We start from the raw sequence: 55,345 nt of genomic DNA on the forward strand, positions 1-55,345 counted from the left end.
TGCCCACGTGTTACTCACCCGTTCGCCACTAATCCACCCCGAAGGGCTTCATCGTTCGACTTGCATGTGTTAAGCACGCCGCCAGCGTTCGTCCTGAGCCAGGATCAAACTCTCCGTGAATGCTTCCGGGCTATCCCGGCAACACCACGAGAGCGGCACAACCCGGAGGAATAATCCGGATCGTGCACAGCGTCCTCGCTGTGTGTTTCAAAGGAACCTCATCCACCGGGCTTGACCGGCGGACGGGGTATCAACATATCTGGCGTTGACTTTTGGCACGCTGTTGAGTTCTCAAGGAACGGAAGCTTCCTTCGAGACCGTTTCACCGGCCCCTCCGGGCTTTCCCTTCGGTTTCTCCAGCTTATCAGATCTTTTCCGACCCGATTCCCGCTGGCGGGATTACCTTCTGGCTTTCGCTTTCCGGTGTTTCCAACCCTACCAGATTCGATTTCCGTTTCCGGTCTTCGTTTCCGGCCTTGTTGGCGGCCACTACTTTACCGCAATTCTCGACAGGGGAATTACACCCTGTTCGGGGTCGCGATGAGTCGGTAGTGGTTGGCTGCCTTCTCAAGGTGCCCCGGCGGCCTGTGTGACCACGCCGTACGGCTCTCCTTATCCAGCGGCTCGGGCTACGTTAGGCGTTGGGCGGGCCGGAGTCAAGTCTCCGGCCCGCCCAACATCCGTCGCCCTGCCGTCAGCCCTCGCTGACCTGGATCGCAGCCAGATTCTTCTTACCGCGGCGCAGCACAAGCCACCGTCCGTGCAGCAGATCGGTCGCGGACGGAACCGCGTCCTCCGCCTCAACCTTCACGTTGTTCACGTACGCACCGCCCTCCTTGATGGTGCGTCGGGCGGCTGACTTGCTGGCGACCAGTCCCACCTCCGCGAAGAGGTCGACGACGGGTGCGAGCGCGGGCACCTTCGCGTAGGGCAGCTCCGACAGGGCGGCGGCCAGCGTCGGCTCGTCGAGATCGACCAGCTCGCCCTGGCCGAAAAGCGCCCTCGACGCCGCGATCACCGCGGCCGTCTGGCCGGCACCGTGGACGAGGGTGGTCAGTTCCTCGGCGAGTGCCCGCTGAGCGGTGCGCGCCTGGGGGCGTTCCAGCGTGAGCCGCTCGAGTTCCTCGATCTCCTCGTGCGACTTGAAGCTGAAGATCCGAAGGAACTGCGGGATGTCCCGGTCGTCGGCGTTGAGCCAGAACTGGTAGAAGGCGTACGGCGTGGTCATCTCGGGGTCGAGCCAGACCGTGCCGCTTTCCGTCTTGCCGAACTTGGTGCCGTCCGCCTTGGTGATCAGCGGGGTGGCGATGGCATGCACGTTGGCGCCCTCGACCCGGTGGATCAGGTCGATACCAGAGGTGAGGTTGCCCCACTGGTCGCTGCCGCCGGTCTGCACGGTGCAGCCGTACCGTCGGTACAGCTCCAGGAAGTCCATGCCCTGCAGGATCTGGTAGCTGAACTCGGTGTAGCTGATGCCCGCGTCGGAGTTCAGGCGGCGGGCGACGGCTTCCTTGGACATCATCTTGTTGACGCGGAAGTGCTTGCCCACGTCGCGCAGGAATTCGATGGCCGACATACCGGACGTCCAGTCCAGGTTGTTCACCATGATCGCGGCGTTGGGCCCGTCAAAGGAGAGGAACGGCTCGATCTGGGCGCGCAACCGCTGCACCCAGCCCGCGACGATCTCCGGATCGTTGAGCGTGCGCTCGGCCGTCGGCTTGGGGTCGCCGATCAGACCGGTCGCCCCACCGACCAGGCCCAGCGGGCGGTGGCCCGCCTGCTGAAGGCGGCGGATGGTGAGAATCTGCACCAGGTTGCCCAGGTGCAGGCTGGGAGCCGTCGGGTCGAAGCCGCAATAGACCGTGACCGGGCCGTCCGCGAACGCCTTGCGCAGTGCGTCCTCGTCAGTGGAAACGGCGATCAGCCCTCGCCACCGCAGCTCGTCGACGATGTCCGTCACGGTCCCGTGTCTCCTTCAGTCGTATCGGTCGATGCCGCTCCCGCAGCGTGAACGAGCCTACGCGGTTCCGGCGAACGCTTATGAACGGCGTTTCCGGGGAGCGTGCGGCCGGTACGGGCTGACGGTGGGGTCCGCGGTGATCCAGAAGCGCCAGGGGTGGGCAGCGCCCTCGCCGCCGACGCCGGTGCGCGGGCCGTTGCGGACGGTGTGCAGGGCTGGCGGAGCGCCGGTCAGGATCTGGAAGGGCGAACTGTCCGGATCGGAGGGGCACACATCGCTGCCGTCGAGTGCGCGGTCCACGTCGAGCGCGGTGGCCAGTCGGGCCGGGCCCTGGGCGAGGTCGGTGTCACGGCGTGACGTCTGGCGGCGCTTGCGGGCGAGGTCGGCGCCCGCGGTGATCTCCCCCGCGCGCAGCAGCACCGCGCTGGCGGTGCCCTCCGGGCCGCAGACCAGGTTCATGCAGTGCCACATGCCGTACGTGAAGTAGACGTACACATGGCCGGGTGGACCGAACATGACCGCGTTGCGGTCGGTGCGGCCGCGGTACGCGTGCGAGCCGGGGTCGACAGGGCCCGCGTAGGCCTCGACCTCGGTCAGGCGCAGTTCGATCGGGCCGTGTGCCGTCTTCCTGACCAGGACGCGGCCTAGGAGGTCCGGCGCGACGTCGAGGACCGGCCGGTCGAAGAAGGCGCGGTCCAGGGGGGTCCGGTCGGGGGCGGCGATCATGTCGTACGAGCCTAGCGGTAGGCGAGCCAGTCACGGGCGGCGGCGGCCAAGCCCTAGGGTGACCGACGAAGGATCAGGCGCGATCAGGAGGTAGCCAGGTGACCGAGCAGAAGAGGCGGCCGCTCCCCCATGACTTCCACCCACAGGTGCCGTCGTTCACGGTGGTGAGCGATGACGTGCGGCCGGGCGGGAAGCTCGGCGACGCGCAGGTCTACGCCAAGGGCAACACCTCGCCGCATCTGCGGTGGGAGGGCTTCCCGCCGGAGACCAAGAGCTTCGCCGTGAGCTGCTACGACCCGGACGCGCCGACCGGCAGTGGCTTCTGGCACTGGACGGTGTTCGACATTCCGGCGACGCTGACGGAGCTGCCCGCCGGTGCCGGGTCGGGGAAGTTCGAGGGGCTGCCCGACGGCGCGGTCCAGGTGCGGAACGACTACGGGACGCGCGACTTCGGGGGCGCCGCGCCGCCGCCCGGTGATGAGCCGCACCGGTATGTCTTCACGGTGTACGCGGTCGACACCGGGAAGCTCGGGCCGGATGCCGATGCCACCCCCGCGGTGGTCGGTTTCAACCTGCGCTTCCACACCATCGCCCGCGCGCAGCTGATCGGCGAGTACGGGGAGCCCGCGGCGGGTTGACCCGAAAATAATTCCGTTGCGCCCCGCCGCCGCGCACCGCACAGTGGTGTGTACCAGGTGATCTGGCCAAGGTCACCGGGCAGTCGGTACCGCAGTGGCGGGGGCGGCGGCGTTTCTTCCGTCGTCTGCCGGAACCGGGTCCGTGGGGCGCGCTCTGGTGTCCGCGGATGTGGTGTCCGCGCCGGCTGCCGTGTGCTCCGGGCGCCCTTGTTTCCACGGGGGTGGGCGTCCGGAGCCTTTTACTTTCCGCCAGCCCAATTCATTGTGACTCAGCGTCAAATAAGCTGTGAATTACGGAAATTGCGTTGTTCACCGGGCGTGATCCGGCCACAGTGGTGCCACCTCGCCGTGGGGGCGGGGAGGGACTCGGGAGGTGGGCGGGATGCGCGAGACGCTGGTACTGAACGCAAGCTTCGAACCGCTGTCGACGGTGTCGCTGCGGCGTGCTGTGGTGCTGGTGATGCAGGGCAAGGCCGTGGTCGAGCAGGCGCATCCCGGGTTGCGGATCCGCGCGGCGGCCGTTGATGTTCCGGTGCCGCGGGTGATCAGGCTCTGCCGCTACGTACGGGTGCCGTTCCGACAACGGGCGCCGTGGTCACGGCGGGGGGTTCTGGTGCGGGACCGGCACCGGTGCGCGTACTGCGGCCGCCGCGCGACCACGGTGGACCATGTCGTACCGCGCTCGCACGGCGGGCGGGACACCTGGCTCAACACGGTCGCGGCATGCGCGGCGGACAATCACCGCAAGGCGGACCGTACGCCGGAGCAGGCCGGAATGCGGCTGCTGGCCAGACCGTTCGAGCCGACCCCGGCGGACGCACTGCTGCTTGCGCTCGGGCTGCGGGACGGCATGGACCTGCCGGAGTGGCTGGCGCTTCCGGCCTGACGGCGTTCCCGGGCTGCCGCTGTCAGCCGTGCGGTGTCGCCCCGGCCGAGACGGCAGGCCCGCGTCTTCGGCTGGGGCCCGGGTCAGCGTGCGGAAGTGCGAGTCACTCCTTGTCGAGGCGGGGGCTCTCGCGGCGGGGGCTTTGGCCCGACCCGTTGTTGCCGCCGCCGGTGGGCGGAGCGAAGTTGCCGATGGCACCGCCGAGGCCCTTGAGCGCGTCGCCGAGCTCGCTGGGCACGATCCAGAGCTTGTTGGCGTCGCCCTCGGCGATCTTCGGCAGCATCTGCAGGTACTGGTAGGCGAGCAGCTTCTGGTCGGGGTCGCCCGCGTGGATGGACTCGAAGACGGTACGGATCGCCTGGGCCTCACCTTCGGCGCGCAGGGCGGCGGCCCGGGCGTCACCTTCGGCGCGCAGCACCGCGGAGGCCTTCTCACCTTCCGCGGTGAGGATTTGGGACTGCCGGATGCCCTCGGCGGTGAGGATCGCTGCGCGCTTGTCACGGTCGGCGCGCATCTGCTTCTCCATCGAGTCCTGGATGGAGGTCGGGGGCTCGATCGCCTTGAGCTCAACGCGGTTGACGCGGATGCCCCACTTGCCGGTCGCCTCGTCCAGGACGCCGCGCAGTGCCGCGTTGATCTCCTCGCGGGAGGTCAGGGTCCGTTCCAGATCCATGCCACCGATGATGTTGCGGAGAGTGGTGACGGTGAGCTGCTCGATCGCCTGGATGTAGCTGGCGACCTCGTAGGTGGCCGCCCGCGCGTCGGTGACCTGGTAGTAGATGACGGTGTCGATGTTGACCACCAGGTTGTCCTGGGTGATCACCGGCTGCGGCGGGAACGGCACAACCTGCTCGCGTAGGTCGATACGGTTGCGGATCGTGTCGATGAATGGCACCACGATGTTCAGGCCGGCGCTGAGGGTGCGGGTGTACCGGCCGAAGCGTTCGACGATGGCGGCGCTCGCCTGCGGGATGACCTGGACCGTCTTGATGAGTGCGATGAAGACGAGCACCACCAGGATGACCAGGACGATGATGATGGGGGTCACGACCACTCTCCGTACCACGCGCCGCTGTCTGATGGTTTGGTGATCAAGTCTGTCAGACCTCCGCCGCGGACGCTGCGGGACCGGCGAATTCCCGTCGCTCCGCGGGCCGGTCTGCTGGGCGGGCCAGTCTCCTGGGCGGGCCAGTCTGCTGGGCGGCCAGTCTCCTGGCAACCGGGCCTGTCACATGACGACCGCGGTTGCTCCCTCGATTTCGATGACGTCGACTTTCTGTCCGGCTTCGAAGACCTGGTCGGCGTCGAATGACCGCGCCGACCAGATTTCGCCACCGAGCTTGATCCGGCCGTTGTGGCCGTCAACTCTCTCCAGGACCACGGCTTCGCGGCCCTTCAGTGCGTCAACGCCGGTGCGCAGCACGGGATGTGTGGTGCGGTGTCGGTTGGCGATGGGGCGCACCACCGAGACGAGCGCGACGGAGACGACGGCGAAGACCACGACCTGGAGCGTGAGATCGCCACCGAGGGCAGCGGTGATCGCCGCCGCGACGGCACCGGCCGCGATCATGCCGAACTCCGGCAGCGCGGTGATCACCAGCGGGATACCCAGACCAGCCGCGGCGACCAGCCACCACACCCATGTGTCCACACGGTCATGGTAGGCCGTCGCGGTCGCCGCCGAACAGGGAGTCGCCCGCGGCGCCCGGCGTCGGGGACGTCAGGTCAGCGGCAGGCCGTGCGCGGTCCAGCGGTCGGCACGGCGCTCCACGACGAGCGGCAGGCCGAAGCAGTGCGAGAGGTTGCGGGAGTTCAGCTCCAGCTCGATGGGTCCGGCGGCGACCACCTTGCCCTGACGGATCATCAGGACGTGGGTGAAGCCCGGGGCGATCTCCTCCACATGGTGGGTGACCATGATCATCGAGGGGGCGATGGGGTCGCGGGCCAAGCGCCCCAGGCGCCGCACCAGATCTTCCCGGCCGCCGAGGTCGAGACCGGCGGCGGGCTCGTCGAGGAGGAGCATTTCGGGGTCGATCATGATCGCGCGGGCGATCAGGGTGCGCTTGCGCTCGCCTTCGGACAGGGTGCCGAACTTGCGGTCGGCGTACTCGGCCATGCCGAGCCGGTCGAGGATCAGTCGGGCGCGGTCCTCGTCGGACTTGTCGTAGCTCTCCCGCCAGTGGGCGGTCATGCCGTACGCGGCGGTGAGCACGGTTTCCAGGACGGTCTGGCGGCGCGGCATCTTGTCGGCCATGGCGACGCCCGCGATGCCGATCCGCGGGCGCAGGTCGAACACGTCGACGCTGCCGAGCTTCTCGCCGAGGATCACGGCTTCACCGGTGGTGGGGAACAGGTAACTGGAGGCGATGTTGAGCAGGGTGGTCTTGCCCGCGCCGTTGGGGCCGAGGATCACCCAGCGCTCCCCTTCGGCGACCGACCAGGAGATCTTGTCCACCAGAGCCCGTCCGTCGCGGACCACGGATACGTCCACCAGCTCCAGTACATCGCTCATGAGCGCGTTGTCTCCCCTATTGCCTGTTGCGATCTCGGTCGTCGAGGGTGCAGTCCCGAAGGAAAACCTACGCCACGCGTCCAGCGCTCCTGTCCATAGGCTGGGTGGATGCTTCAGGAACCTCGCTCAGGACGTATGACGGCATGGGGAAATGCCCTACTTGGTGGTTTTGTCGCCCCGGATGACGCGGCGGAGGAGATCGTCGGCGGTGATTCCGTTCACCGAATCGTCGATTTGCCGGGTGAGGAGGGCCCGGTGGGGCTGACCCTCGGGCTCGGCCGGTTGCGCGCGCTGGGAGTGTCGGGCTTCCGGCTCGCGCTGCCCGTTCCGGGGCATCCGCTGGGGTTGAGCGGCCCGCCGGAGTTCAACACGCGGGCGCTCGCGGCGGGCGAAGCCGTGATCGGGGCCGGAGCGGCGGCGCTCGGCCTGGTCCCCGAAGTCACCGAGGCGGGGCCGCGCGACGACCGGCATGTGGAGGTGCTCTGGCGTTGCCTGGAGGTATGGGACGCGCCGCCCGCCGACGTGCCCTCGCTCGGCGAGGCGGAACGGGAGCTGGCCGAGGCCCTGCGGGACGCGACGGCGGCGCTGTCCCGACTGGACGTGGCGGGCGCGGGCCCGGCCGCGCAAGCGGCCCTCGACGCCTATCGAGCCCGCGTGGAACGCGGCCGGGAGGTACTGGCCCCCGGCTATCCACCACGCGCCGCGCGCGTCCTGGAACTGGCCCAGCGGGTGGGCGCGTTGACCTCCATCGCCCAGAGCATCCAGGCCGGACCCGAACACGGCACGGCCGTGAGCGCCTCCCAGATCGCGGCCCGCGCCGAACTGCTGCGCCCGGTGGAGCGCACCGCCCGCCGCGCCCAGGTGGCCGCGTACAACGCCTACGTGGAGGAAGCGCAACGCCGCAAGGGGGAGTGACCCCGCGGCGCTCGGTGAGTACGCGACCGGCCCCGCGGAACACGTTCGCGGGGCCGTTGGCGAGAGGGGCTGGTTGGGGCTCAGCGGCAGATGGCGCCGGTGTTGCCGAAGGCCGGGTTGAGGATCCCGGGGGCGTTCACCGTGTTGCCGACCACGTTGACCGGGACGTCCACCGGGACCTGGATCACGTTCCCCGAGATCACGCCCGGTGACAGGGCCGTCTTGGCCACCGCGGCGCTGCCGCAGAACTCCTTCTCGTTCTTCTCGTGCGCTGACGCGGACGTCGCGGTCGCACCGGCGGCGACACCGGCTGCTGCGAGGACGAGGGCGGCTTTCTTGGCAGTGTGCATGGAAAATGCTCCTCTTGTCGTTCCGTGGCCGCTGCTGCGGAGCCACACCGGGCCAAACGCGTCGACCGGCCCCGATGACACGCGTTCGACCGCCGATACCTCCATACGGCGCAAAGCAGCGACGCGGCCCCGGAGGAGGCTTCCTCCGGGGCCGGTGACCAGGAAACGGACTCGCGGACGCGGTCAGTCGTTCCGTTCGGTGGTTACTCGTTCACCGAGTGGTTGCCGAAAGCCGAGTTGCCGATGCCGACCACGTTGACGCTGTTGCCCGTGACGTTCACCGGGACGTCCACCGGCACCTGGACCACGTTGCCCGAGAGCACACCCGGCGAGTTCACGGCCTTGCCCTCGGCCTGGGGGCAGCAGGCAGAGGCAGCGCCGGCACCGGCGAGGGCGAGACCGCCGGCGAGGGCGGTGACAGCCGCGGCCTTCTTCAGGTTCATCACTTCTACGTTCCTCCTAGCGTGGTGCGCCCGAGCAGGTCGCTGCGGACACGCCATGGAGAACGGCCGACGGCACCATCGGTTGCGCCATCCGGGCGACATACACCCGACGGTATGAATCTAAGCCCGGTTCGCCCGGGAGCACGTCAGGTGCCTATCCCGTGCCGTACCGCCCACAGCGCGGCCTGGGTGCGGTCGGCGAGGTCGAGCTTCATCAGGATGTTCGACACGTGGGTTTTGACGGTCTTCTCGGAGAGCACCAGCGCCCGGGCGATCTCTCGATTGGACCGGCCGTCCGCGATCAGGCCGAGTACCTCGCGTTCGCGGTCGGTGAGTGAACCCCCGCGCCCCTGCCCGCCGTTGGCCTCCTCCCGGGACAGCAGCGCATCGGCCACCTCGGGCTGGAGCAGCACATGCCCGGCGTGCACCGAGCGGATCGCGTCGGCCAGCGCGTCGGGGGCTACGTCCTTGTACACGTACCCGGCGGCACCGGCTCGCAGTGCGGGCACCACCGTGCGCTGCTCGGTGAAGCTGGTCACCACCAACACCCTTGCGGGGTTGTCCAGTTCACGGAGCTTGCGCAGCGCCGCGATGCCGTCGGTGCCGGGCATCCTGACATCCATCAGGATCACGTGGGGCCGCAACTCCTCGGCGCGGCAAACCCCTTCGTCGCCGTCGGCCGCCTCGCCGACCACCTCGATGTCGTCCTGGACCTCCAGGAAGGTCCGCAGGCCACGGCGCACCACCTGGTGGTCGTCGACCAGCAGCACCCTGATGACAGCGGCGCCGCTGCCCGCACCGCCGGTCCGGGGCTCGCTCGGTTCAGCCACCGGGCACCTCCATTTCGATGACGGTTCCCTTGCCGGGAGCCGAGTCCACGGTCAGCCTGCCTCCCGCGCCCGCGGCGCGGTCACGCATCGAGACAAGTCCGAGATGGCGGCCCGCCCTGCGCACCGCGGTCGGTTCGAAGCCGCGTCCGTCGTCGTGGATCCGCAGCACCGCGCCTCTGCCGCGGCCTTCGAGCAGCACCTCGACGGTGTCGGCGTCCGCGTGCCGCAGGGCGTTGTGCAGTGCCTCCTGGGCGACCCGTAGCAGCGCCTCCTCCTGGGCGGAGGGCAGGGCGCGGATGCAACGGGCGGTGAAGAGGACACGGGCGGTGTGCGCCCGGTTGAGCAGCTGGACCTGGGTGCGCAGGGTGGCCACCAGGCCGTCCTCGTCGAGCGCCGCAGGGCGCAACTCGACGACGACGGCCCGCAGTTCGTCGGCGGCGTCGGCGGCGAGCCGGGCGACTTCCTTCAACTCGCCCTTGGCACGCTCCGGATCACGGTCCACCAAGGTAGCGGCGGCCTGGGCGGTCAGCCGCAGCGAGAACAGCTTCTGGGAGACGGCGTCGTGCAGCTCATGGGCTATCCGGGCCCGCTCCCCCGCGATGTTCAGCTCCCGGCCGCGCTCGTGCAGCCGGGCGTTGGTGAGCGCGATGGCGGCGTGGGCGGCGAGGGTGCGCAGCAGCGCCTCGTCGTCGTCGGTGAAGGAGCAGCCGGTGCGCGGCCCCGCGCACTCCTCGTTGGCCAGGAACAGGGCGCCCAGCACCTCGTCCCCGTCGACGATCGGTACGCCGAGGAAGTCGGACATCTCGGGGTGCGCGCTGGGCCAGCCGCCGAAGCGCGGGTCCTTGCGGACGTCCGCAAGGCGCTGCGGGGCGGCTTCCTGGACCATGGCCGCGAGGATGCCGTGCTGGCGGGGCAGCGGGCCGATGCTCTTCCACTGCTCGTCGCCGACGCCGTCCACCACGAACTGGGCGAAGCCGCCGTGGTCGTCGGGCACACCCAGCGCCGCGTACTTGGCACCGAGCAGCTCGCGCGCGGACGTGACGATGGTCTGCAGCACGTCACGCACCTCGCGGTGCCGGCTGATCGCCAGCACCGCGGCGCTCACCGCGTCGATCTCGCTCCGCGCGGACCCGTTGGACATGTGTTCACCGTACCGGCGGGCACTGACAGCGGCATCGGACCGGCGGACGGGGCGGGCCGGGCCCGCGGGCGTAGGCCGAAGTGCCCTGGTGGGGTGCGGCGTACGGCCGAGGCGACCGCGTCGTACACGTTCCTACCGTGGGGGCGTCGCCGGGCACCGGGCCCGGCGCTGGGCGTAGGGGAGCCGGACGTGCCTGTCGCGATCATCACCGGTGCTTCGAAGGGGCTCGGGAGGGCGCTGGCGGCGGCGTTGGCCGGACGGGGCTGGGATCTGGTCCTGGACGCGCGGTCGGCCGCCACGTTGCGGGCGGCGGCCGGAGAGTCGCGGGGACCGGGGCGGGTGGTGGCGCTGCCCTGGGACGTGACCGACCCGGGCCACCGTACGGAGCTGGTCGCGCCGGCCGCGGAGTCGGGTGGCCTCGATCCGTTGGTGAACAACGCCAGCGCGTTGGGTGCGGAGCCGCCGGCGCGGCTGGACGCCCTGTCGACGGAGGGGCTGCGCGGCGCACTGGAGACGAACGTCGTGGCACCGCTGGCCCTGACCCGGGCGGTGCTGCCGCTGCTGCGCGCTTCTGGGGGCGCGGTGCTCAACGTGAGCTCGGACGCCGCGGTGGAGGCGTATCCGGCGTGGGGCGGCTACGGGGCGAGCAAGGCCGCGCTGGAGCAGCTCTCGGCGGTGCTCGCGGTCGAGGAGCCGCGGGTACGGGTGTGGTGGGTGGATCCGGGCGACATGCGCACCGACCTGTATGCGGCGGCGGTCCCGGAGGATCCTTGTGCGGCGGACCGCCCCGCGCCGGAATCGGTGGTCCCGGCGCTGCTGCGGCAGCTGGATGAGTGCGCGGACAGCGGCCGATACACGGCCGCGGCGCTGCTTGCGGTACGGCGGTGAGGAGCGTGCGGGCGGTACGGGTGCCACCGGAGCTGTCGGCCCGTGTGCCGCCGCGGTGCCGGGACGGGGTCCGGATGATCGTGGGCCGCAGGACGTCCGGGGCAGTGGAGCACTCCGCCTTCCGCGATCTGCCCTCGCTGCTGCGGGCCGGGGACGTGCTGGTGGTGAACACCTCACGCACCCTGCCCGCCGCCGTGGACGCCGTGCACGGCGGCGAGGCGGTCGGGGACGTCAGCCTGCTGCCCTGACGTGCCGATACGCGGAGGCGGGGGGGCCCCCCCGTGGGGGGGGGGGCCCCCGCCTCTCGTGGGACCGACGGGCCGGTTACTTCTCGCGCATGACCTCGGGCTCGTGGCGGCGCAGCAGCCGGGCGACCGCGAAGCCGCAGATCACGCCGAGCAGCAGCAGCACCACCATGTCGAGCGACCAGGCGAGCGCAGTGTGCTTCCACAGTGCGTCCACGCTTCCCGCGTGGTCCGGCGGGACGGGCGGGTCCCACGGCATGAGGTTGTTCAGGTCAGCCGTGGTGGCCAGTCCGGCCAGCGCCCAGCGGGACGGCATCAGCCAGGCGACCTGCTCGATGCCCGGCTTGTTGAACAGCTGGAAGAGGATGCCGGTGAACACCACCTGGACGATGGCGAACATCACCAGCAGCGGCATGGTCTTCTCGGCGGTCTTGACCAGCGAGGAGATGACCAGGCCGATCATCATCGAGGTGAACCCGATGCCGATGATGATCAGCGTCATCTCGACGGCGGGGGCGTTGTGGAAGAGCACGCCCTCGGTGGGCAACTTGCGCGGAATGAAGCCGATACCGCAGATGATCACGCCCTGGATGGCGGTGATGAAGCCGAGCACGATGACCTTGGACATCAGATACGCGGAACGTGACAGGCCGACCGCCCGTTCGCGCTCGTAGATGACCCGTTCCTTGATCAGTTCTCGTACCGAGTTGGCGGCACCGGAGAAGCACATGCCGACCGTGAGGATCATCAGGATCGTGCCGGCGTCCTTGTTCCAGGCGAAGCCACCCCTTATCGGCCCTGGGCCGATGCCGAACTTCGCCGGGATGACCGTGCTCACCACGCCGAGCACCGCGGGCAGCACCACCATCAGGCCCATGAAACCGCGGTCGGAGGCGATCACCGACAGATAGCGCATGATCAGCGTGCCCAGCTGCGAGCCCCAGCTCTGCGGCTTCTGCGGCCGGGTCTGCTGCGGCGCGACGGCCGCGACCTGCTGCGGGGCGGCGGCGTCGAGGTCGGCCGCGTACATCTGGTAGTGCTGCGAACCGCGCCAGCGGCCCGACCAGTCGTAGTCGCGGTAGTTCTCGAAGGCCTGGAAGACGTCCGCCCAGGTCTCGTAGCCGAAGAAGTTCAGCGCCTCGTCCGGCGGGCCGAAGTACGCCACCGAACCGCCCGGGGCCATCACCAACAGCCGGTCGCACAGCGCCAGTTCGGCCACCGAGTGGGTGACCACCAGGACCGTGCGTCCGTCGTCGGCCAGGCCCCGCAGCAGCTGCATCACATCGCGGTCCATGCCCGGGTCGAGGCCCGAGGTGGGCTCGTCGAGGAAGATCAGCGACGGCTTGGTGAGCAGTTCGAGGGCGACCGAGACCCGCTTGCGCTGACCACCGGAGAGCGAGGTGATGCGTTTGTCCGCGTGGATGTCGAGCTTGAGCTCGCGCAGCACCTCGTCAATGCGGGCGTTGCGCTCCTCGGTCGCGGTGTCACCGGGGAAGCGCAGCTTGGCGGCGTAGCGCAGCGCCCGGCGGACCGTCAGCTCCTTGTGCAGGATGTCGTCCTGCGGGACGAGGCCGATGCGCTGGCGCAGTTCGGCGAACTGCTTGTACAGGTTCCGGTTGTCGTAGAGCACCTCACCCTGGTCCGCCGGGCGGTAGCCGGTGAGGGCTCGCAACAGGGTGGACTTGCCGGATCCGGACGGGCCGATGACGCCGACCAGCGACTTCTCCGGGACGCCGAAGGAGACGTCCTTGAGGATCGTCTTGGTGGTGCCGCCCTGCGGGACCTGGACGGTCAGGCGGCGGGCCGAGAAGGAGACCGCGCCGGTGTCGACGAACTCCTCCAGCCGGTCGCCGACCAGGCGGAACGTGGAGTGGCCGACGCCGACGATGTCGTTCGGGCCGATGAGGTGGCGCTGCACCGGCTGACCGTTGACGTACGTGCCGTTGTGGCTGCCGAGGTCGACGATCTCCATGCGCCCGTCGGGGTGCGCGTGGAACTCGGCGTGGTGCCGGGAGACCTGCAGGTCGGAGACGACCAGTTCGTTCTCCAGCGCACGGCCGATGCGCATCACCCGGCCCACCGCGAGATGGTGGAAGGTCGTCGGGCTGCGGTCGCCGCGCGGTGACTGCGGGGTGGCCGCGGCTGCGGGCTGCTGGTGCGGCTGCGGCGGCTGCTGCGGTATGTGCGCCTGCGGGGGCTGCTGGGGCTGGCCGTTCCAGGCCGCCTGCTGCGCGAACTGCTGCTGCGCGGGCGGCTGCTGGGCCCAGCCGCCCGCCGCGTGCTGCTGCGGCGCCTGGTGCGCGGCGGGCGCGGCCTGGGCTGGCACCTGTGCCGCCTGCGCGGCGGGCGCCTGATGCGCGGCGGGTGCGGCCACCGCCTGTGCGGCGGTGAAGTTCAGACGCGGGCCGTCGGTGGCGTTGCCGAGGTTCACCACGGAACCGGGGCCGATCTCCACCTGCTGGATGCGCTGCCCCCGCAGATAGGTGCCGTTGGTGCTGCCGAGGTCCTCCACGACCCAACTCTGTCCGCCCCAGCGGATCGTGGCGTGCCGCCAGGAGACGCGGGCGTCGTCGAGCGCCACATCACCCTGTGGGTCACGGCCCAAAGTGTATGACCTGGACGCGTCAAGCGTCCAGGTTTGTCCGTTCAATTCCAGTACGAGTTCCGGCACTCCATGCCCCACAAGGTTTGTCCCCCGAGTAATCCCCCATGCCGGGGAGTCTAGGGATGTCGAACATCGGGAGGAACTATTTCAGGCTCTTGTCCGTAACGGAAAGTCGCCCTCATCGAACCGCTGCGACACCGTCGAATTGACTCCACCGATACAGCCTCGGAGAGTGGAAAGCGCCCACGGACCGCCGCAGTCCGGGCGATCCGGGCAACTCTCCGACCGGGGGTCGCGATGACCAGCGGCGACACTGACGGTTACCAGGCGCGAAACGGATACGCCGCCTCCCCTTCCACCGCGCGCGGGGTGCCCTGGGGCAATGTGCTGCTCACCGCGTTCGCGGCGGTGGGCTGGTCATTTTCGGCCATGGCGGCGGTGGCCGCGCTCGGCCTCCATCTGCTCGGCGCGGACGCGCTGGGGTCACTCGGCCCGATGACCGCGGCCGTGGTCACCATGGCGGTGGGCGGCAAGGTCAGCCCGTCCGGCGATGTGACGGTCTTCGGCATCACCGGCGCCGCCGCGCACGGCACCATCGACATCATGCCGCTCGGGGTGGGCCTGACCGGGGCGCTACTGCTGGCGTGGGTGTTCCTGCGCTCGCTACGGCGGGTCGGGGGCCTGGTCAGCGGGCCTGAGTTGGCCGCCCGCGCGGTCACGGTGGCGGCGCTGTTCTTCGCCGTGCTCGGCGGGCTGGCGTGGGCCGGGCACTCCACCATCTCGATCAACGGTGCCGCGCTGGGCAACGGCCAGGGCGGCACCGGCGGGATCCTCGGCACGCTTCCCGGCATCGGGGACCTGGGGAACCTCGGCGGCGGGCTGGTGAACAGTCTCGGCAACCTCGTGAAGGACAAGGCGTCCGTTGGCTTCCGGGCCGACGTCGGTGCGTCGATGGCCGGTGGGCTGATCTGGGTGCTCGTGGTGCTGGCGGTCGCCTTGCTGGCCTCACGGGCCACACCGCTGCCGCCCGGCGTGGCGGCCGTTCGGCCTGCCGTGTGGGCGCTGTGGGTGATGCTGCTGGCGGCGGTGGCTGCCGGGCTGGCCACGGCGGTGTACTCGGCCATCACCGACGGTCACCCCGGGCGTGTGGTCGGCAGCGCGCTGCTCGGTGCGCCGAACGGGGTGTGGCTCGGTGCGACGCTCGGGCTGTTCGTGCCTTGGCATGGGAGCGCGTCGGGGCCGTTGGCGGTGCTGTTGCCGCAACCGCTGGAGGTACTGCTGGGTTCTGGGGGCGGCGAGCGTTCGATCACGGTGGCGGGGCTGGCTCAGGTCGACGGTCGGATGTGGCTGCTGCCGGTGGCCGCGGTGGTCATGATGCTGGCCGCCGGGGTGCTGGCTGCGGCTCGCACCCCGGCGGGGGGTGTGCCGCGGTGGCGCTTCGTGGGGGGCTGTGCGGTGCGGCTTGGGCTGGTGAGCGCGGTGGGGGTGCCGTTGGTGGCTTGGCTGAGCGGGTTTTCCGTGAACGCGGATCTTTCCGTGTTCGGCTTTGACGCTGTTGGGTCTGGGGTCGGTCTTCACGCGGGGATCGCGGTTGCGGTGCTTTTGGGGGCGGCGTGGGGGGTGGTTGCGGGGGCCCTTGGGGCGGTTCCGCTCGCGCTTGGCGGTTCCGCTCGCGCTGGCGGTTCCGGGTAAGGCGCTTTCCCTGCCTCCGCCCCGTTGCCGGGATCGTGATGGGTGCCGTTGCGCGCTGTTGGTTCGTGGGGCGGGATCGGGGGCGCTCGCGGGCCGGTGGCCATCACGATCCGCAGTGGGTGCGATTTCCTTTGGCCCTCTTCCCCTCGGGTTCGCATCCCCACCCACGCAGCTGCAAGCGCAGTCGACGGCGGAAGGGGGTGGGCCGGGGTGTCCCCGCAGCGACCCCAGGAAGCACCGCAACTGTGCAGCGATAGCCGGAGTGAGGAGACACCCCGGCCCGCCCCCGACCCCACGACAGCCGCGCGCAACGGCAAGATACGGACCACGGCAACGGGGAGGGAGGGAAATCTCCGCACCCGGAACCGCCAAGCGCGAGCGGAACCGCAACCGAGCCGGAGGCCACCCCGCGCAACGGCAAGATACGGACCACGGCAACAGGGGGCGGGGAGGAAATCTCCGCACCCGGAACCGCCAAGCGCGAGCGGAACCGCAACCGGGCCGGAGGCCACCCCGCGCAACGGCAAGATGCGGGCACCGTCAACAGGGGGCGGGAGGGAAATCTTCGTACCCGGAACCGCCAAGCGCGAGCGGAACCGCAACCGAGCCGGAGGCCACCCCGCGCAACGGCGAGATGCGGGGCACCGGAAACCGGGGTGGGAGGGAAATCTTCGTGCCCGGATGCGCGACCGGGCCGGAGGCCGCGGGGTCGGGGCGGAGGGACGGCAGATACGGTGGTCACACCATGGACGACTCGCAGCCCAAACCTGCCCCCGCCGTTCCGGTCAGCGCCGCCGCGAGCGCGGCGGCAGCGCATGAGACCGGTCCGACTCTCCTGGTCAAGATCTTCGGCAAGGATCGCCCGGGGATCACCGCCGGACTCTTCGACACCCTCGCCGCCTTCGGCGTGGACGTCATCGACATCGAGCAGGTGGTCACCCGAGGCCGCATAGTGCTCTGCGTGCTGATCACCGCGCCCACCGGCGGCCCCGGCGCGGAGGGCGACCTCCGCGCCACCGTGCACAGTTGGGCCGAATCGATCAAGATGCAGGCCGAGATCATCTCCGGTATCGGCGACAACCGCCCGCGTGGTGTGGGCCGTTCGCATGTGACCGTGCTCGGTCATCCGCTCACCGCCGAGTCGGCGGCCGCCATAGCGGCCAAGATCACCGAGGTGGGCGGCAACATCGACCGTATCTTCCGGCTCGCCAAGTACCCGGTGACGGCCGTGGAGTTGACGGTTTCCGGCGCGCCCACCGAGGAGTTGCGCACCGCGCTCGCGGTGGAGGCGGCCCGCCGCGGTGTGGACGTGGCGGTGGTCGCGTCCGGCCTGCATCGCAGGGCTCAGCGCCTGATCGTGATGGATGTGGACTCCACCGTCATCCAGGACGAGGTGATCGAGCTCTTCGCGGCGCACGCGGGCTGTGAGGCGGAGGTCGCCGAGGTGACTGCGCAGGCGATGCGCGGTGAGCTGGACTTCACCGAGTCGCTGCACGCTCGGGTGGCGCTACTGGAGGGCCTCGACGCCTCCGTGGTGGACAAGGTGCGCGCCGAGGTACGGCTGACCCCGGGTGCCCGTACGCTCATCCGTACCCTCAAGCGCCTCGGCTACCAGGTCGGCATCGTCTCCGGTGGCTTCACCCAGGTCACCGACGATCTCAAGGAGCGGCTCGGCCTGGACTTCGCCTCCGCCAACACGCTGGAGATCGTGGACGGGAAGCTGACCGGGCGGGTGACCGGCGAGGTGGTGGACCGGGCGGGCAAGGCACGCCTGCTGCGGCGCTTCGCCGCGGAGGCCGGGGTGCCGCTGGCCCAGACCGTGGCGATCGGAGATGGCGCCAATGACCTGGACATGCTCAACGCGGCGGGGCTCGGCATCGCCTTCAACGCCAAGCCGGTGGTCCGCGAGGCGGCGGACACCGCGGTGAACGTGCCGTTCCTGGACACGGTCCTGTATCTGCTCGGGGTCACCCGCGAGGAGATCGAGGCGGCCGATCTGCACATCGAGGCTTAGGTGGCGCGGAGATGAGTGCGGCTCCCGGCCCGCGGCCGGGAGCCGCACCTTCACGTTTCAGGCGCGGCGTCCAGACCGTCGTGTCAGGGGTGCGGCGTCCAGAACTCGGTCAGACGTGCCACGCCGTGCTCCACGGACTTCCACGATCCGGAGAACGTCAGCACGGCGACCGCTGACGTCGGAAACGCGGTTCTGGTCATCCGTACCAGGGCGTCCCCCTCCACCGTGCCCGCGAGGGCGTCGGCCAGCGCGTGTATCCCGGGGTTGTGGCCCACCAGCAGCAGATCGGCGACCTCGTCGGGGGTTTCGTTGATCACCGCGATGAGTTCGCCGAGGCTGGCCTCGTAGAGCCGCTCCTCGTAGACGGTCTTGGGGCGCTGCGGCAGTTCGTGCGCGACGAGCTTCCAGGTCTCGCGGGTACGGACCGCCGGTGAGCAGAGGGTGAGGTCGGGCATGATGCGCGTTCCGGCAAGCCACACTCCGGCGGCGGGCGCTTCCTTGCGCCCGCGCTCGGCGAGCGGCCGGTCCCGGTCGGGCACGTCCGGCCAGTCGGCCTTGGCGTGCCGGAGGAGAATGACCCTTCGGGGCGTTGCGTCGCTCATGCCCATCAGCTTTGCAGAAATCTCGGCGGCGGGCGCGGGAGTACGTACGGTCAGATCAGGTGCGACAGCAGCCGCGGCAGCACCTCGGACAACCGGCCGAGCAGCTGGTCCAACGGCTGCCCGGGCACCGACGAGGCGGCGTGCGCGGGACCGGCGACCACGGCCAGCAGCACCGCGAAGGAGATGGCGGGCAGGGCCACCGCCCACCACGGCAGTCTTGTCGGCACCCCGGTGGCCCGCGGGTGCGCTGACCTCGGCTGGATGTGGGGGGCCGCCATGGAAACCGCCTCCAGAGTCGCGTGGCGTCGTCGGTCACTGTTCGGCGCACCTCGCGCCTGCTCGGTGCACTGACGACGCTACGGAACCGCGGCGGCCCAACCCATCAGGCGATCCACCCAGTTGACCCTGACCCTGACCCCCTAAGGGAGGTGGGGACAACCCCACCCCCGACCCTGAACCAGCAGGTCAGGGCCGCGGTCACCCGTAGTTGGCGGCGATGGAGGCGATCACGGCGACCACGGCGGGCACACCGAGCATGAGGCCGAAGACCAGCAGGAGCTTCTTCTGCGGCTGCGGCGGGTTCGGTTCGAGGACTGGCATGGGCCAAGTCTCGCACCAGTCCCCCGCGGCCCGGCGCATGGGTCCGCGGCGAGCGTGTCAGACCGCGCGCCGGGCCTCGTCTTCTATGTGGCGGCTGCGCCCGGCGAACAGGCCGGCGATGACCTGCGGCACCATGAGGCCGGCCATCAACGCGATCGGCAGGCCCCAGCCTCCGGACTGCTGGTAGAGGGCGCCGACCAGGATCGGCCCCGGTATCGAGATCAGATAGCCGACACTCTGCGCGAAGGCGGACAGCCGGACCACCCCGGGGCCGCTGCGCGACCGCATGCCGATCATGGTGAGCGCGAGCGGGAACGCGCAGTTCGACACACCGAGCATCAGTGCCCAGGCGAGCGGCGCGGCGTCCGGAGCGAGCCACAGCCCCGCGTACCCCGCGAGGCCGAACGCCGCCAGGGCGACGACCAGCCCGCCCTGGTGCCGCATTCGCCCGGCGACCGTGGGCAGCACGAAGGACAGCGGTACGCCCATGATCATGGTGCCGGCCAGCAGCACACCCGCGGTGCTCGCCGAGATCCCCGCGTCACGGAAGATCTGCGGCAGCCAGCCCATGGTGATGTACGCACCGGTGGCCTGCAGCCCGAAGTAGCAGGCCAGTGCCCAGGCTGTGGGGCTGCGGGTGATGCGTATGCCGGGAGCGTCCGGTGCGGGCGCGGCGCTGGACGCCGTGCTGGTCGCCGTGCTGGTCGCGCGGGCGCGTATCAGCCCGAGCCACGGGACGACGGCGAGCGCGGCGAGCGCCGCCCATACCCCGAGGCCGAGCCGCCAACTACCGCCCAGGGCATGGGTGATGGGAACGGTGGCGGCCGCCGCTATCGCGGTGCCGAGGGCGAGCGCCATGGAGTACAGGCCGGTCATCTGGCCGATGCGGTCCGGGAAGTGCTGCTTGACGATGACCGGCATCAGCACGTTGCTGACCGCTATGCCCGCGAGCCCGAGGGCGCTGGCGGCGAGGAACGCGGGCGTCCCCCCGGCGAACGGGCGCAGCAACAGCCCCGCGGTGATGGCCGCCATCCCCGCGCACACGACGGCGCCCGGCCCGAAGCGGCGGGCGAGCCGTGGGGCGGCGATGCCGAAGACCGCGAAGCACAGCGTTGGTACGGAGGTCAGCAGTCCGGCGACGGTGCCGCTCATGTGCAGGCCGCCGCGGACCTCCGCCAGCAGCGTGCCGAGGCTGGTGATCGCCGGACGGAGGTTGAGCGCGGCGGCGATCAAGCCGATGACCACGAGCCGGCGCACCCAGGCGTCCGGGCGCGCCCTGGCCGCCGGTCCGGGGGCGGTCACCGCGGTTTCCTGGCGGTCGTGGGTCAGGGTCTCGTCGTCACGCATGCAGTCATCATAGAATCATGGGATGATTGACTGTCCAGTTGATTTCCCGATCCGGTGTTCGCGAGCCCCACGAGGAGAGCCATGCCGCTGACCGCGCCCCGGCGTTCCGCCCTGGTCGACCTGGTGATCGCTCAGCTGCGCACCCAGATCACCTCCGGCGAATGGCCGGTCGGCTCCCGCATTCCGACCGAGCCCGAGCTGGTCGAGCAGCTCGGCGTCGCCCGCAACACGGTGCGCGAGGCGGTGCGCGCGCTGGCGCACAACGGGCTGTTGGACATCCGGCAGGGATCGGGCACGTACGTGGTGGCGACCAGCGAGCTCGCCGGGGTGATGCAGCGCCGTTTCGCCGACACCGACCGGGACCATCTCGCCGAGGTCCGCGGTGTGCTGGAGGCCGCGGCGGCCCGGCTCGCCGCCCGGCGCCGTACCGAACGCGACCTGTCCCAGCTGGACAGGGCGCTGGACCGGCGCGAACGGGCCTGGGAGTCCGGCGACGCGGAGGCGTTCGTGGACGCGGACACGGCGCTGCACCTGGCGGTGGTGGCCTCGGCGCACAACGACGTGCTGACGGAGATGTACGCGGACCTCGGCGAGGTGCTGCGCGACCTGATCCGCTCCGACGTCGGCGAGGTCCTGCGCCCGGAGGGCTATGCGGAGCACGGCGCTCTGGTCGAGGCGATCCGTGCCGGGGACGGCGAGCGGGCGGCGGCCCAGGCGAGCGCCTACACGCTGGGGTGCCGACCACGCGGCGACAGCACCGGGGCCGAGCGGCATCAGGCCTGAGTCGCGACGCTAACCGCGGGTGATCCACACCGAGCGGATCTCCTTCCAGCACCGCCCGGTCAACGTGACCGTCTGCGCCGGGCCGACCGGCACCGGCCTGGTGTCTGTCGCCGGGTCCCACCAGCGTCGGCAGACGATGTGCAGTCGAACGTGCACGACCGCCGGATCGGGGTTGTGGCACACGGCGGTGCCGGCACTGCCGCGGATCTGGGTACGGCACTGCGTGCCCGGTGCGGCGCCCGACGGCGAGTCGGCGCCGGGTACCGCGTGGGCGGCCGACGGCGTCGCGGCGGGTGCGATCGCGGCCGCCAGGAGCAGTGCGGCCGTACGGGGATACCGGCGCATGGCACACATCCTGCCCGGTGGGCCGGCCCCGCCGCTCAGTCGTGCTCGGCCGTTCGGTGTCCGTACGGCTGGAGCCCCGGCCCGCCCGAAGGCGGAACCGGGGCTCCGGTAAGCCGTCGCCGTCAGGCGCCCATCATGTGCACGCCGCCGTCCACGTGCACGATCTCGCCGGTCGTCTTGGGGAAGAAGTCCGACAGCAGGCCGACGACACCGCGGCCGGCGGGCTCCGGGTCGGCCAGGTCCCAGCCGATCGGGGCGCGGTGGTTCCACACGTCCGCGAGCTCCTCGAAGCCCGGGATGGACTTGGCGGCCATCGACTTGATCGGGCCGGCCGAGATCAGGTTGCAGCGCACGTTCTTGGCACCGAGGTCACGGGCCAGGTAGCGGTTGGTCGACTCCAGGGCCGCCTTGGCCACGCCCATCCAGTCGTACTTCGGCCAGGCGATCTGCGCGTCGAAGGTCAGGCCGACGACCGAGCCGCCGCGCGGCATCAGCGGCAGACAGGCCATGGTCAGCGACTTGAGGGAGTACGCGGAGACGTGCACGGCGGTGGAGACGTCCTCCCAGGTCGCCTCCAGGAAGTTGAAGGCGCCCTGCGGGCCGAAGGCGATGGAGTGGACGATGCCGTCCAGGCCGTCGACGTGCTCGCGCACCTTGTCGGCGAGTCCGTCGAGCTGCTCCTGGTTGGTCACGTCGAGCTCGATGACCGGGGCGGGCTTGGGCAGCCGCTTGGCGATGCGCTCCACGAGGGAGAGCCGGCCGAAGCCGGTGAGAATGACCTCGGCGCCCTCCTCCTGTGCCACCTTCGCCGCCTGGAAGGCGATCGAGGACTCGGTCAGAACACCCGTGACGAGGATGCGCTTGCCAGCGAGGATTCCACTCATAGCGATCAGTGACCCATGCCCAATCCGCCGTCGACAGGAATGACGGCTCCGGTGATGTATGCGGCGTCCTCGGAGGACAGGAAGCGCACCGAGGCGGCGATCTCCTCAGGCTGTGCGTAGCGGCCCAGCGGGACCCCGCCAAGGATCGCCGCCCGCTGCTCGTCCGTGAGCGCGCGGGTCATGTCGGTGTCGACGAAGCCGGGGGCGACGACATTGACGGTGATGTTGCGGGAGCCCAGCTCACGAGCGAGTGAGCGAGCGAAGCCCACCAGACCGGCCTTGGAGGCGGCGTAGTTGGCCTGGCCCGCCGAACCGAGCAGTCCGACCACGGAGGAGATCAGCACGATGCGGCCCTTGCGGGCGCGCAGCATGCCGCGCGCGGCCCGCTTGACGACCCGGAAGGTGCCGGTGAGGTTGGTGTCGACGACGGAGGTGAAGTCCTCCTCGGACATCCGCAGCAGCAACTGGTCGCGGGTCACACCGGCGTTGGCCACCAGCACCTCGACCGCGCCGTGCTTGTCCTCGACCTCCTTGTAAGCCTGCTCGACCTGCTCCGGGTCGGTGATGTCGCACCGCACCGCGAGGACGCCCAGCTCGCTGAGGTCGGCCGGTGGCTCGCCGGACCGGTAGGTGATCGCGACCTTGTCTCCTGCCTCCGCGAAGGCACGGGCGATGGCGAGGCCGATGCCCCGATTACCTCCGGTGACGAGAACCGAGCGGCTCAACGGCCCACCCTTTCGTTTGGTCGTCTGTGCGCTACGAAACTATCGGTCGCGCGACCGCTACGGAGAATCGGCCTCCCACAGGGGCTGGCGGCCGTCACTGTCGGGTCCCTACAGATTCAGGCTGCCCGCCGATTGTCACAGGGGCATGATTCACTGCGAGGACGTCACGAGAAGGGGGAGCCGTCGTGCCCCAGGACATCGACGAGTCGTTTGTGGCACTGCCGCTACGGGCGTTGGCCGACGCGGCGCTGGCTCGCGCCCGGGCGCTGGGCGCCGAGCACGCGGACTTCCGGTTCGAGCGGGTGCGCGACGCGGCCTGGCGGCTGCGCGACGCCAGGCTGTCCAGCTCCTCCGACACCACCGACACGGGGTATGCGGTACGGGTCGTGCACGGCGGGGCGTGGGGCTTCGCGTCCGGTGTCGAGCTGACGATGGACGCGGCGGCCAGGGTGGCGGGCCAGGCGGTGGCGATGGCGAAGCTGTCGGCGAAGGTGACCGCCGCGGCGGGTTCCGAAGAGCAGGGCCCGCGCAGCGCTTCCCCGGAGGGGCGGTGGTGGGAGACGGGCGGGCGGGTGGAGCTGGCCGCCGAACCGGTACACGCGGACCGCACCTGGGTGTCGTCGTACGAGATCAACCCGTTCCACGTGCCGGACAAGGACAAGATCGCGCTGCTGGCCGAGTGGAGCGGCCGCCTGCTGGCCGCCGAGGGGGTGTCGCACGCGGACGCCTCGCTGCTGGCCGTTCAGGAGAACAAGTTCTATGCCGACACCGCGGGGACCACGACCACCCAGCAGCGGGTGCGGCTGCACCCCGAGTTGACGGCGGTCGCGGTGGACCCCGAGTCCGGTGAGTTCGACTCGATGCGGACCCTGGCGCCGCCGGTCGGCCGCGGTTGGGAGTACCTGACCGGCACCGGGTGGGACTGGGACGCCGAACTGGCCGAGATCCCCTCGCTGCTGGCCGAGAAGATGCGCGCGCCGGGCGTCCAGGCCGGGACGTACGACCTGGTCATCGATCCGTCGAATCTGTGGCTGACGATCCACGAGTCGATCGGACACGCCACCGAGCTGGACCGCGCGCTGGGCTACGAGGCGGCGTACGCGGGCACCTCGTTCGCCACCTTCGACAAGTTGGGTTCGCTGAAGTACGGCTCCGAGGTCATGCACGTGACCGGTGACCGCACCGCCGAGCACGGCCTGGCGACCATCGGGTACGACGACGAGGGCGTGGCCGGGCAGTCCTGGGACCTGGTCAGGGACGGCACCCTGGTCGGCTACCAGTTGGACCGGCGCATCGCCAAGCGGTGCGGCTTCGAGCGCTCCAACGGCTGCGCCTACGCCGACTCGCCCTCGCATGTGCCGGTGCAGCGGATGGCGAACGTCTCGCTGCGCCCCGCGGCGGGCGGCCCGTCGACCCGGGAGCTGATCGGCGCCGTGGAGCGCGGGTTGTACCTGGTCGGTGACCGGTCATGGTCCATCGATCAGCAGCGCTACAACTTCCAGTTCACCGCGCAGCGGGCGTTCCGCATCGAGAACGGTCAACTCGCCGGGCAGGTACGTGACTTCGCCTACCAGGCGACCACCACCGACTTCTGGGGATCGATGGAGGCGGTCGGCGGACCGCAGACGTACGTCCTGGGCGGCGCGGTCAACTGCGGTAAGGCACAGCCCGCTCAGGTCGCGGCGGTCAGCCACGGCTGCCCTTCGGCGCTGTTCCGCGGCGTCACCATCCTCAACACCGCGCAGGAGGCAGGCCGATGAGCGCCCGGCAGACCGCTCCGCATGAAATCGTCGAGCGCGCCCTGGAGTTGTCCAGGGCCGACGGGTGCGTTGTCATCGCCGATGAGGAGTCGAGCGCCAATCTGCGCTGGGCACGCAACGCGCTCACCACGAACGGCGTCACGCGCGGCCGCACCCTGACCGTCATCGCCACCGTCGACGGCGCGCAGGGCACCGCCTCCGGTGTGGTCTCCCGGTCCGCGGTCACCGCCGGGGAGTTGGAGCCGCTGGTCCGGGCGGCGGAGGCGGCGGCACGCGACGCGGGCCCGGCGGAGGACGCCCAGCCGCTGGTCAGCGAGCTCGCTGCGGCCTGCGACTTCACCGACGCGCCCGCCGAGACCTCGTCCGAGGTGTTCGCGTCGTTCGCCCCCGCGCTGGGTGAGTCGTTCGCGACGGCTCGGGCGGGCGGGCGTGAGCTGTACGGCTTCGCGTACCACTCGGTGGTCTCCAGCTACCTGGGCAGCTCCACCGGGCTGCGGCTGCGCCATGACCAGCCGACCGGGACGCTGGAGCTCAACGCCAAGTCGCCGGACGGCACCCGCTCGGCCTGGGCCGGGGCGGCCACCCGGGACTTCACGGATGTCGATCCGGCGGCGCTGGACGCCGGGCTGGCGCGCCGACTGGAGTGGGCGGGCCGCCGGGTGGAGCTTCCGGCCGGGCGGTACGAGACGCTGCTGCCGCCGACCGCGGCGGCCGATCTGCTCGTCTACCAGATGTGGTCGTCGGGTGCCCGGGACGCCGCCGAGGGCCGTACGGTCTTCAGCAAGCCGGGCGGTGGTACGCGGGTGGGCGAGAAGCTCACCGAGCTGCCGGTCACGCTGTACAGCGATCCGCGGGAGCCGGGGCTGGAGACGGCGCCCTTCGTGCTGGCGCATGCCTCGGGTGACGATGTGTCGGTCTTCGACAACGGGCTGCCGCTGGAGCGTACCGAGTGGGTGCGCGACGGGGTGCTGGACCGGCTGGTCGCCACCCGGCACGCGGCGGCGCTGACCGGGCTGCCGGTGGCTCCCGCGGTGGACAACCTGGTCCTGGACGCCGGTGGGACGAAGTCGCTGGACGAACTGGTCGCCGGGACCGAGCGGGGACTGCTGCTGACCTGCCTGTGGTACATCCGCGAGGTGGATCCGGCGACCCTGCTGCTGACCGGGTTGACCCGGGACGGTGTCTACCTGGTGGAGAACGGCGAGGTCACGGCGGTGGTCAACAACTTCCGCTTCAACGAGTCGCCGGTGGACATACTCGGCCGGGCGACGGAGGCCGGGCGCACCGAGCGCACGCTCCCACGGGAGTGGGCCGACTACTTCCCGCGCGCCGCGGCCCCCGCCCTGCGCGTGCCGGACTTCAACATGAGTTCGGTCAGCCAGGGAGTGTGAGGTCCGGGCCCCGCAGACGGGCGGCCCGGGCCGGGTCGTCGGCTTGCCGGGGGCGGCGGTCATCCGTTCGGCGCAGTTCAGACGCCACGAACGGGTCAGCCCCAGTCTCGTAGCAAGCGCAGCCGCAGCGTAACGTGTGAAGTGTCCGGACAGGGGAGATTCCGGCATATCCAACAGGTGGTGGAACGTGATGCGGAACCACAGCAGTGCCGGGGTCTTCCGGATCACGGGGGCTCGTGCCGGGCTGACCGAAGACGTCAAGGGGCGGCAGCGCCGCTATGTGATCTCGATGTCGGTCCGCACTGTCTGTTTCCTGCTCGCCATCTGCCTGTGGCATGTGCAGACGGTGCTGGCCGCGATCGCGCTGGTCCTCGGTGGGGTGCTGCCGTATATCGCGGTGGTTATCGCCAATGCGGGGCGGGAGAACGCGCCGTCGCTACCGTCCGCGTTCGTGCCTCAGCCGCCGCATCCGATGCTGGAGCGGGGCGCGGGACAGGACGCGAAGGCCCCGGAGAAGTCCGAGCCAGCGGCCGGGGCGGAACCCGGTGAGGAGCCCCGGCGGGAGCGGACGAGCTGACCTGCGCGCTTCCGCGAAGCTCAAGAAAAGCTCAGATCAATCACGCCGTTCCGGTGCCGTGGCGGGGTGGGTGCGTGACATACTTCGTAGGCGCTCCGCATCCCCCGTCGGAGCGACGGACCGACGCCGGGCGGCTCCCCCCGTGGCTGCCCGGCGTCGTTCTCTTTTCCGGCGAACACCCCGGTGTTCGCGGTGAGTTCACAGTGTGTTTTGAGAGTGCGGAAGACCATGGACCACGTCGCGGCCGAGACACCGATCTGTTCGGCCAAGGGATGCCGGGCGGAGGCGGTGTGGGTCATCGCATGGAACAACCCGAAGATCCACACCCCTGACCGTCGCAAGACCTGGCTGGCATGCGAGGAGCACCGCGAGCATCTGGCGTCGTTCCTCGGGATGCGGGGCTTCCTCAAGGACGTGGTGAAGATCCAGGACTGGGACTTCCCGGAAGACGTCTGAGCTAGCCGCCGATCGCCGACATCGGGCGCTGCGGCTGGAGGAACGACGGGTCGTCCAGGCCGGATCCGGCTTTCTTGCCCCACATGGCGGCACGCCACAGCTCCGCCAGGCGCGAGTCGGGCTCGCCGGAGCGCAACGCGGTCCGCAGGTCGCTCTCCTCGCGGGCGAACAGGCAGTTGCGGACCTGGCCGTCGGCGGTGAGCCGGGTGCGGTCGCAGGCTCGGCAGAACGGCCGGGTGACCGAGGCGATCACGCCGACCTTGGCCGGTCCGCCGTTGACGAGCCAGCGCTCGGCGGGGGCGGAGCCGCGCACCGAGGACTCCTCGGGGGCCAGGGTGAAGTGTGCGGTCAGCTGCCGCAGGATCTCCTCCGCGGTCACCATGTTGGCGCGCTGCCAGCCGTGTTGGGCATCGAGTGGCATCTGCTCTATGAAGCGCAGCTCGTAGTCGTTCTCCAGGGCCCAGGCGAGCAGGGCGGGTGCCTCGTCGTCGTTGAGCCCGCGCATCAGCACGCTGTTGATCTTGACCGGGGTGAGTCCCGCGTCCCGTGCGGCCCGCAGGCCCGCGATGACGTCATCGTGCCGCTTGCGCCGGGTGAGCCGCTGGAAGACCTCGGGCCGCAGGGTGTCCAGAGAGACGTTCACCCGGTCCAGGCCCGCGTCGCGCAGTGCCTCGGCGGTTCTGGCCAGCCCGATGCCGTTGGTGGTGAGGGACAGCTGGGGGCGGGGTTCAAGGGCGGCGCAGCGTTCGACGATCCCGACGACGCCGGGCCTGAGCAGCGGTTCGCCGCCGGTGAAGCGGACCTCGGTGATGCCCAGTTCGGTGACCGCGATCCGGACCAGCCGGACGATCTCGTCGTCGGTGAGCAACTCGGGCTTGGCCAGCCACTGCAGGCCCTCTTCCGGCATGCAGTACGTGCAGCGCAGGTTGCACCGGTCAGTGAGTGAGACCCGCAGGTCGGTGGCGACCCGGCCGTAGGTGTCGAGCAGCACGATGGCGCTCCTCCCCTCCTGGGCACGGAGTGCGCCCCTGGCATCAAGCCTAGATCGACAGTCAGGGTACGTGACGGCCGGCCGTTTGCAACAGATTGTTGAATCCGTCGCGGCACAGGGGCCTGCGCGGCGTCCCCGGCGCAGCCCAGAGGCGCTGCGACAGTGCGGGTGACAAGCCGGTACCGGTATCGCTCCGGTTCGTTCTACAGGGCGTGAGCGCGTCGCCGAGCACCCCACCGCCAGGGCCGGGCAAACGACCGTACGGGACCGTACGGCTGGCCGCTCCCGTGGCCCCGGCCGCGCCCCGCAGGCCCGTACCGCCGGTACCCGGCCGGTGGTACGGGCCGCGGGTGGCCATACCGCTGCTGAGCATCGAGACGCTGCGGGGCACGCGCTGACTCCGTCACGGCGGATCCTCACGGGTGGTTCGGACCGCCGGTCCGCGCGGCGGGGGCCGCTCGTCGTCGCGGCGACGGGTTCAAGGGCGGCGCAGCGTTCGACGATCCCGACGACGACCGTGATGCGTCAGGGCCGGACCAGGACCTTCAGGGCCTTGCGCTCGTCCATCGCGCGGTAGCCGTCCGGGACGCCGTCGAGGCCTACGGCGAGGTCGAACACCGGCGACGGGTCGATCGCCCCGCTCAGTACGTCGGGGAGCAGTTCCGGGATGTAGGTGCGCACCGGGGCGATGCCGCCGCGCAGGGCGATGTTGCGCCCGAACATCACGCCCAGGTCCAGTCCGGTGCCGCTGCCGTGCGGCACGCCGACGTAGCCGATCGCGCCGCCGTCGCGGGCGATGCCGACAGCGGTACGCATCGACTGCTCGGTGCCGACCGCCTCGATCACCGAGTGGGCGCCCTGTCCCCCGGTCAGCTCGCGCACCGCCTCGACGGCCGCCTCACCGCGCTCGGCGACCACATCGGTGGCGCCGAACGTCCTGGCCAGGTCGGTGCGGTCGGTGTGGCGGCCGAGTGCGATGATCCGCTCCGCGCCGAGCCGCTTCGCCGCCACCACACCGCACAGGCCGACCGCGCCGTCACCGACCACCGCCACGGTGGCTCCGGGCCGCACGCCCGCGCCGACCGCCGCGTGATGACCGGTACCGAGCACGTCGGAGAGGGTCAGCAGCGCGGACAGCAGCCGGTCGTCGCTCGTCGCGTCCGAGGGCAGGGCGACGAGGGTGGCGTCGGCGAACGGCACCCGTACGTACTCGCCCTGGCCGCCGTCCGAGCCCGGCGTGCCCCAGAAGCCACCGGCCGGGCACGAGGTCGTCAGGCCCTCGGCGCAGTACTCGCACGCGCCGTCGGACCAGACGAAGGGGGCGACGACCAGGTCGCCCGCCCGGAGCCCGGAGACCTCGGAGCCGGTCTCCTCCACAACTCCCAGGAATTCATGGCCGATTCGCTGTCCGGCCTCGCGCGCGGACTCGCCCCGGTATGCCCACAGGTCGCTGCCGCAGATGCAGGCGCGCAGCACGCGCACCACCGCGTCATCCGAGCGCTGGATGACGGGATCGGGCACCTCCTCGACGCGTATGTCGTTCGGGGCGTGGATGACGGTCGCGCGCATGCGTGGTCCTTATCGCTGTACAGGGGGTACCCGCGCTTCAACGTGGGCCCGCGGCGGGGCATTCCCGCCGCGGGGGACCACGTCCCGTGCCGCCACCAGTCCGGTGGCCAGCAGGTACTGGCCGCCGAGGTAGGTGAGCATGATCCAGAATTCCGGTCGCGGCAGCTGCGGCCAGTGGGCCAGACCGGCGGCGATCAGGCTGTCGGAGAGCAGGAACAGCGCGCCGCCCGCGCAGGTGTGGACCGACAGCCCCGCCGCGCTCAGTGCCATCGTCGACAGCAGCAGGCTGTACCCGGCGACCGGCCAGCGCAGCGCGCCCAGTGAAGGACCGAGCGTCACAAGGCTGGTCGCCCAGCCCAGCCCGTAGAGGACGGCGGCCGCCCGGGTGCGGCGCCCGGCTGCGAGGCCTCCCCGGCGGGCGAACGCCGTGATGTAGACCACGTGCCCGGCGGCGAAGCACCCCATGCCGGCGAGGAACGGGCCGTTGCCGCCCAGCATGAGCAGCGTGTCGCCGCCGCAGCCGAACAGCAGCGCCACGACCAGCGACCGGGGCCCGCCGCGCGCCGCGCTCCAGGCGGCGAGCACCGGCATCAGCGCGGGCTTGGTCAGCTGGGCGAGCAGTCCGCCACCGGCGAGTTGTCCGGCGAGGTGCACCGCGGACAGCGCCAGGAAGCCGCCGAGCAGCCATCGGGCCGTACGGTCGCGGCCGGCTGTCCTCACGCGGCGGGTTCCCGCGCCGGTACCGCTGTCGCGCCGTCGGTCTCGCGCACCGGCGGCCGCCAGCCGGGTCCGCGCAGCAGATGGCCCACCCGGTCGCGCCAGGTGCGGGCGGCGGCGAGGTCCTGGGCGATGGCCGCGTACTCGTGGGTGGCGACCCGCAGCGGGTTGTGGGTGAGGATGTTCTTGGTGAGGCCGTACACCGGCGGCTCGACCTCCGGGACGAACGAGCCGAACAGCCGGTCCCAGATGATCAGGATTCCGCCGAAGTTGCGGTCCAGGTAGCCGCCTTGGGAGGCGTGGTGCACCCGGTGGTGGGACGGGGTGTTCAGGACGAACTCAACCGGCCGCGGCAGCTTGCCGATCCGCTCGGTGTGCACCCAGAACTGGTAGACCAGGTTGGCGGACGAGCAGAAGGCGAGGGCGGCCGGATGCACTCCGCAGGCGATCATCGGCAGGTAGAACGGCCAGACGGTGAGTGTGGTCCACGGCTGGCGCAGTGCGGTGGACAGGTTGAAGTTGCGGCTGGAGTGGTGCACGACGTGGCAGGCCCACAGGATCCGGACGACATGGTGTCCGCGGTGCGACCAGTAGTAGAAGAAGTCCTGCGCGAGCAGCATCAGCGGGATGGTCCACCACAGCACCGGCACCCGCAGGGGTGTCAGTTCGTACACGGCGGTGTAGATCGCGACGATCGGGATCTTCCACGTGGCGTCGAAGAGCAGGCTGCCCAGCCCCATCGACAGGCTGGTCGCGGTGTCCTTGGCCGTGTATCCGGCGGCGTCCTCGTCGGGATGGATGCGGTAGCTGACCACCTCCAGGATGGTCAGCAGCAGGAAGGCCGGTATCGACCACAGCACGGGATCGGGCAGTTGCGGCATGGGCGCACCATAAGAGCGCCCATGCCACCTGCGCTAGGGGTTGTTACCGACTAGTACTACCGAAGGTAACGATCACGCCGGACGCACTTCACCAGATCAGCGTCCCAAACCGCCCGGCCGCGCCCCCGTTCACCAGACCCGCGCCCCGCCCCCGGCCGCGAAGACCGGGCTGGTCGCGTCCGGGGGCGGCGCCGGCAGCGGCTCGGCCAACTCGGCGGCCGTCGGGCCGACCCGGGCGGCGATCGGGTCGAGCAGCGCCAGGTCGAAGCCGTAGACGCGCGCCGCGTTGCCGCCCACCATTGACGCGATCTCCTTCTGCGGCAGCCCGGCGTAAGCGGTCCGCAGCGCCTCCCTGCTGTACGGACAGGTGCCCTCGTCGTGCGGGTAGTCGCTGCCCCACATCACCTTGTCCAGCCCTATCCGGTCCCGCAGCAGCGCCTCATGGCGCCGCATGAAGCTCGCGCCGACGAAGCAGTGGTCCCGCCAGACCGCCTTCGGGCCCTTTCCCATCGAACCGGCAAGCCCGGCACCGAACTTGGCCTCCGCGGTCGCCGCCTTCGCCGTGCCCGGTGCGACGGCCGCGACCAGCCGCCCGTGGTAGTACTCCAGCATGTCCAGCACTCCGGGTATCCAGGCCGAGCCCTGCTCGGTCAGGACCAACCGCAGCCCCGGGTGGCGCTGGAACGCTCCGCCGAACGCCAGGTGCCACAGCGCCCGGTGCGAGAACCAGGTCGTCTCGACCATGAAGACGGCCCGCGCGGCGGGTTCGTCGCCGAGCGGCGGAGACGCCGATCCGGCATGGTGGTTGACCGGTACCGCCAGCTCGTCGCACACCGCCCAGAGCGGGTCGTACACCCTGGAGTGCAGCTCCGGCAGCCCCGCGCCCGGGGGGACGCCGGGCAGCAGCACTCCCCCGGTCAGTCCGGCCTCCTTGGCCCATCGCACCTCTTGTACCGCTTCGTCCACGTCGTTCAGCAGGATCTGGGCGACTCCGGCGCGCCGGCCGGGGGCCTGGGCGCAGAAGTCCGCGAGCCAGCGGTTGTGCGCCCGCAACCCGGCCCAGCGCAGTACGAACTCCTCGCGGGTGGGCGCCGGGGCGACCAGTGAACCGCTGGGGAAGAACGGCGGGACGGTGTTGGGGAAGACGACCTCGGCGACGATGCCGTCCCCTTCCAGCTCCGCCAGCCGCCGGTCGGAGTCCCAGTTGCGCTCCGCCTCGGGCGCCGCCAGGTCCTCCCACGGATTGACGTAGGTGGCCGCCCAGGCGTCGAACGCCTCATGGTGCCGGGACGCCAGATACGGCCGGTAGTCCAGCAGATCGGCCCCGGCATGGCAGTCCGCCGAGATCACCGTGTACCGCTCGGTCACGCCTCCTCCTTTCCCAGGTACGGGAAGTCGTCTCCGGTGAGCCAGTGGCGGCCGGTCTCCCGGGCGCGCGCCCATGACCGCTCGACCGCCGTCTGGTCCTCCGGCTGCCCCAACTCCCGTGGCAGCGGCCCGATGCGGGCCGCGACGGGCCGCAACGCCTCGGCGTCGAACCCGAAGACGTCGAGTGCCGCGAGACCCAGCATGCGCCGTGCCTCTGACACCGGGATGTCGTGGAAGGTGTTCCTCAGCCACTCCCGGGTGCTGGGCCAGGTGCCCTCAGGGTGCGGGAAGTCGCTGCCCCACAGGATGTTGTCCACCCCGATCTCGTACCGGTGCGCCAGTTCCCGGCGTTTGGTGTTGGTCGCGCAGATGAAGACGTTGCGGTCCAGGTACGCGCTGGGTGCCTGCCGCAACTCGGCGAATGGCGAGAGCTTCTTGCCGCCGTGCGCCCCGAGGTAGAGCCGGTCCATGAACCACAGCAGATTGGGCAGCCACCAGCAGCCGGACTCGGCCACCCCGAACCGCAGCCCGGGAAAGCGTTCGAACACCCCGGACCACAGCAGGAACCACAACGGGCGCGCCGGCCACCAGGTGACCTCGCTGACGAAGATGCCCAGATGGTCGCCGTACTCATGGCGCGGGGCGGTGCCGGAATGGGTGACGACCGGCATCCGCAGCGCCTCGGCCTCCGCCCATACCGGGTCATAACGCCGGTCGTGGTAGGGCGGGTTGCCTCCCCACATGGCGGGGATCATCAGGGCCCCGAGACCTGTCTCCTTGGCCCGCCGGATCTCCGCGACGACCTGGTCGGTCTCGCCGGTGATCGGCAGCAGGGCCACACCGCAGCGGCGTAGCGGGTTGAGCGCGCAGAACTCGACCAGCCAGCGGTTGTGGGCCCGCGCGCCCGCCATGCCGAGTTCCGGGTCGTGGTCGCCGGACAGCCCGAGGCCGACGCCGAAGGGCGCGGCGGTCGCGCTGTCCACGGCGTCCGCGTCCGGGAAGACGACCTCGGCGGCCACTCCGTCGCCGTCCAGTTCCTTGTCGCGCTGCGCACTGTCCCAACCGCCGCGCAGCCCCTCGGCGTTGTCCTGGAACCACTGTGCGGCGAACGCCTCGTTCCGTACCCCGAGCCGGGTCATCGCCGCACGGCGCGCGTCGCGCTGCGCCAGGAAGTCGTCGAAGGCGCGGTGGAACCTCGACTCCAGATACGGCCGGTACTCCTCGGTGGGCAGACCCGCGTGGCAGTCGGAGGAGACGATCAGATAGCGATCCGTCATCGGTGCTCCTCACCTCGGTCCAGGACGAAGCGTTCGAGATAGGCCGGGTTGGCGCGGTCCAGCATCGACTGCGCCCGCGCGCGGATCTGCGCGTCGCTGCGTTCGCTGGCCGGGAGCAGCCAGAAGCGGTCCGCCCGGATGCCGTCCACCACCAGTTCCGCGACCTGCTCGACGGGGGTGAACTCCACCTCGTGTCCGGCTTCCCGCATCGCCGCCTCCCATTGCGCGAGGGTGCGGTAAGGGGTGCGCCGCGGGCGGGACTTGGCGTATCTGGCGGGGCGGTTGCGGTGCGACTCCCACAGTCCGGTACGCAGCATGTGCGGGCCGGGGAAGAGGACGGAGGCACCGATGGGCGCGGATTCCGCCCGCAGGTGGGCGTAGAGCGACTCGGTCATGGTGACCACGGCCGCCTTGGTGACGGCGTACACCGAGGCGCTGGGCAGCGGTGCCACACCGCCGTCCGTCGACGAGGTGTTGACCACATGGCCCGGCTGCCCGGCGGCCAGCATCCGGGGCACGAAGGCCTGTACGCCATGGAAGACGCCCCACACGTTGACCGCGAAGGCCCACTGCCAGTCCCTGGGGTCGTGCTCCCACATCCGGCCCTCGGCGCCGGAGCCGACCCCCGCGTTGTTGCACAGCACATGCACGGCGCCGTAGGCCGTGTACGCCGCCTCGGCGAGTGCGGTGACCGAGTCCGGCTCACCCACGTCGGTGAGTTGGCCGAGGACCTCCGCGCCTGTTTCGCGCACCGCGGCCACCGCCTTGGCCAGCGCGTCCTCCTCCACGTCGGCGAGCACCACCCGCAGCCCCTCGGCGGCGAACCGCCGTACCATGGCCCATCCGATGCCGCTCGCCGCTCCGGTGACCACCGCGACCTGTCCGGCCCGCAGTTCCATCACGCCTCCCGCGGCGGGGCGTCGAGGATCTGCGCCACATCGTCATAGCGCTGGTGGATGTACGGCAGCAGGGAGCGTGCGCCGACCCGTTCTGCCACCCGGCCCGACTGGTCGCTGGACTTCTCGCCGACGGTGATCTCGACGAGTTCGCGCACGACCAGGTCGGCGACCGGGTCGTACGCCGACTCCCGCAGCACCACGCGCCCGGTGACCGCGGTCAGTTCGCGGATCCGCTCGCGCCGGGTGCAGTGCACCAGGAACGCGTCGCCCTCCAGACCGCCGCCGTCCACGGCGGGCAGGAACTTGAAGTAGAAGTCGGTCTTCTCCGACGTCCCCGGCACCGGCAACACGCCGGTCACGGTGCCGTCGACCTGGACGAACGCGACGCCGTGCCGGACGAGTTCCGCGGACACCCGCGGGCCCTCGCGCCGCACCGAGACCTCGCCGAGCTTCTTCGGCTCGCCGAACACCTCGCGCCCGCCGATCAGCGCACGCTCCGTGGTCATCGGCATGACCAGCGGGTACCAGCCGTCGACGGCACCGTGCCGGGCGGCGACCGCGACCGATCCTGCGCCCAACGGGTGTCCGAACAGGTCGACTTGGCTGATGCTGACCCGAACCAGCGGCCGCTCCCCCGGCTTCAGCGGTGGCGGCAGCACCTGCGCCACCACGTCGGCATCGGTCTCCCACAGCGCCGTCACGCCCGTCGACCAGATGTCGGGGAGCGCGGCGCCCGCCGCCCGCGCCGCTGTGATCTCGGCCTCGTCACGCGGGCCGTACCGTACGCGTGCCATCACGTATCGCCCTTCGTTCGCGGTACCGACGTCTGTAACTGGGTTACAACGGCAGCCTTGAAGGGTAAAGAGCCGTGCACGTAACGAAATTGAGGGCCGATCATGCCGAGATCGCAGCGCACCGCCTTGACCCGCGAGGATGTCCTGGACGCCGCCGCCAACCTCGTTGCACAACACGGCCCGGAAGCGCTGACGATGCGCAAGCTCGCCGCCGAGCTGGGCACGGCGGTCACCTCGATCTACTGGCATGTGGGGAATCGCGAGACCCTGCTGGAGGAGCTGGTGACGCGCACCGTGCGGGAGATGGGCGCCATCACCCCCAGCGGCCGCACCCCGGCGCAGCGGGTGGTCTCCATCGCCCGCGCCCAGCGCAGGATGCTGCGCGAGCGCCCGCATCTGATCGCGATGGTGCACGAACGCGGCCTGACCGAGCTGATGTTCCTGCCCGCCCAGCAGGCGCTGGTCCACGAGGTGCATGCGGCGGGACTGCGCGGCGCACGCGCCGCCGAGGCGGTGCGGGCCATCGAGTTCCATGTCATCGGCTTCGTGCTGGTCGAGCGCAACCGCGAGCGCTCGCCCGTACAGCACCCGGCGGAAGGGGATCTGTGGACGGCTCAGCGCGCGGACCAGGACCCGGCGCTCGCCCGCGCCCTGGCGGCGCCGCCCAACTCGGAGCGGCTCTATCTGACCGCCACCCGCGCACTGGTGAACGCCCTGCTCGGTCAATGACTGTCGGTGCCGCCCCCTATCCTCAATGACCATGCTGGAGAACCGAACGGACCGCGCGGTCTTGACCGAGCTCCCGTCCCCGTGGCCCACCGGCTACCCGGACGGGTACGCGGTGGTGGACGTGGAGACCACCGGGCTGGGCCGCGACGACCGGATAGTGTCGGCGGCCGTCTACCGCCTGGACGCGCAGGGCGCCGTCCAGGACCACTGGTACTCGCCGGTCAATCCCCAGCGCGACCCGGGCCCGGTGTGGATCCACGGGCTGACCAGCGAGGTGCTCGCCGACGCCCCGCTGTTCCGGGAGATCGCCGACGAACTGGCCGAACGGCTCTCCGGCCGGGTGCTGGTGGCCCACAACGCCGTCTTCGACTGGTCGATGCTGGCCCGCGAGTACGCCCGGGCCGACCACCGCGCCCCGGTCGAGCAGCGGTTGTGCACCATCATGCTCTCCAAGCAGCTGCGGCTGCCGCTGCCCAACCACAAGCTGGAATCCCTCGCCGCGCACTACGGCGTGATACAGCGGCAGGCGCACCACGCCCTCGATGACGCGCGGGTGCTGGCCGAGGCGTTCCGGCCGAGCCTGCATCTGGCGGCGGCCGCCGGGCTGCCGCTCCCGCTGCACGCCTGCCGGCCGCTCACCGAGTGGTCGCCGCGTGGTGGGCCGCTCCGCTCGGCCGGTTACCCGCCCACCAGTTGGCGGCACTCACGCAAGCGGCCGCCGTGCCCGTACCCCAACCCGGGCCGGCTGCTGCCGGGCGGGCCGCTGATACAGGGAATGCGGGTCGCCTTCTCGGGTGATACGGCCGTCGACCGCGAGCTGTTGGAGGACCGGGCCACCGAGGCGGGGCTGCATGTGGCCTCCAGCGTCTCCCGGCTGACCAGTCTGCTGGTCACCAACGACCCCGGCTCTCCCGCGGGAAAGGTGGCCAACGCGCGGCGGTTCGGCACCCCGGTGGTGGACGAGGCGCGGTTCCGGGAACTGCTCCGGGAAGTGGCCCCGGCCGAGGGGTGAGCGGCGGTAGGCCGTACGGGCGGAGTCACCGCGACCCGCCAGGCACAGCGTTGTCCGCGCGGCGCGGCGCCCCGCACTCTGACCGCATGGGACATTGCGAGGTCTGCGGAAACGACTATTCCATGACGTTCGAGGTGCATGCGCAGGGCGGCGCGGTGCATGTCTTCGACTGCTTCGAGTGCGCCATCCACCGCATGGCGCCAGTCTGCGAACACTGCCGGGTACAGGTCGTCGGCCACGGCGTCGAGGCCAACGGCCGCCAGTTCTGCAGCGCACACTGCGCCAAGGCCGAGGGGGTCCAGGGCATCGTCGACCGGGTGGGCGCGCCCATGGCATGACCCCACGGTGATCACCCCACGACGGAGTTGTACCGTCGTGGGGTGTACCGCTTCCTGCTGTCAAGGCAATGGGTGATCCTCACCCTCGTCTGCCTGGTCCTGATGCCCACCATGGTGGAGCTCGGGCTGTGGCAAATGCACCGGCATGAGAGCCAGGCCGCGCAGAACTCCGTGATCGCCCGGAGCCTGGCCGCTCCCGTCGTGCCCGTGGAGAAGCTGACCGCGGCGGGCGCCGAGGTCGCCTCGCAGGACAACTTCCGCAGCGTGACGGCCAAGGGGCACTACGACCCGGCGCGTCAGGTCGTGGTACGGCACCGCACCTCCTCGGACGGTGCCACCATCGGGTACTACCTCGTCACCCCGCTGGTGATGAGCGACGGCAAGGCCGTCCTGGTCAACCGGGGTTGGATCCCGTCCCCGCAGTACGGCGACGGTGTCTCGTTCCCGCCGGTCCCGGCCACGCCGTCCGGCGAGATCACGGTCACCGGCCGGATCCGGCCGGACGAGACCACCGCCAGCACCAGCATTCGTGACAAGGCCGGGCTGCCCGCCCGGCAGATCATGCTGATCAACAGCTCGAAGCTGCCCAATTCGGTGTCCGAGCCGCTGCTCGGCGGCTACATCGAGCTGACCGGCACCTCCCCCAAGCCGTCCGGCGACCAGCCCGAGCTGGTCCCGGCTCCGACGCCCGGCGCCAGCGCCGGGTGGTACAGCCCCCCGCACCTCGCATACGCCTGGCAGTGGTGGCTGTTCGTGGTGATGCTCCCGGTGGGCTGGTTCATCCTGGTCCGGCGCGAGCGCAGGGACCGACTGCGCGCCCGGGAGAAGGCGCAGGCCCCGGCGACGGTCGAGAAGACGGAAGCGGCTGCGGGCGCCTGAACCGGGCATACGCCAGAGACGATCCGACGAGATCCGACACCCGGAAGGCGGCACCGTGGCTGGACGTATCGAGGACTACGCGCTGATCGGCGATCTGCAGACCGCGGCGCTGGTCGGCAAGGACGGCTCGATCGACTGGCTGTGTCTGCCGCGGTTCGACTCCGGGGCCTGCTTCGCCCGGCTGCTCGGCGACCAGGACAACGGGCACTGGCGGCTGTCCCCGTCGAAGAACGGCGAGCACTGCACCCGCCGTTCGTACCGTGAGGACACCCTGGTCCTGGAGAGCGTCTGGGAGACGGCGTCCGGCACCGTCAAGGTGATCGACTTCATGCCGCAGCGGGACCGCACCCCTGAGGTCGTCCGGATCGTCGAGGGTGTCTCGGGCACGGTGCGGATGCACAGCAGATTGCGGCTGCGCTTCGACTACGGACGGGTCGTCCCCTGGGTGCGGCGGACCGACGGAACGCGTGTGGCGGTCGCCGGTCCGGACGCGGTGTGGTTTCGCAGCGTTCCCGAGGTGGACACCTACGGCAAGGACTACGCCACCCACTCCGAGTTCACCGTCTCCGCGGGGGAGAATGTCGCGTTCGTCCTGTCCTGGCAGCCCTCGCACGAGTCGCCGCCCAGACCGATCGACCCGTACAAGGCACTAGCCCAAAGCGTGCGGGACTGGCATAAATGGGCCGATCGGTGCACCTATGCCGGACCGTGGCGCGATGCCGTGCTGCGGTCGCTGATCACCCTCAAGGGGCTGAGCTACGCCCCCACCGGCGGCATCGTGGCGGCGCCCACCACATCGCTGCCCGAGGAGATCGGCGGGGTGCGCAACTGGGACTACCGCTTCTGCTGGCTGCGCGACTCGACGCTGACCCTCGGCGCGCTGGTCGAGAGCGGCTACCTCAAGGAGGCGGCCGAGTGGCGGGACTGGCTGCTGCGCGCGGTCGCCGGTGACGCCGCCGACCTGCAGATCATGTACGGGCTGGGCGGCGAGCGGCGGCTGCCGGAGTTCGAGGTGCCCTGGCTGCCCGGCTACGAGGGCTCGGCCCCGGTACGGGTCGGCAACGCGGCGGTCGACCAGCTCCAACTGGACGTGTACGGCGAGGTCCTGGACTCGCTGCACCTGGCCAGGGTCTACGGCCTACCGGACAAGAAGCACGCCTGGAACATCCAGCGCCTGCTGATGGACTTCCTGGAATCCAACTGGCGGGAACCCGACGAGGGGCTGTGGGAGGTCCGCGGCCCGCGCCGGCACTTCGTGCACTCCAAGGTGATGGCCTGGGTCGCGGCGGACCGCATGGTGCGGGCGGTCGAGGCCAACCCGCAGCTGCGCGGCGACGTCAACCGCTGGCGGGCGATGCGCGACGAGGTGCACCGCGAGGTGTGCGAGAAGGGCTACGACCCGGACCGCAACACCTTCACCCAGTCGTACGGCTCCACCGCGCTGGACGCCGCCACCTTGCTGATCCCGCAGATCGGCTTTCTCCCCGCGACCGATCCACGGGTGGTCGGCACCATCGACGCGGTACGCGACGAACTGGCGCACGACGGCTTCATCCGCCGCTACTCGCTGGACGAGAGCGCGAAGGATTCCGTGGACGGTCTACCGGGCTCCGAAGGGGCCTTCCTGGCCTGCTCGTTCTGGCTCGCCGACGCGCTCGCCGCGACCGGGCGGCGCAAGGACGCGGCCGAGCTGTTCGAGCAGCTGCTGGCGCTGCGCAACGATGTGGGGCTGCTCGCCGAGGAGTGGGATCCGGTCGCCGGGCGCCAGCTCGGCAACTTCCCGCAGGCGTTCAGCCACATCGCCCTGGTCAACACGGCGATGGCGCTCACCGGTACGGCATCCGGCCGTCGACCCGGCCGCGGCCCCGCGTAGTTCGCCGCCAATCTGACCGGCATCATGGTCCCGGTCGACGGCGGCCACCAGCACGGATTCTGACCTTCCGTCACCTACTCCACGCGGCGGGCGCGATGGCGCTCGACCCGCAACCGCGCCACGGCCGGAAACTCGGTGAGGCCCGTCGAGGCACGGGCTTCGGCGAGCACTCGCCCACCGAGATCCGACACCACCCCGGCCGGTCTGGCATGCCGGTCGAGCTGCAACCGCACACCCGCCCTGGGGCGGGTACGGCCGCCGGTCAGCAGTACCTCCGCGCCGAGCACCCCGGGCAGTTCCGCGGCATCGGCGGCCAGGGCCCGCTCCATCGCGCGGCCACGCAGCACCACGTCGCCGTCGTCATCGCTGTGCACCAGCACCTGGCCGAGCCTGCGGTCCCGGAACTGCGCCAGCAGCCAGAACAGCGCGGCGACCGCCAGCACCGCGAGCACCCCGATGACCACCGGCCACCACCAGCTGTCCTTCCGGTACCGGGTGCGGGCGTTCGCGCTGAGCAGCACATCGTGCGGCCCCCGGTACGGCCACCAGGAGGGCAGCGAGAAGCCCCAGTGGCGCGGGAGGTCGAGCCCGCCGATCAGCACCGCGCAGCCGACCGCCAGCAGGATCAGTCCGATCAGGAACAACAGCGTCCGGTTCACCCGGGTCCGCACTGCCGGTCACCCCCTTCCCGCCCGCCGTACGGTCAGCGACAGCACGGGCCGCCGGTCCAGGCCCAGCGAGCGCACCGCCTCCCGCAGCGTGGCGGCCACGTCCTGCCGTACGTCGTCCAGATCACGGAAGTGCGCATCGGCGCGGACCTTGATCGAGCGCGGGGAGACGGAGACCCGCACCGACCGTACGCCGGACACCTGGAGCACCCGGTCCCGTACCAGCAGACCGGCCGCCCGGCGGTCCAGGGCGGCGCGTACCTCGGCGGCGGCCGGGCGCATCGGCAGCAGCGAGCGCAGTCCCGGAGTCAGCGCCAGGACGATCAACCACAGGCCCAGCAGCGCGGCGATCGCGGCGCCGGTGATCACCCAGTGGTCCCGCAGCGGCCGGGTGGCCAGTTCCTCGGCGAGCCTGCCGCGCCAGGTCATCCCCTGGCGTCCGGCCCGTACCGCCGTCACGTCGTAGAGGACCGAGCCGGACACGGCGAGGGCGAGCAGCGCGGTGATCGCGGACGGTACCCGCCGGGCCGACCAGAACCGCCGGGCGCGACCGACCGGTGCGGGCACGACCGGCGGCGGCTGCGACTCGAACCCGAGGGGTGCGCCGGGGTCGACGGTCGGCAGCCGTCGCGTCGTGCCGTCGTCCTGCTCGCCGCCGGGCCGGTGTTCGGATCCGGGGTCCGTCATGTCGTCCTCCCCTGCTCCGCGCGCCCCATGGCCGCCGAGTGCAGCCGCTCGACCGCCACCGAGACCTCGGGGACGTCCATGTCCGTCAGCGCGCCCACCTTCTCGACCACCCGCCGGCGGACCGCGGCGCACACCGAGCGGACGTCCACCGGGTAGCCGAGCTCCACCGAGAGCCTGACCGTGGCCAGTCGCCTACCGCTCTCCCGCACGGCGGCCGGGCGCACCGACACCGAGACGTGCGGCACCCGGTCGCCGGGCACCCGGTGCGCCTGCGGCGCCTCGCCCAGCGCCTCACGGGCGGCCTGCGCCGCGATCTTCGCGACCACCCGGTCGGCGATCCGGAGCCTCCCGCGCTCGGCGGCCGGTACCAGCACGGCGGGCGGGTCGGCCCTCATCGGCGGCGGTGGTGCTCGCGCGGCCGGAAGAAGTCCCCGGCCTCCAGATCGCCGTCAAGGAACCGCCCGGCCACGAACCCGACCGCGCCGAGCGCCGCCACCAGTAGGAAGGCAGGGAATCCGCCGAAGTACCCGGCGAAGCCGAGCGCCATTCCGGCGGCCATGCCCACTACGGCCCTGCTCATCGTTCGCTCCTCGTCGTCACCCGCGTGATCACTGCAGCCTCGGTCCCGGCTCTTCGTCCTCCTCGTCGGGCAGCTTCACATCGCAGACCGCGATGTTGACCTCGACGACCTCAAGGCTGGTCATCCGCTCGACGGCGGCGATCACGTTCTCCCTTACGGCGCGGGCGACTTCGACGATGGAGACGCCGTAGTCGACCACGATGTCCAGGTCGATCGCGGTCTGCACCTCGCCGACCTCGGCCTTGACCCCGCGGGTGGCCGCCGACTTGGCGCCGCCGGGCACCCGCTCCCGTACCGTGCCCAGGGTGCGGGCGAGGCCGGTGCCCAGTGCGTGTACGCCGATCACCTCGCGGGCGGCGAGCCCGGCGATCTTCTCCACGACGCCGTCGGCGATAGTGGTGCGTCCCCGGGTGGCCGGGTCGCCGAGACCTTGTCCGGCGCGCGAGCGCCTGTCCTCCCCCGTGGTCTTCTTCGCCGCACCTGCCGCGCCGTCAGGGCCTTCCGGGTGGTTCCGCTGTGTGATCTCGGTCATCGCGCGTCATCCCTTCCGGTCGGGAAGCGTCGGGAGGCCGCGGCGGTCGCTCCGCTGCCAGACTATGTGCGCCTACCCGACCGTGCCGCCGGGTTTGCTGGGCCGCGCCGCTATTCAGGCGATCGGGCGCGCAGATCCGGGAAGCAGACGCCGCCGCCCACCGACCGGTTGGCTCGCGCGGTGCGGGAGCACCTGGGCATCGGCCGGTTGCTGCCGCTGGGAGAGGCGGCGGACGGCTCGTGGATCACCGAGCGCGCGGCGACCGGTGTACTGCGCACGGCGGCGGACGCGATGGTCGGCGTCCGGCTGGGCGCGCTGTGCATCGGGCGCGCGGGCGGCCGGTCGCCGGATGCGGGCGCGGACATCGCCGCACGGCCCAGTGCCCTGCCGCCGGGCCCGCTGCGGATCGAGGCGGACTTCTAGGCGACCGGCGACCAGCCGCTGCGGGCGGCGGATGAGCCACGGGCGGCGCTGGCCGGGAGCGCCGACGCGGACCTCGGGCTGGTGGTCACCGCCATCGACCAGCGGGTCAGCGGACTGCTGGACGACGAACGCCCCCGCGCCGGGCGCGGTGCGGACGGTGAGCGCGACGTACGCGGTGCGCGCGCTGAGGGCGCTGGCCAACGCGCGGCCGGCGACGGCGCCGCGTCCGTGCCGGGGGTCGCCCGGCGCACCTCGCGGTTGGCCGGTGTGGGCCCGGATGTCCTGGCGCAGATCGCCGTGGCCGCGGGATGGCGTGCGCTGGATGTGGCACGCGCGGTACGGGCCGGGGTTGGGGTCGCAGTGGCGGCCCTGTGACCGACGTCGAGTAGGGCTTCCGGGGGGACAACCCCGAAAGCCCCGAACAGTTACTCGCCGACACCCGCCAGGTCGCGCAACCGCCGCCCCTGCGCGGCCCGTTCCGCCGCGCACTGCTCCTCGTAGGTACGCGAAGCGGCGTCCCGCAGCAGCGCCTTGGTCTCGATGACGGCGTCGCGCGGGGCCGCCAGCAGGGCCGCGGCGAGGTCCTGTACCGCCGAGTCGAGTTCGGCGGACGGCACCACGAGGTTGGCCAGGCCGGTGCTCTCGGCCTCCTCGGCGTGCACATAGCGGCCGGTGGCGCAGATCTCCAACGCCCTTGCGTAGCCCACGAGTCCGGTCAGCGGCTTGGTGCCCGCGAGGTCGGGCACCAGACCGAGGCTGGTCTCGCGCATGGCGAACTGCACATCGTCCGCGCACACCCGCAGATCGCAGGCGAGCGCGAGCTGGAAGCCCGCGCCGATGGCATGGCCCTGCACGGCCGCGATGCTGACCACGTCGTTCCGCCGCCACCAGGTGAATGCCTCCTGGTAGGTGGCGATGGTCGCGTCGAGGTCGGCTTCGGAGCCGCGTGCGAGGTCGATGAACGACGGTTCGCCGTCGAACCCCTCGGGCGTGAACGCCTGCCGGTCGAGCCCCGCGGAGAAGGAGACGCCTTCCGCGCGCAGCACGACGACCCGGACGCTCCCGGGAAGCAGTCGTCCCGCCTCGACCAGCGCCCGCCACAGTGCGGGCGACTGTGCGTTGCGCTTGGCGGCGTTGCACAAGGTGATGGTGGCGACGGCACCGTTGTCCACGGTGAGCCGTACGCCGTCATGCATCAGCAGCGGATCCGCCTGCGCAGCGGTGGTCGGAGCGTTGGGTTCGGACATCGGGCACCTCCGAGCGGGCCACGGACAGGATTACCGAACAGTAACCACCCGGCCGTGAGCCGAGGTGACCGGGTGGTCACCGCCGCCGGGTCCGTGACAGACCGGGGTGCCCGGTGCCGTCAGGCCGTTGCCGCCTTCTTGCCCCGCGTCGCACCTCCGCGACCGCGCAGAGTCACACCGGACTCGCTGAGCATCCGATGCACGAATCCGTAGGAACGGCCGGTTTCCTCGGCCAGTGCCCGGATACTCGCACCGGAGTCGTACTTCTTCTTCAGGTCTGCCGCGAGCTTTTCGCGCGCGGCGCCGGTAACCCGGCTGCCCTTCTTCAGAGTCTCGGCCACCCGTGCCTCCTCTAGGGAAGTGCGCTCTGGACTCTCATGATCACCCCTCCAGCGCTTCCTGGCCACCCATTCGACAAGGTCTGAAGGAACTACGTGCGCGGCCGACGGAATTCACCGCCCGGGTCATGCGGCGGGAAGGGAAAGGATTTCGCACAGGTGTGTTTCTTCGCCGGGACGAAGTCGATCGAGAAATCGCTGGTCATCACCGTGCGTAAGGAGCGTTCGACAGCTACGAGGCTGATCACCGGACGCCGCGCGATGGTCCGGACCTGGCGTATCGGGGTACCAGCCGTCCTCACGCAGATGATGGATCACCGGTAAGCCGAATGATCCAGATGAATGATCCAGAAGGCCGATCACACCACCGGACACGGCCGGACCGCGGTGCGGACCGGCCGCTGCGCTGGCCGGACGCCGAGCCGGCTCAGGCCAGCGAGACCAGGTCCGCGTACTCGTCGCCCCACAGGTCCTCCACACCGTCCGGCAGCAGGATGATCCGCTCCGGCTGGAGCGCGTCCACCGCGCCCTCGTCGTGGGTGACCAGCACCACCGCGCCGGTGAAGGTCTGCAGCGCGCCGAGGATCTCCTCACGGCTGGCCGGGTCGAGGTTGTTGGTGGGCTCGTCGAGCAGCAGCACATTGGCGCTGGAGACCACCAGGGTGGCCAGCGCCAGCCGGGTCTTCTCGCCGCCGGACAGCACGCCCGCGGGCTTGTCGACATCGTCACCGGAGAACAGGAAGGAGCCGAGGATCTTACGGATCTCCACCAGGTCCATGTCCGGCGCGGCCGAGCGCATGTTCTCCAGGACGGTGCGGTCCGGGTCGAGCGTCTCGTGCTCCTGCGCGTAGTAGCCCAGCTTGAGGCCGTGGCCCGGCTCGACCTCGCCGGTGTCGGGCTGCTCGACGCCGGCGAGCAGCCGCAGCAGCGTCGTCTTGCCCGCACCGTTGAGGCCCAGGATGACCACCCGGGAGCCCTTGTCGATGGCCAGGTCGACGTCGGTGAAGATCTCCAGCGAGCCGTACGACTTGGACAGTCCGGAGGCCATCAGCGGGGTCTTGCCGCACGGTGCCGGGTCGGGGAAGCGCAACTTGGCGACCTTGTCGGACACCCGCACCGCTTCGAGGCCGGACAGCAGCTTCTCCGCGCGGCGGGCCATGTTCTGCGCGGCGACGGTCTTGGTGGCCTTGGCCCGCATCTTGTCGGCCTGCGAGTTGAGCGCGGCGGCCTTCTTCTCGGCGTTGGCCCGCTCGCGCTTGCGGCGCTTCTCGTCGGCCTCGCGCTGGGCCAGGTACAGCTTCCAGCCCATGTTGTAGACGTCGATGTTCGAGCGGTTGGCGTCGAGGTAGAAGACCTTGTTGACCACCGTCTCCACAAGGTTGACGTCGTGGGAGATGACCACGAAGCCGCCGCTGTAGTTCTTGAGGTAGTCGCGCAGCCAGACGATCGAGTCGGCGTCGAGGTGGTTGGTCGGCTCGTCCAGCAGCAGGGTGTCGGCGTCCGAGAAGAGGATCCGGGCCAACTCGACGCGGCGCCGCTGGCCACCGGACAGGGTGTGCAGCGGCTGGCCGAGCACCCGGTCGGGCAGGCCGAGTGCGGCGGCGATGGTGGCGGCCTCGGCCTCGGCCGCGTAGCCGCCCTTGGTGAGGAACTCGGTCTCCAGGCGGGCGTACTTCTTCATCGCGTTGTCGCGAGTGGCGCCCTTGCCGTTGGCCATCCGCTCCTCGTTCTCCCGCATCTTGCGCAGCACGGTGTCCAGTTCGCGGGCGGACAGGATGCGGTCGCGGGCGAGGGTGTCGAGGTCACCGGTGCGCGGGTCCTGCGGGAGGTAGCCGATCTCGCCGGAGCGGGTCACCGTGCCCCCGGCGGGCTGGCCCTCACCGGCGAGCACCTTGGTGAGGGTGGTCTTCCCCGCGCCGTTGCGGCCGACCAGGCCGATGCGGTCGCCCTTGGCGATACGGAAGGAGGCGGACTCGATGAGGACTCGGGCGCCGGCGCGCAGCTCAAGGCCGGAGGCAGTGATCACGGGTGGGGCTCCAGGACATGGTGGACGGCAGGACGGGCGGTTTCTCCGGCTGGGGGTGATCCAGTCGCGGGGTTCCGGCTGCCGTCTAATGCGCGAGGAGAACTGCCATGCGAGCAGTCTACCGGGGCGCGGCAAACGGATTTCCGGCCGCCTGGGCGGCCGGGGCGATTCGCCCGGCTTCGCGGTCAGCCCGGCCGGGGGGCGCGACGGCGCTCGCGGCCCACGCCGTGAAACTTCTTACCGCCACGACGGCGAGCAACCACCACGGTGTGGAGCGGCGGTCAAAGACATGCCGCACCCCCGATCGCAGATGCGGCGGTTTTCAGGCGCGGCCAGCCTGTCGCAGAGGCGTTCACCACGGGGTGGTGGAGGGGGGAATGCCTGCCGCCGCGGCGTGCGGCGGCGGGGGTTCACTCGCCGCCGTGGTGGACCTCGAAGGCGGCCCGCCGTACCGCCTTGGCCAGCGCCGGATCGGGGTGCGCGGCGGCCAGCGCGACCAGCACCTGCACGGTGCGCGGGTGGCCGGTGCCGCGCACCTCGTCCAACAGCACGGGCAGTGACTCCTGTACGGCCGTCTCCAGATGGCCGACCAGCAGATGGCTCTCGCCGTGGTCCGCGACGGCGGCCGCGGTGTCGACCCACAGCCAGGTGGCTTCCTCGCGGGTGAGCAGGGCCATCTGCTCCTCGGGCTCGCCGCCTTGCTGTTCGGCCAGCCAGAGCAGCGCGTAAGGGCGCAGCTGCGGCTCGTCGACCACGGCGCGCACGGCGGACTCGGCGGGAGCGCCGACGGTGCGCAGCGCCTCGAAGGCGAGGCCGCGCAGCAGAGCGTCGTCCCCCCGCGCCGCGTCCAGCAGCTCGCTGACCGCCTGGGCGACCGGGCGGGCGGCCAGCCAGGCGCGGTACTCGACCCGCGCGGGTCCCGGCGAGTACTGCGCACACGCCCGCAGCAGGCCTTCCGCCGACTGCTCGATGTGCCCGGCGGGCGACTGCGCGGCCACGCAGATCTGCTCCAGCTTGACCCAGACCGCCCAGTTCCCCAGCGCGGTGAGCGCGACGTCCTCGCCACCGGTGCGGGGCCGCAGCGCGCCGACCGAGACGAGTGCCTCCCATGTCCAGTCCAGCAGCGCGGACAGCTGGTCAGCGCTGCCGTCGGCGGGCGGCTCGTGCCGTTCGGTACGCAGCTCCGCCACCCGCTGCCGCAGCAGGTCGAGCAGGACGGGGCCCGCCGCCGTGCCGCTGGACAGGTGCAGCAGCGACAGGAGTTGGGGGACGGCCTCGATGACCTCCGCGACCAGGGACGGATCGGCGTCGGCGGGCGCGGTGCGGCACAGCGACCAGGCGTCGAAGAGCGCGACCCAGCCGCGCAGCACGGCGGTGTCGTCGCGGTCCCAGGCGCGCAGGCGCCATCCGGACCGTGCCACGCCGTCCCGCAGTTCGACCAGACCGGCCAGCCGGGCGTGGTCCCACGCCGCCCGCACTCGATGGTCCGTCAAGCTCAGTGCCTCAGCGGCACGCCGCAGCTCCGGTGCGGGCAGTATCCCGTTCGGCTCCGGCCGCAGCGGGGTCGTACGCCCTGGCGCCCGCCGTCCGCGGACGTCCTCGAACGTGCTGCCGCGCGGTGCTGCGCCCTGCTCGCCATCGGCCCAGCGGGCCAACCGGACCGCGTCGGCGAGTACGAACCTTGCCAGCGCGGCGAGTTCGGCGGGAGCCGGGGTGCCCTCCGGCGGCCGGGGTGGCCCGGTGCGGCGAGCCGCGGTGGCCCTGCGTACGGCCGCGATGGGCTGCCCGGTTACGAGCCGGAGCCTGTTGTCACGCTGGGAACGGGACGTCACGGGAGCAGTCTTACGGGTGAGTCCCCGGATTCCCAAACGAGCACCCCCCTGCGGTCACCCCCTGGGCACCGCGTGATCACATCAATGGGGTCAGAAAGCGCCGCAGCGCCTCCTCGTAGCCGACCGGGTCGGCGTTCCACATCGCCTGGTGCTCGGCGTCCGGAACGGTGTGCAGGGTGACCAGCTTGGGCCGCCGCTCGGCGAAGTCACGGGAGGCCTGATAAGGGGCGAGCGTGTCCCCGGGGCCGTGCATGATCAGTGTGGGTACGGACAGCAGGGCCGGATCGGCGGAGCCGGTGAGCCGCTCCGCGTGCAGTCCGGTACGGCCCGCGGCGGCTCGTACGCCGAGCGGCACCAGCGGGCCCGGCACTCCGCGGCCACGCGCCAGCCCGCGCACCGCGGCCTGCCAGTCGAGCACCGGGGAGTCGAGGACGAGGCCGCTCACCCGGTCCCGCAGCGGGGAGTGGTCGGCCACCCGCAGCGCCATCGCGGCACCGGTCGACCAGCCGTACAGCACCACCCGGCGGGCGCCCTCGCGTACCGCGAACCGCACCGCGGCGTCCACATCGCGCCATTCGGTGTCGCCGAGATGCCCTATGCCGTCGGGCGACGCCGGGGCGCCGGGGTCGTTGCGGTAGCTGGTGATCAGGACCGGGAAGCGCAGCCGGTGCAGCAGCGGCAGGACGACCAGCGGGTGGCGGCGGGTGGTGCCCAGGCCGTGGACGGCGATGACCCAGGTGTCGCGCGCCCCGTCCACGAACCAGCCTGGCATCGGCCCGAGTTCACCGTCGACCGCCACCTCCTGGTAGGCCAGGCCATGGGCGCCCATCGGCTCACCGGTGTAGGCCTGCGGGGTCATCGTCACCTGGGTGCCGTCCACCAGCCTGCCGAACTGGACGCGTTCGAGGCGGCGGGTGACGGTGAAGGGGGTGGTGGACAGCACCCGGCCGACGGTCGCGTGGCAGTCGGGGCCGGTGAGCCCGTAGATCCCGGGGCGTGCCGAGGTGAGGGAGCGGGTCAGGGTGACCTGGCCAGGCGCGATGGAGTGCACGGTCAGCTCGCCCTCGGCGGTAGCGGCGGGCCCGATCGCCGAGCCGTCGGGCCGCGGGTTGAGGGCCAGCCCCGACACCCACCGGCCGGTCGCCACGGCGACCGCACCGGCACCGAGGCAGCTGGCGGCCAGGGCGGCCGCAGTACGTAGGCGCATCGACTTCAGTGTCGATCGCGCCAGCGGGGTGGGCCACTGGGTGGCGGCGGGTGGGTGAAGCGGCTTTTTCTTTTCCGGGGGCAAGCCCCCGGGCCCCCGAAAGGCCACTGGGTGAGGGCGAGTGGGTGAAGCCGGGGTCACTCCCTCCGGGGCAAGACCTGGGCCCTCGCGGGTCACTGGATGACGGCGAGCGGGGAATCCGCGGTCACTTCCCCCAGGGCAAGCCCCCGGCCCCCACGGGTCACTGGACGACGGCGAGCGGGGAAACCGCGTTCCCCTCTGCCGGGGCAAGCCCCCCGGGCCCCCGAAAGGCCACTGGGTGAGGGCGGGTGGGTGAAGCGTGGAGTTTGCTGGGGGCAAGCCCCCGAACGCCGAAGTCCCGGGCTCCCGAACCGCCTCGGCGTGGGCCCGCGGTGGCAAGCGGCCGCGACCGGCGGACGGGTCCGCCGGAGACCTCACCGCGGCTGGCCGTAATCACCGAGGCGTTGGGCGACCCGGTCGATTTCCGCCTGTGGCAGCAGCGTGGGGGTGCCTGCCGCACGGGCCGTGAGCCAGACATGGCACATCCACTCCAGTTGGGCGGTGTGGTCGTAGGCCGTCTCCAGGCTGTTCGCGTACACCAGCGTGCCGTGGTTGCGCAGCAGACAGCCGGTGCGGTCGCGGAGCGCCTCCAGCATGTACCGGGCCAGTTCGTCGGTGCCGTAGGTCGCGTAGCGGGCGACGCGTACCGGGCCGCCGAGTGCGGCGCACATGTAGTGGACGGCGGGGAGTTCGTCCACCAGCGTGGAGACGGCGGTGGCGTGCACGGCGTGGGTGTGCACGATGGCGCGGGCACCCGTGGCCCGGTACACCGCGAGGTGCATCGGCAGTTCGCTGGTCGGCCGCAGCGTGCCGATCCGCTGCTCGCCGTCGAGGCCGACGGCGACCAGGTCGGCGTCGCCGAGCCGGTCGTAGCGGACGCCGCTCGGCGTCACCAGCACCAGATCGCCGACGCGTGCCGAGACATTGCCCGAGGTACCGACCACCAACCCCTCGTCGGCGGTCCGCCGGGCCGTGTCCACCACATCGCGCCAGGCCGCCGTGAGTTCGCCGTCCGCCGTCATTCACCGCACCTCCGGGGCCTGATCCTGACACGTTGTCCATTGCCGGTACCGGAAGAACCGCAGTAACGTCCCGCCACCAGCAGCGATCACGACACGAGGGCACCCATGGCAACCGTCAACGGCGGTATCTCCTTCTGGTACGCGACCACCGGCGTTCCCGCTCCGCGCGAACCGCTGCCCGGTGACACCTCCGCCGACGTCTGCGTGGTGGGCGGCGGCTACACCGGGCTGTGGACCGCGTACTACCTGAAGAAGGCCGTGCCGTTCCTGCGGATCGTGGTGCTGGAGCAGAAGTTCTGCGGGTACGGCGCCTCCGGCCGCAACGGCGGCTGGCTGTACAACGGGATCGCCGGACGCGACCGGTACGCGCGGCTGCACGGCCATGACGCGGCGGTCCGGCTCCAGCGGGCGATGAACGACACCGTGGACGAGGTGATCCGGGTCGCCGAGGAGGAGGGCATCGACGCCGACGTCCACAAGGGCGGAGTGCTCGAAGTCGCCTACTCCCCCGCCCAGTTGGCCCGGCTGAAGGCGTTCCACGAGGCCGAGACGGCGTTCGGGGAGAAGGACCGGCTGCTGCTGGGCGCCGCGCAGACCGCCGAGCGGATCCGGGTCGCGGGCACGGTCGGCGGTACCTGGACGCCGCACGGCGCGCGGATCCACCCGGTGAAGCTGGTGCAGGGGCTGGCGGCGGCGGTCGAGGCATTGGGTGTGGTGGTCCATGAGTCAACCCCGGTGACCGAGATCCGGCCGAAGCACGCTGTCACTCCGTACGGCACGGTGCGGGCTCCGTATGTGCTGCGTTGCACGGAGGGATTCACCGCCGGGATCAGTGGTCAGCGGCGCGCCTGGCTGCCGATGAACTCCTCGATGATCGCCACCGAGCCGCTGCCGCGGCAGGTGTGGGACACCATCGGCTGGGAGGGCCGCGAGACGCTGGGCGACATGGCGCACGCCTACATGTACGCCCAGCGGACCGCCGACGACCGCATAGCGCTGGGCGGGCGCGGCGTCCCGTACCGGTTCGGCTCGCGTACCGACAACGACGGCCGCACCCAGGCCTCGACGGTGGCGGCACTGCGGGAGATCCTGGTCCGCTTCTTCCCCGCGACGGCCGGGGTGGCGATCGACCACGCGTGGTCGGGTGTGCTGGGTGTGCCGCGGGACTGGTGCGCGAGCGTCGAGTTGGACCGGGCGACCGGCCTGGGCTGGGCGGGCGGCTACGTGGGCAGCGGCGTCGCCACGGCGAACCTGGCGGCGCGTACGCTGCGGGATCTGGTCCAGCTGGACTCCGGCCAGGGTGGTGCGACGGAGCTGACCGGGCTGCCGTGGGTGGGCCACCGGGTGCGGCGCTGGGAACCAGAGCCGTTCCGCTGGCTCGGGGTGCACGGCCTGTACGCGGCGTACCGTGCCGCGGACCGGCGCGAGCAGACCGCCCGAACCGGCCGTACCGACCGGGTGGCCCAGGTCGCGGACCGCATCTCGGGCCGCCACTGACCACGTCTCAGACCGAGCCCGGTAATTGCCGCATTTCGCGGCGTGAAACCTGGCGCGATCCGACCTCTCGCACCTGCAGGGCGTGTCCCGTTAACCTTTCGTTCATCCTTTGTCCGTACGGTCGCCGCGTCGCTGCCCGCCTGAACGATTGTCTGGGTGAATGGAACACCTCACGCTGCTCATCGGAGTCGTGATCATCACCGCTCTCGTGTTCGATTTCACGAACGGTTTCCATGACACCGCCAACGCCATGGCCACCACCATTTCCACCGGGGCGCTCGCGCCGAAGGCGGCGGTGGCGATGGCCGCGGTACTCAACCTCGTTGGCGCTTTCCTCTCGGTCCAGGTGGCCAAGACCATTTCCGGCGGAATCATCGACGAAAAGGCCGGGGTCAAGCCAGAAGTGATCTTCGCGGCGCTGATCGGCGCCATCGTCTGGAATCTGGTGACCTGGCTCGCCGGGCTGCCGTCCAGTTCCTCGCACGCCCTCTTCGGCGGTCTGATCGGCGCAACGCTGGTGGCCGTCGGATCACACGGCATCCACGGCAACGCCATCGTGATGAAGATCCTCATCCCCGCGGTCGTCTCGCCGCTGGTGGCCGGTGTCGCCGCGATGCTCGCGACCAGGGTGACCTACCGCATCGGACGCGACGCCGACCCCGAAGCCACCTCCAAGGGCTACCGCGCGGGCCAGATCGCCTCGGCCGCACTGGTCTCGCTCGCCCACGGCACCAGCGACGCCCAGAAGACGATGGGCGTCATCACCCTGGCGCTGGTCACCGGCGGCATGATCGCCCCGCACTCCGACCCGCCGCTGTGGGTCATCCTCGCGGCCGCGACCGCCATGGGGCTCGGTACGTACCTCGGCGGCTGGCGGATCATCCGCACCATGGGCAAGAAGCTCACCGACATCCGGCCGCCGCAGGGCTTCGCCGCCCAGACCGCCGCCGCGACCACCATCCTCGCCTCCTCCCACCTCGGCTTCGCGCTGTCCACCACCCATGTGGTCTCCGGCGCCGTCACCGGCACCGGATTCGGGCGCAAGGGCGCGGTGGTGCGCTGGGGCGTGGTGCAGCGCATGGCGCTGTCCTGGCTGATCACCCTGCCCGCCGCCGGACTGGTGGCGGGGGGCGCGACGCTCGTCGCCCTGCAGGGCAGTTGGGGCGTCGTCCTGATCGGTCTGCTGGGGCTGGCCGTCTGCGCCGGGGCCTGGCTGCTCTCGATGCGCAAGCCGGTCGACCACACCAACGTCAACGACGTCGAGGACATCGCCGGGGCAGCGCCGGAAGCGCGGCCCGCCGACGCGGAGTCCTTCGACGCCTTCACCCCCGACCCGGCGTTCACCGCCACCATCCCGGCCCCGCAGCCGCAAGCCCCCCGGAAGGAAGCCGCACTGTGAACATCGACTGGGGCGCCTTCGCATCGGTCGTCGGCGTGAGTCTCGTCGCGACGGTCGGTCTGGTGGGCCTGTTCACCTTCGGCATCGTCGGGCTGTCCAAGCAGCAGGAGTCGGCGCGGGCGGGTGCGTACACCGCCTTCGCGGCGTGCGCGGCGGCCGTCGCCTACGGGATCTACCTCATCGCGGGCTGAGTTGAGCCGAGCGCGGGCGGCAGCGCCGCCCGCGCGCCGTGTGCGCCCATGTGGGCGTCAGTTGACGGCCGTTCCCGCAGCGTGGTGGACTGCCCGGTGCCATAAGGCACCAAGCCGAAACGGCGACAGGAGAGGAAGCCGGTGCGAATCCGGCGCGGTCCCGCCACTGTCACCGGGGAGTGCGCTCCCACCCGAACGTCACGGCCGCCAGATGCGGCTGGAAGGCCAGGGGGTGTGCCGATCCGGGAGCCAGGAGACTCTCATCGCCGGTCACGTCGAACCAGGGCGCGGACCCTGAGTGAGGACTCCTGCCATGCCCGGCACACCACCGTTCGCCCTGACTTCGCGGCCGCGCCGAGGAACGACGGCGGCCTGACCCATGCGTGCCGACCGCCTCTTCGGGTACGGCGCCGTCCTCGGCTTCGCGGGCGATCTGCTCACCGGTGATCCGCGCCGCGGGCACCCGGTCGCCGCCTTCGGCCGGGCCGCCGCCGCCTGCGAACGGACCCTGTGGCGTGACCGCCGTGGCCGCGGAGCGCTGTTCACCGCGGTGTGCGCCGGTGGCGCGGTGGCCGCCGCCGCCGGGCTGTCCCGGCTCGCCCGCCGCTCCCCCGCCGCCTCCATCGCGCTGACCGGCGCGGCGACCTGGTCCGTGCTGGGCGGCACCTCGCTGGCCCGGGAAGCCCGCACCGTCGGCGCCGCGCTACGGGCCGAGGACCTCACGCTGGCCCGGCAGCGACTACCGCACCTGTGCGGGCGTGACCCGCAGGCGCTGGACGGGCAGCAGATCGCCCGCGCCGTAGTGGAGTCCGTCGCGGAGAACACCTCCGACGCGGTCGTCGGCGCCCTGGTGTGGGGGGCGCTCGGCGGCGTACCGGGGCTGGTCGGCTTCCGCGCGGTCAACACCCTGGACGCGATGGTCGGCCACCGGTCGCCGCGCTACCGGCGGTTCGGCTGGGCGTCGGCCCGCCTC

At 71.2% G+C, this 55,345-nt stretch carries 59 protein-coding genes, 1 rRNA gene and 1 riboswitch (1 of these 61 cut by a window edge); of the genes, 23 read left to right on the forward strand and 37 right to left on the reverse strand.

Annotation, left to right across the window (positions count from 1 at the left end; translation table 11 throughout):
• The 3 genes from P2L57_RS14280 to P2L57_RS14290 all read right to left on the reverse strand — a co-directional run.
• Positions 1-120: ribosomal RNA gene (locus P2L57_RS14280) — 16S ribosomal RNA — on the reverse strand; the annotation flags it as partial.
• A gap of 574 nt (positions 121-694) precedes the next feature.
• The gene (gene tyrS / locus P2L57_RS14285; protein WP_275813796.1) at positions 695-1,960 is read right to left on the reverse strand and encodes a tyrosine--tRNA ligase; all 1,266 of its coding nucleotides are present in this window, start codon (positions 1,958-1,960) and stop codon (positions 695-697) included.
• Positions 1,961-2,038: 78 nt separating this feature from the next.
• Complete coding sequence (locus tag P2L57_RS14290; protein WP_275813801.1) at positions 2,039-2,686, reverse strand: DNA-3-methyladenine glycosylase; 648 nt, start codon at positions 2,684-2,686, stop codon at positions 2,039-2,041.
• Between the two features lie 98 nt (positions 2,687-2,784).
• On the opposite strand from P2L57_RS14290, the gene P2L57_RS14295 reads away from it, so the two are divergent.
• On the forward strand, positions 2,785-3,324 hold the full coding sequence (locus P2L57_RS14295) for a YbhB/YbcL family Raf kinase inhibitor-like protein (protein WP_275813804.1): 540 nt from the start codon (positions 2,785-2,787) through the stop codon (positions 3,322-3,324).
• Between the two features lie 382 nt (positions 3,325-3,706).
• Positions 3,707-4,210, forward strand: a complete 504-nt coding sequence (locus P2L57_RS14300) for an HNH endonuclease (RefSeq protein WP_275813807.1) — start codon at positions 3,707-3,709, stop codon at positions 4,208-4,210.
• Between the two features lie 103 nt (positions 4,211-4,313).
• Here the strand turns inward: P2L57_RS14300 and P2L57_RS14305 are convergent, their stop codons facing one another.
• The 3 genes from P2L57_RS14305 to P2L57_RS14315 all read right to left on the reverse strand — a co-directional run bounded on the left by P2L57_RS14305 (position 4,314) and on the right by P2L57_RS14315 (position 6,722).
• Complete coding sequence (locus P2L57_RS14305) at positions 4,314-5,258, reverse strand: SPFH domain-containing protein (protein WP_275813810.1); 945 nt, start codon at positions 5,256-5,258, stop codon at positions 4,314-4,316.
• 180 nt (positions 5,259-5,438) lie between these two features.
• Positions 5,439-5,861, reverse strand: a complete 423-nt coding sequence (locus P2L57_RS14310; protein WP_275813813.1) for an NfeD family protein — start codon at positions 5,859-5,861, stop codon at positions 5,439-5,441.
• A gap of 69 nt (positions 5,862-5,930) precedes the next feature.
• Positions 5,931-6,722: an ABC transporter ATP-binding protein gene (locus P2L57_RS14315; protein ID WP_275813816.1), complete on the reverse strand. Its 792-nt coding sequence runs from the start codon at positions 6,720-6,722 to the stop codon at positions 5,931-5,933.
• Between the two features lie 108 nt (positions 6,723-6,830).
• On the opposite strand from P2L57_RS14315, the gene P2L57_RS14320 reads away from it, so the two are divergent.
• The gene (locus tag P2L57_RS14320) at positions 6,831-7,637 is read left to right on the forward strand and encodes an Rv1486c family protein (RefSeq protein ID WP_275813819.1); all 807 of its coding nucleotides are present in this window, start codon (positions 6,831-6,833) and stop codon (positions 7,635-7,637) included.
• Between the two features lie 80 nt (positions 7,638-7,717).
• Here the strand turns inward: P2L57_RS14320 and P2L57_RS14325 are convergent, their stop codons facing one another.
• The 4 genes from P2L57_RS14325 to P2L57_RS14340 all read right to left on the reverse strand — a co-directional run bounded on the left by P2L57_RS14325 (position 7,718) and on the right by P2L57_RS14340 (position 10,401).
• A complete protein-coding gene (locus tag P2L57_RS14325; RefSeq protein WP_275813822.1) occupies positions 7,718-7,987 on the reverse strand; it encodes a chaplin in 270 nt (89 codons plus the stop codon).
• 203 nt (positions 7,988-8,190) lie between these two features.
• Positions 8,191-8,433 carry a chaplin family protein gene (locus P2L57_RS14330; RefSeq protein ID WP_275813825.1) on the reverse strand — a complete coding sequence of 81 codons (243 nt, stop codon included), beginning with the start codon at positions 8,431-8,433 and terminating at the stop codon, positions 8,191-8,193.
• 143 nt (positions 8,434-8,576) lie between these two features.
• A complete protein-coding gene (locus P2L57_RS14335; protein WP_275813828.1) occupies positions 8,577-9,260 on the reverse strand; it encodes a response regulator in 684 nt (227 codons plus the stop codon).
• A complete protein-coding gene (locus tag P2L57_RS14340) occupies positions 9,253-10,401 on the reverse strand; it encodes a GAF domain-containing sensor histidine kinase (RefSeq protein ID WP_275813831.1) in 1,149 nt (382 codons plus the stop codon). Before P2L57_RS14340 ends, P2L57_RS14335 begins: the two co-directional genes overlap by 8 nt.
• A gap of 189 nt (positions 10,402-10,590) precedes the next feature.
• On the opposite strand from P2L57_RS14340, the gene P2L57_RS14345 reads away from it, so the two are divergent.
• Complete coding sequence (locus P2L57_RS14345) at positions 10,591-11,289, forward strand: SDR family NAD(P)-dependent oxidoreductase (protein WP_275813834.1); 699 nt, start codon at positions 10,591-10,593, stop codon at positions 11,287-11,289.
• The gene (locus P2L57_RS14350; protein ID WP_372515707.1) at positions 11,286-11,537 is read left to right on the forward strand and encodes an S-adenosylmethionine:tRNA ribosyltransferase-isomerase; all 252 of its coding nucleotides are present in this window, start codon (positions 11,286-11,288) and stop codon (positions 11,535-11,537) included. The genes P2L57_RS14345 and P2L57_RS14350 overlap by 4 nt, the downstream gene beginning before the upstream one ends.
• Before the next feature lie 76 nt (positions 11,538-11,613).
• On the opposite strand, the gene P2L57_RS14355 is transcribed toward P2L57_RS14350, so the two are convergent.
• Positions 11,614-14,205, reverse strand: coding sequence for an FHA domain-containing protein (locus P2L57_RS14355; protein ID WP_275813837.1), 2,592 nt, complete (start codon positions 14,203-14,205; stop codon positions 11,614-11,616).
• Positions 14,206-14,436: 231 nt separating this feature from the next.
• On the opposite strand from P2L57_RS14355, the gene P2L57_RS14360 reads away from it, so the two are divergent.
• Positions 14,437-15,831, forward strand: coding sequence for a streptophobe family protein (locus tag P2L57_RS14360; RefSeq protein WP_275813840.1), 1,395 nt, complete (start codon positions 14,437-14,439; stop codon positions 15,829-15,831).
• Positions 15,832-16,576: 745 nt separating this feature from the next.
• Positions 16,577-17,845, forward strand: a complete 1,269-nt coding sequence (gene serB / locus P2L57_RS14365; RefSeq protein ID WP_275813843.1) for a phosphoserine phosphatase SerB — start codon at positions 16,577-16,579, stop codon at positions 17,843-17,845.
• An 83-nt stretch (positions 17,846-17,928) separates the two neighbouring features.
• Here the strand turns inward: serB and P2L57_RS14370 are convergent, their stop codons facing one another.
• The 4 genes from P2L57_RS14370 to P2L57_RS14385 form a co-directional block, all read right to left on the reverse strand.
• Positions 17,929-18,447 (reverse strand): SixA phosphatase family protein, encoded by a 519-nt coding sequence (locus P2L57_RS14370; protein ID WP_275813846.1) that lies wholly within the window; start codon positions 18,445-18,447, stop codon positions 17,929-17,931.
• A 50-nt stretch (positions 18,448-18,497) separates the two neighbouring features.
• A complete protein-coding gene (locus P2L57_RS14375) occupies positions 18,498-18,725 on the reverse strand; it encodes a hypothetical protein (RefSeq protein ID WP_275813848.1) in 228 nt (75 codons plus the stop codon).
• 199 nt (positions 18,726-18,924) lie between these two features.
• Positions 18,925-19,047, reverse strand: coding sequence for an SGM_5486 family transporter-associated protein (locus P2L57_RS14380; RefSeq protein ID WP_275813851.1), 123 nt, complete (start codon positions 19,045-19,047; stop codon positions 18,925-18,927).
• A gap of 57 nt (positions 19,048-19,104) precedes the next feature.
• A complete protein-coding gene (locus tag P2L57_RS14385; protein ID WP_275813854.1) occupies positions 19,105-20,394 on the reverse strand; it encodes a CynX/NimT family MFS transporter in 1,290 nt (429 codons plus the stop codon).
• An 81-nt stretch (positions 20,395-20,475) separates the two neighbouring features.
• On the opposite strand from P2L57_RS14385, the gene P2L57_RS14390 reads away from it, so the two are divergent.
• The gene (locus P2L57_RS14390; RefSeq protein WP_275813857.1) at positions 20,476-21,177 is read left to right on the forward strand and encodes a FadR/GntR family transcriptional regulator; all 702 of its coding nucleotides are present in this window, start codon (positions 20,476-20,478) and stop codon (positions 21,175-21,177) included.
• A gap of 9 nt (positions 21,178-21,186) precedes the next feature.
• Here P2L57_RS14390 and P2L57_RS14395 read toward each other — a convergent pair whose 3' ends face one another.
• The 3 genes from P2L57_RS14395 to fabG form a co-directional block, all read right to left on the reverse strand.
• Positions 21,187-21,522, reverse strand: a complete 336-nt coding sequence (locus tag P2L57_RS14395) for a hypothetical protein (RefSeq protein WP_275813860.1) — start codon at positions 21,520-21,522, stop codon at positions 21,187-21,189.
• A 122-nt stretch (positions 21,523-21,644) separates the two neighbouring features.
• Positions 21,645-22,406: an enoyl-ACP reductase FabI gene (fabI, locus tag P2L57_RS14400; protein WP_275813862.1), complete on the reverse strand. Its 762-nt coding sequence runs from the start codon at positions 22,404-22,406 to the stop codon at positions 21,645-21,647.
• A 5-nt stretch (positions 22,407-22,411) separates the two neighbouring features.
• Positions 22,412-23,131 carry a 3-oxoacyl-[acyl-carrier-protein] reductase gene (gene fabG / locus P2L57_RS14405; protein WP_275813865.1) on the reverse strand — a complete coding sequence of 240 codons (720 nt, stop codon included), beginning with the start codon at positions 23,129-23,131 and terminating at the stop codon, positions 22,412-22,414.
• A gap of 185 nt (positions 23,132-23,316) precedes the next feature.
• Between fabG and P2L57_RS14410 the strand changes: the two genes are divergently transcribed.
• The 4 genes from P2L57_RS14410 to P2L57_RS14425 all read left to right on the forward strand — a co-directional run bounded on the left by P2L57_RS14410 (position 23,317) and on the right by P2L57_RS14425 (position 27,315).
• Entirely contained in the window at positions 23,317-24,891 is a 1,575-nt protein-coding gene (locus P2L57_RS14410; RefSeq protein ID WP_275813868.1) for a TldD/PmbA family protein, read from the forward strand.
• Positions 24,888-26,282, forward strand: coding sequence for a metallopeptidase TldD-related protein (locus P2L57_RS14415; RefSeq protein WP_275813871.1), 1,395 nt, complete (start codon positions 24,888-24,890; stop codon positions 26,280-26,282). Before P2L57_RS14410 ends, P2L57_RS14415 begins: the two co-directional genes overlap by 4 nt.
• Positions 26,283-26,472: 190 nt before the next feature.
• A complete protein-coding gene (locus P2L57_RS14420) occupies positions 26,473-26,859 on the forward strand; it encodes a DUF3099 domain-containing protein (RefSeq protein ID WP_275814600.1) in 387 nt (128 codons plus the stop codon).
• A 228-nt stretch (positions 26,860-27,087) separates the two neighbouring features.
• Positions 27,088-27,315 (forward strand): hypothetical protein, encoded by a 228-nt coding sequence (locus P2L57_RS14425; protein ID WP_275814603.1) that lies wholly within the window; start codon positions 27,088-27,090, stop codon positions 27,313-27,315.
• A gap of 1 nt (position 27,316) precedes the next feature.
• Here P2L57_RS14425 and moaA read toward each other — a convergent pair whose 3' ends face one another.
• The 8 genes from moaA to P2L57_RS14465 form a co-directional block, all read right to left on the reverse strand.
• Positions 27,317-28,306 carry a GTP 3',8-cyclase MoaA gene (moaA, locus tag P2L57_RS14430; protein ID WP_275813874.1) on the reverse strand — a complete coding sequence of 330 codons (990 nt, stop codon included), beginning with the start codon at positions 28,304-28,306 and terminating at the stop codon, positions 27,317-27,319.
• Positions 28,307-28,831: 525 nt separating this feature from the next.
• Positions 28,832-29,875: a zinc-dependent alcohol dehydrogenase family protein gene (locus tag P2L57_RS14435; protein WP_275813877.1), complete on the reverse strand. Its 1,044-nt coding sequence runs from the start codon at positions 29,873-29,875 to the stop codon at positions 28,832-28,834.
• A gap of 9 nt (positions 29,876-29,884) precedes the next feature.
• The gene (locus P2L57_RS14440) at positions 29,885-30,595 is read right to left on the reverse strand and encodes a lysoplasmalogenase (RefSeq protein WP_275813880.1); all 711 of its coding nucleotides are present in this window, start codon (positions 30,593-30,595) and stop codon (positions 29,885-29,887) included.
• Complete coding sequence (locus P2L57_RS14445; RefSeq protein ID WP_275813883.1) at positions 30,592-31,473, reverse strand: sterol desaturase family protein; 882 nt, start codon at positions 31,471-31,473, stop codon at positions 30,592-30,594. The genes P2L57_RS14440 and P2L57_RS14445 overlap by 4 nt, the downstream gene beginning before the upstream one ends.
• A 129-nt stretch (positions 31,474-31,602) precedes the next feature.
• Positions 31,603-32,841: an amidohydrolase family protein gene (locus P2L57_RS14450; RefSeq protein ID WP_275813885.1), complete on the reverse strand. Its 1,239-nt coding sequence runs from the start codon at positions 32,839-32,841 to the stop codon at positions 31,603-31,605.
• Complete coding sequence (locus P2L57_RS14455; RefSeq protein ID WP_275813888.1) at positions 32,838-34,118, reverse strand: amidohydrolase family protein; 1,281 nt, start codon at positions 34,116-34,118, stop codon at positions 32,838-32,840. Before P2L57_RS14455 ends, P2L57_RS14450 begins: the two co-directional genes overlap by 4 nt.
• Positions 34,115-35,017 carry an SDR family NAD(P)-dependent oxidoreductase gene (locus P2L57_RS14460; RefSeq protein WP_275813891.1) on the reverse strand — a complete coding sequence of 301 codons (903 nt, stop codon included), beginning with the start codon at positions 35,015-35,017 and terminating at the stop codon, positions 34,115-34,117. Before P2L57_RS14460 ends, P2L57_RS14455 begins: the two co-directional genes overlap by 4 nt.
• Positions 35,017-35,811, reverse strand: a complete 795-nt coding sequence (locus P2L57_RS14465) for an acetoacetate decarboxylase family protein (protein ID WP_275813894.1) — start codon at positions 35,809-35,811, stop codon at positions 35,017-35,019. Before P2L57_RS14465 ends, P2L57_RS14460 begins: the two co-directional genes overlap by 1 nt.
• A 102-nt stretch (positions 35,812-35,913) precedes the next feature.
• Here P2L57_RS14465 and P2L57_RS14470 point away from each other — a divergent pair, with 102 nt between their 5' ends.
• The 5 genes from P2L57_RS14470 (at position 35,914) to P2L57_RS14490 (ending at position 40,642) form a co-directional block, all read left to right on the forward strand.
• Complete coding sequence (locus P2L57_RS14470) at positions 35,914-36,540, forward strand: TetR/AcrR family transcriptional regulator (RefSeq protein WP_275813897.1); 627 nt, start codon at positions 35,914-35,916, stop codon at positions 36,538-36,540.
• A 31-nt stretch (positions 36,541-36,571) separates the two neighbouring features.
• A complete protein-coding gene (locus tag P2L57_RS14475; protein ID WP_275813900.1) occupies positions 36,572-37,552 on the forward strand; it encodes a DEDDh family exonuclease in 981 nt (326 codons plus the stop codon).
• Between the two features lie 86 nt (positions 37,553-37,638).
• On the forward strand, positions 37,639-37,890 hold the full coding sequence (locus P2L57_RS14480) for a metallothionein (protein WP_275813903.1): 252 nt from the start codon (positions 37,639-37,641) through the stop codon (positions 37,888-37,890).
• A gap of 42 nt (positions 37,891-37,932) precedes the next feature.
• Positions 37,933-38,769, forward strand: a complete 837-nt coding sequence (locus P2L57_RS14485; RefSeq protein WP_275813906.1) for an SURF1 family cytochrome oxidase biogenesis protein — start codon at positions 37,933-37,935, stop codon at positions 38,767-38,769.
• Between the two features lie 55 nt (positions 38,770-38,824).
• The gene (locus P2L57_RS14490; RefSeq protein ID WP_275813909.1) at positions 38,825-40,642 is read left to right on the forward strand and encodes a glycoside hydrolase family 15 protein; all 1,818 of its coding nucleotides are present in this window, start codon (positions 38,825-38,827) and stop codon (positions 40,640-40,642) included.
• Between the two features lie 74 nt (positions 40,643-40,716).
• Here P2L57_RS14490 and amaP read toward each other — a convergent pair whose 3' ends face one another.
• The 5 genes from amaP to P2L57_RS14515 are packed head-to-tail and all read right to left on the reverse strand — an operon-like array spanning position 40,717 to position 43,109.
• Positions 40,717-41,313 carry an alkaline shock response membrane anchor protein AmaP gene (amaP, locus tag P2L57_RS14495; protein WP_275813911.1) on the reverse strand — a complete coding sequence of 199 codons (597 nt, stop codon included), beginning with the start codon at positions 41,311-41,313 and terminating at the stop codon, positions 40,717-40,719.
• Positions 41,314-41,319: 6 nt separating this feature from the next.
• Positions 41,320-41,997 (reverse strand): DUF6286 domain-containing protein, encoded by a 678-nt coding sequence (locus P2L57_RS14500; protein ID WP_275813914.1) that lies wholly within the window; start codon positions 41,995-41,997, stop codon positions 41,320-41,322.
• Positions 41,994-42,392 (reverse strand): Asp23/Gls24 family envelope stress response protein, encoded by a 399-nt coding sequence (locus P2L57_RS14505; RefSeq protein ID WP_275813917.1) that lies wholly within the window; start codon positions 42,390-42,392, stop codon positions 41,994-41,996. The genes P2L57_RS14500 and P2L57_RS14505 overlap by 4 nt, the downstream gene beginning before the upstream one ends.
• Positions 42,389-42,577 carry a hypothetical protein gene (locus tag P2L57_RS14510; RefSeq protein WP_275813919.1) on the reverse strand — a complete coding sequence of 63 codons (189 nt, stop codon included), beginning with the start codon at positions 42,575-42,577 and terminating at the stop codon, positions 42,389-42,391. The genes P2L57_RS14505 and P2L57_RS14510 overlap by 4 nt, the downstream gene beginning before the upstream one ends.
• 28 nt (positions 42,578-42,605) lie before the next feature.
• On the reverse strand, positions 42,606-43,109 hold the full coding sequence (locus tag P2L57_RS14515; protein ID WP_275813922.1) for an Asp23/Gls24 family envelope stress response protein: 504 nt from the start codon (positions 43,107-43,109) through the stop codon (positions 42,606-42,608).
• A gap of 180 nt (positions 43,110-43,289) precedes the next feature.
• Between P2L57_RS14515 and P2L57_RS14520 the strand changes: the two genes are divergently transcribed.
• A complete protein-coding gene (locus P2L57_RS14520; protein WP_275813925.1) occupies positions 43,290-43,532 on the forward strand; it encodes a hypothetical protein in 243 nt (80 codons plus the stop codon).
• Between the two features lie 81 nt (positions 43,533-43,613).
• On the forward strand, positions 43,614-43,907 hold the full coding sequence (locus tag P2L57_RS14525; protein ID WP_275813928.1) for a hypothetical protein: 294 nt from the start codon (positions 43,614-43,616) through the stop codon (positions 43,905-43,907).
• 50 nt (positions 43,908-43,957) lie between these two features.
• Here the strand turns inward: P2L57_RS14525 and P2L57_RS14530 are convergent, their stop codons facing one another.
• From P2L57_RS14530 to P2L57_RS14555, 6 genes are all read right to left on the reverse strand, one after another.
• On the reverse strand, positions 43,958-44,779 hold the full coding sequence (locus tag P2L57_RS14530; RefSeq protein WP_275813931.1) for an enoyl-CoA hydratase/isomerase family protein: 822 nt from the start codon (positions 44,777-44,779) through the stop codon (positions 43,958-43,960).
• 119 nt (positions 44,780-44,898) lie between these two features.
• A complete protein-coding gene (locus P2L57_RS14535; protein WP_188281871.1) occupies positions 44,899-45,120 on the reverse strand; it encodes a helix-turn-helix domain-containing protein in 222 nt (73 codons plus the stop codon).
• A 424-nt stretch (positions 45,121-45,544) separates the two neighbouring features.
• Complete coding sequence (locus P2L57_RS14540; RefSeq protein WP_275813934.1) at positions 45,545-47,143, reverse strand: ABC-F family ATP-binding cassette domain-containing protein; 1,599 nt, start codon at positions 47,141-47,143, stop codon at positions 45,545-45,547.
• Between the two features lie 410 nt (positions 47,144-47,553).
• Positions 47,554-48,975 carry a hypothetical protein gene (locus P2L57_RS14545; RefSeq protein WP_275813936.1) on the reverse strand — a complete coding sequence of 474 codons (1,422 nt, stop codon included), beginning with the start codon at positions 48,973-48,975 and terminating at the stop codon, positions 47,554-47,556.
• A gap of 76 nt (positions 48,976-49,051) precedes the next feature.
• Complete coding sequence (locus tag P2L57_RS14550; RefSeq protein WP_275813938.1) at positions 49,052-50,182, reverse strand: alpha/beta hydrolase; 1,131 nt, start codon at positions 50,180-50,182, stop codon at positions 49,052-49,054.
• Positions 50,183-50,637: 455 nt separating this feature from the next.
• Positions 50,638-51,285 (reverse strand): class II aldolase/adducin family protein, encoded by a 648-nt coding sequence (locus P2L57_RS14555; protein ID WP_275813941.1) that lies wholly within the window; start codon positions 51,283-51,285, stop codon positions 50,638-50,640.
• A gap of 105 nt (positions 51,286-51,390) precedes the next feature.
• Between P2L57_RS14555 and P2L57_RS14560 the strand changes: the two genes are divergently transcribed.
• The 4 genes from P2L57_RS14560 to P2L57_RS14575 all read left to right on the forward strand — a co-directional run.
• Positions 51,391-52,782, forward strand: coding sequence for an NAD(P)/FAD-dependent oxidoreductase (locus tag P2L57_RS14560; RefSeq protein WP_275813943.1), 1,392 nt, complete (start codon positions 51,391-51,393; stop codon positions 52,780-52,782).
• Between the two features lie 160 nt (positions 52,783-52,942).
• Positions 52,943-54,181: an inorganic phosphate transporter gene (locus P2L57_RS14565; protein ID WP_275813946.1), complete on the forward strand. Its 1,239-nt coding sequence runs from the start codon at positions 52,943-52,945 to the stop codon at positions 54,179-54,181.
• Positions 54,178-54,372 carry a hypothetical protein gene (locus tag P2L57_RS14570; RefSeq protein WP_275813949.1) on the forward strand — a complete coding sequence of 65 codons (195 nt, stop codon included), beginning with the start codon at positions 54,178-54,180 and terminating at the stop codon, positions 54,370-54,372. Before P2L57_RS14565 ends, P2L57_RS14570 begins: the two co-directional genes overlap by 4 nt.
• A gap of 131 nt (positions 54,373-54,503) precedes the next feature.
• Positions 54,504-54,632: riboswitch (cobalamin riboswitch) on the forward strand.
• Between the two features lie 119 nt (positions 54,633-54,751).
• Positions 54,752-55,345 carry the 5' portion of a cobalamin biosynthesis protein gene (locus tag P2L57_RS14575; RefSeq protein WP_275813952.1) on the forward strand. The gene runs 345 nt beyond the window's last position, so the window shows 594 of its 939 coding nt (coding positions 1-594); its start codon is at positions 54,752-54,754; its stop codon lies beyond the right edge, outside the window.

The sequence above is a fragment of the Streptantibioticus ferralitis genome, from assembly GCF_029223525.1.
GTDB classification, from domain to species: domain Bacteria; phylum Actinomycetota; class Actinomycetes; order Streptomycetales; family Streptomycetaceae; genus Streptantibioticus_A; species Streptantibioticus_A ferralitis.

Bases quoted from the DNA above. Each gene is read 5' to 3' on its own strand.
- P2L57_RS14290 (WP_275813801.1), bottom strand. From the start codon at position 2,686: ATGATCGCCGCCCCCGACCGGACCCCCCTGGACCGCGCCTTCTTCGAC.
- P2L57_RS14300 (WP_275813807.1), top strand. From the start codon at position 3,707: ATGCGCGAGACGCTGGTACTGAACGCAAGCTTCGAACCGCTGTCGACG.
- P2L57_RS14315 (WP_275813816.1), bottom strand. From the start codon at position 6,722: ATGAGCGATGTACTGGAGCTGGTGGACGTATCCGTGGTCCGCGACGGA.
- P2L57_RS14320 (WP_275813819.1), top strand. From the start codon at position 6,831: ATGCTTCAGGAACCTCGCTCAGGACGTATGACGGCATGGGGAAATGCC.
- P2L57_RS14325 (WP_275813822.1), bottom strand. From the start codon at position 7,987: ATGCACACTGCCAAGAAAGCCGCCCTCGTCCTCGCAGCAGCCGGTGTC.
- P2L57_RS14340 (WP_275813831.1), bottom strand. From the start codon at position 10,401: ATGTCCAACGGGTCCGCGCGGAGCGAGATCGACGCGGTGAGCGCCGCG.
- P2L57_RS14360 (WP_275813840.1), top strand. From the start codon at position 14,437: ATGACCAGCGGCGACACTGACGGTTACCAGGCGCGAAACGGATACGCC.
- serB (WP_275813843.1), top strand. From the start codon at position 16,577: ATGGACGACTCGCAGCCCAAACCTGCCCCCGCCGTTCCGGTCAGCGCC.
- P2L57_RS14370 (WP_275813846.1), bottom strand. From the start codon at position 18,447: ATGAGCGACGCAACGCCCCGAAGGGTCATTCTCCTCCGGCACGCCAAG.
- P2L57_RS14375 (WP_275813848.1), bottom strand. From the start codon at position 18,725: ATGGCGGCCCCCCACATCCAGCCGAGGTCAGCGCACCCGCGGGCCACC.
- P2L57_RS14380 (WP_275813851.1), bottom strand. From the start codon at position 19,047: ATGCCAGTCCTCGAACCGAACCCGCCGCAGCCGCAGAAGAAGCTCCTG.
- P2L57_RS14385 (WP_275813854.1), bottom strand. From the start codon at position 20,394: ATGCGTGACGACGAGACCCTGACCCACGACCGCCAGGAAACCGCGGTG.
- P2L57_RS14390 (WP_275813857.1), top strand. From the start codon at position 20,476: ATGCCGCTGACCGCGCCCCGGCGTTCCGCCCTGGTCGACCTGGTGATC.
- P2L57_RS14395 (WP_275813860.1), bottom strand. From the start codon at position 21,522: ATGCGCCGGTATCCCCGTACGGCCGCACTGCTCCTGGCGGCCGCGATC.
- fabI (WP_275813862.1), bottom strand. From the start codon at position 22,406: ATGAGTGGAATCCTCGCTGGCAAGCGCATCCTCGTCACGGGTGTTCTG.
- P2L57_RS14415 (WP_275813871.1), top strand. From the start codon at position 24,888: ATGAGCGCCCGGCAGACCGCTCCGCATGAAATCGTCGAGCGCGCCCTG.
- P2L57_RS14420 (WP_275814600.1), top strand. From the start codon at position 26,473: ATGCGGAACCACAGCAGTGCCGGGGTCTTCCGGATCACGGGGGCTCGT.
- P2L57_RS14425 (WP_275814603.1), top strand. From the start codon at position 27,088: ATGGACCACGTCGCGGCCGAGACACCGATCTGTTCGGCCAAGGGATGC.
- P2L57_RS14435 (WP_275813877.1), bottom strand. From the start codon at position 29,875: ATGCGCGCGACCGTCATCCACGCCCCGAACGACATACGCGTCGAGGAG.
- P2L57_RS14445 (WP_275813883.1), bottom strand. From the start codon at position 31,473: ATGCCGCAACTGCCCGATCCCGTGCTGTGGTCGATACCGGCCTTCCTG.
- P2L57_RS14455 (WP_275813888.1), bottom strand. From the start codon at position 34,118: ATGACGGATCGCTATCTGATCGTCTCCTCCGACTGCCACGCGGGTCTG.
- P2L57_RS14460 (WP_275813891.1), bottom strand. From the start codon at position 35,017: ATGGAACTGCGGGCCGGACAGGTCGCGGTGGTCACCGGAGCGGCGAGC.
- P2L57_RS14465 (WP_275813894.1), bottom strand. From the start codon at position 35,811: ATGGCACGCGTACGGTACGGCCCGCGTGACGAGGCCGAGATCACAGCG.
- P2L57_RS14470 (WP_275813897.1), top strand. From the start codon at position 35,914: ATGCCGAGATCGCAGCGCACCGCCTTGACCCGCGAGGATGTCCTGGAC.
- P2L57_RS14475 (WP_275813900.1), top strand. From the start codon at position 36,572: ATGCTGGAGAACCGAACGGACCGCGCGGTCTTGACCGAGCTCCCGTCC.
- P2L57_RS14480 (WP_275813903.1), top strand. From the start codon at position 37,639: ATGGGACATTGCGAGGTCTGCGGAAACGACTATTCCATGACGTTCGAG.
- P2L57_RS14500 (WP_275813914.1), bottom strand. From the start codon at position 41,997: ATGACGGACCCCGGATCCGAACACCGGCCCGGCGGCGAGCAGGACGAC.
- P2L57_RS14505 (WP_275813917.1), bottom strand. From the start codon at position 42,392: ATGAGGGCCGACCCGCCCGCCGTGCTGGTACCGGCCGCCGAGCGCGGG.
- P2L57_RS14510 (WP_275813919.1), bottom strand. From the start codon at position 42,577: ATGAGCAGGGCCGTAGTGGGCATGGCCGCCGGAATGGCGCTCGGCTTC.
- P2L57_RS14515 (WP_275813922.1), bottom strand. From the start codon at position 43,109: ATGACCGAGATCACACAGCGGAACCACCCGGAAGGCCCTGACGGCGCG.
- P2L57_RS14530 (WP_275813931.1), bottom strand. From the start codon at position 44,779: ATGTCCGAACCCAACGCTCCGACCACCGCTGCGCAGGCGGATCCGCTG.
- P2L57_RS14550 (WP_275813938.1), bottom strand. From the start codon at position 50,182: ATGCGCCTACGTACTGCGGCCGCCCTGGCCGCCAGCTGCCTCGGTGCC.
- P2L57_RS14555 (WP_275813941.1), bottom strand. From the start codon at position 51,285: ATGACGGCGGACGGCGAACTCACGGCGGCCTGGCGCGATGTGGTGGAC.
- P2L57_RS14560 (WP_275813943.1), top strand. From the start codon at position 51,391: ATGGCAACCGTCAACGGCGGTATCTCCTTCTGGTACGCGACCACCGGC.
- P2L57_RS14565 (WP_275813946.1), top strand. From the start codon at position 52,943: ATGGAACACCTCACGCTGCTCATCGGAGTCGTGATCATCACCGCTCTC.